The sequence below is a fragment of the Cupriavidus sp. CER-90 genome (genome assembly GCF_057652055.1).
In genome coordinates, this window is sequence record NZ_JBYGYM010000002.1 from 284769 (window position 1) to 341338 (window position 56570).

A 56570-nucleotide genomic window follows, 5' to 3' on the forward strand; every position below is an offset into this window, starting at 1 on the left:
ACCTTCGACCTGAACACGGTGCGCGCGCTGGCCACGTCGATGCCGATCGATACGGCCATGCTGCGCCAGTTGCGCGCGCTGCAGCCGGCCGGCCATATCGACAATCTCGACGTCACCTGGTCGCGCGAGCGGGCCGGCCTGCTGTCGCGCGGGCCCGGCGCGCCGCACTACACGGTGCAGGGCACGCTGCGCAGCGTATCGGTCAACAGCCAGCCGGCAGTGCCGGCCGTGGGCCCGGACGGCAAACCCCACACCGGCACGCCCGGCTTCAGCCGCCTGTCCGGCAATTTCAGCTTCGACGACCGCCAGGGCACGGCGCGCGTGGACAGCACCGGCGCCACGCTGAGCTTCCCCGGCGTATTCGACGACCCGCTCGTGCCGTTCGACGAACTGCGCGGCGAAGTGCGCTGGCGCCACGACACCGACAACAAGCTCGTGGTGACCACCGAAGGCATCCGCTTTGCCAACGCCGACACCGCCGGCACGGTGCGCGGCAGCTGGCGCGCGGGCGGCGACGGCCATAGCGGCATTGCCGACCTGTCCGGCGAGCTGGATCGCGCACTGGCCAACCGTGTGCCGCGCTACCTGCCGTCGACCATGCCGGCCACGCGCCACTACCTGGAAGGCGCGCTGGTCGGCGGCGAAGCCTACGACGTGAAGTTCCTGGTCAAGGGCGACCTGTACCACTTCCCGTTCCACCCGCCGTTCGCCAAGGCCGGCGACTTCCGCGTGGAAGTACCGGTGCGCAACGTGAGCTACCAGATCGCCCCGCACGAGACGGGCCCGAACGTCGGCGGCACCGCCGGCGGCAACGGCGCGGGCGCCAACGCCGCCGCCGGCATGGCCTGGCCCGATTTCACCGACATCTCCGGCGACCTGCTGTTCGAGCGCAGCACGATGTCGTTCCAGGTCAAACAGGCCGGCGTACGCGGCATTCCGGGGATCGTGCTGCGCGACGTCGGCGGCAGGATCGACGACCTGAGCGACCACGGCCACCTGGCGGTCGACGGCGGCGCCACCGGCCCGGTGCAGGGCTTCCTGCGCTATGTGGCCACCACGCCGGTCAGGGGCTGGACCGCCAACGTGACCGATAACGCGCGCGCGCCGGGCCACGGCGAACTGAAACTGAAGCTGGACCTGCCGCTGAGCCATGCCGCAGGGTCGAAGGTCAACGGCGAATTCCGCTTCCCCGGCAACGACGTGACGCTGTTCCCGGAACTGCCCACGCTGTTCGGCGCCACCGGCGCGGTCGCCTTCGACGAGCACGGCTTCCAGCTGCACAATGTGCGCGGCCGCTTCCTGGGGGGCGAAACCCGCCTGACCGGCGGCACCCAGCCGGACGGCACCACCCACGTGGCGATTGGCGGAACGGCCACGGCACAAGGGCTGCGCGATGTCCTGGGCGCTGGCGGCGCGGCGCTGGGCAAGCGCATCGAGGGCAGCACGTCGTACAGCGCCGTGGTGGGCGTGCGCGACAAGCGCCTGCAGGTGCAGATGGCCTCCGATCTCAACGGGCTCGCGCTCGACCTGCCGCCCCCGCTGGCCAAGCTGGCGGGACAGGACCTGCCGTTGCGCTTCGACCTGCGCCCGTCGGCCACCCGCGCCGGGCTGGACGACATGACGATCCAGTTCGGCAACCATGCCGCCGCGCGCTACGTGCTGCGCCGGGGCGACACGACCGAAGTGATCGCGGGCGGCATCGGCGTCGGCCAGCCTGCCCCACAGCCGGCCAGCGGCGTGACCGTGGCGATCAACACCGACCGGCTCGACGTGGACGCCTGGCGCTCTGTGCTGGACCCGGCGCCGGGCGACCGCCAGCCGGCCGGCGACGTGGACCGTTCGTCACCGTTCCTGCCCGAGCGCGTCAATGTGCGCACCAAATCACTCGATGCCTTCGGCCGTGTGCTGAACGACGTGACGATCGACGCCAACCGCGAAGGCGGCGGCTGGGCCCTGCAGATGGCATCGCGCCAGATCACCGGCAACGGCCAGTGGCGGCGCGACAGCACCCATCCGGCCGGGTCGCTGACCGTGCGGCTGTCGCACCTGGACATTCCCGACGCCACCGACGACGGCCACATGACCGAGGCCATCACGCGCAGCGTCGAGGAAATGCCGGCGCTGGACCTGTCGGTCGAGCGGTTCGTGCTGCATGGCCGCGACTTCGGCAAGCTGGAGGTCAAGGCCCATACCAGCCACACCGACAACCAGCCGGTCTGGACCCTGGACAGCCTGAGCATCGAGCAGCCGGGCGCCACGCTGACCGGCAGCGGCAGCTGGCGCCTGCCACGCCGCCTGCGCGAGGCGGCGGCGCAAGGCAATGTCTCGCCGACCGAAGGCCGCCGCACGCTGCTCAACTTCAAGCTCGACGTCCGCAACGCCGGCGAGGTGCTGGACCGCTTCGGCCTGCCCCACACGGTGCGCGACGGCAAGGGATCGCTGGAAGGCCGCATCGCGTGGCGCGGGTCGCCGATGTCGATCGACTACCCGAGCCTGTCTGGCCGGCTGAACCTGAGCCTGGAAAACGGCCAGATCCTCAGCGTGGAACCGGGCGCGGCGCGGCTGCTGGGCGTGCTGAGCCTGCAGAGCCTGCTGCGCTTTGCCACGCTCGACTTCCGCTCGCTGGCCAGCAAGGGGCTGGTGTTCGACGACATCACCGGATCGGGCACCATCGAGAACGGCGTGGGCAAGATCGACGAATTCCGCTTCAAGGGCAGCCAGGTGATGGCCTCGATGACCGGCACGGCCGACCTGCTGCATGAAACGCAGGACCTGCAGGTGGCCGTGGTGCCGCGCATCAACGCCACCACCACATCGGTGGCGGCCGCGTTCATCAACCCGGTGCTCGGCATCGGCACGCTGGCGGCTCAGTTGCTGTTCGCGGACGAGGTCTCGAAGGTCTTCACGCAGCACTATCATGTGAGCGGATCGTGGGCCGACCCCAAGGTCACCAAAGTGGAGGACAATAAGTCGCGCCAGGCGCCGGTTCAGGACCGTTCGGGCATCTTTACCCGCTGAAGCCGCGCGATCCGGTGCTCTGCCTACCCCCAACGACCCCTCCCCGCCCCCACCCGATACAGGAAGCCACGATGACCGCAGCCAATCCGTTCCGCGTCGCCGCCATCCAGACCGTGACGGGCACGTCGCTCGACGACAACCTTGCCCGCGCCGACGCGCTGATCGCGGAAGCCGCCCATGGCGGTGCCGGCCTGGTATTGCTGCCCGAGTACTTCTGCATGATGGGCCGGCATGAATCGGACAAGGTAGCCATCCGCGAGCGCGACGGCGACGGCCCGGTGCAGCGATTCCTGGCCGATGCCGCGCGCCGGCACCGGATCTGGCTGGTGGGCGGCACGCTGCCGATGTGGTGCGCAGACGACAATCGCGTCTACAACGCGTCGCTGGCCTTCGACCCGCACGGGGCACGCGTGGCGCGCTATGACAAGATCCACCTGTTCGGCTTTACCAAGGGCGACGAGAACTTCGACGAATCGCGCACGATCCTGGCCGGCAAGACGCCCGTGGCGTTCGATGCACCCTGTGGCCGCGTGGCGATGTCGATCTGCTACGACCTGCGTTTTCCCGAGCTGTACCGGGGGCTGGCAAAGGACCGGGAAGGCGTCAGCTTGATTCTGATGCCGGCCGCCTTCACCTACACCACCGGGCAAGCCCACTGGGAAATCCTGCTGCGCGCCCGCGCCATCGAAAATCAATGTTATGTGCTGGCTGCTGCACAAGGCGGCAAGCATGACAACGGCCGCCGCACCTGGGGGCATTCGATGCTGGTGGACCCGTGGGGTGAACTGATGGCCGTGCTGCCCGAAGGCGAAGGGGTGGTGTCGGGCGTGGTGGATCCGGCCCGGCTGGCCGAAGTGCGTCAGAACCTGCCGGCACTGCGCCATCGCGTACTGTAGGATTCAGGGCATTACTGTTTGCATTTCCCCGTGGCCCGGGTCGCCATGGGGTTCAAGACAAGGACAATCATGAACGCCGGAGATCTCGGAATTCGCAACCTGGCCACCGCGCAACAGCTGCTGCTGGCACCGTACGGCCTTGACGAGGCCACGCTCCAGCGCGTGCTGGCCGACATCTTCACGCACAAGGTGGATTACGCCGACCTGTACTTCCAGCACACCCGCAACGAGGCGTGGAGCCTGGAGGAAGGCATCGTCAAGTCGGGCAGCTTCAGCATCGACCAGGGCGTGGGCGTGCGCGCCGTATCGGGCGACAAGACCGCCTTTGCCTATTCGGACGACATCAGCCTGGCTGCGCTGTCGCAGGCCGCCGCGGCCACGCGCACGATCGGCCGCGCCGGTAGCGGCCGCGTCAAGGTGGCCGGCAGCATGGCGTCGCATACGGGCCGCAACCTCTACGCGCCCAACGACCCGCTCGATTCGATGACGGCCACCGAGAAGGTGGCGCTGCTGGAAAAGATCGAGAAGCTGGCCCGCGCCAAGGACCCGCGCGTGGTGCAGGTCATGGCCGGCCTGGCCGGTGAATACGACGTGGTGCTGGTGGCGCGCAGCGACGGCGTGATCGCCGCCGACGTGCGCCCGCTGGTGCGCGTGTCGGTCACGGTCATTGCCGAACAGAACGGCCGCCGCGAGATCGGTTCGTCCGGTGGTGGCGGCCGCTACGCGTATGGCTACTTCACCGACGACCTGCTGCGCAAGTACGTGGACGAGGCCGTGGCGTCCGCGCTGGTCAACCTGGAGGCGCGTCCCGCCCCGGCCGGCGCAATGACCGTGGTGCTGGGCCCGGGCTGGCCCGGCGTGCTGCTGCACGAAGCCGTGGGCCATGGGCTGGAAGGCGACTTCAACCGCAAGGGCTCGTCGGCCTTCGCCGGCCGGATGGGCGAGCGCGTGGCCGCCAAGGGCGTGACCGTGGTGGACGACGGCACCATCGAGAACCGCCGCGGATCGTTGAATCTGGACGACGAGGGCAACCCGACCCAGTGCACCACGCTGATCGAGGACGGCATCCTGACCGGCTTTATCCAGGACACGCTCAACGCGCGCCTGATGAAGATGCCGGTCACCGGCAACGCCCGCCGCGAAAGCTACGCCGCGCTGCCGATGCCGCGCATGACCAACACCTACATGCTGAACGGCGACCGCGACCCGCAGGAAATCATCGCCAGCGTCAAGCGTGGCCTGTATGCCGTGAACTTCGGCGGCGGCCAGGTGGACATCACCAACGGCAAGTTCGTGTTCTCGGCCAGCGAGGCCTACATGATCGAGGACGGCAAGATCACGTACCCGGTCAAGGGCGCAACGCTGGTCGGCAACGGCCCCGAATCGCTGAAGGACGTGACGATGATCGGCAACGACATGCGCCTGGATTCGGGTGTGGGCGTCTGCGGCAAGGAAGGCCAGAGCGTGCCGGTCGGCGTGGGCCAGCCCACGCTGCGCATCGAGAACATGACGGTGGGCGGCACGGCCTGATGGCCCGGACTGCCTGACCTTTAGACAAGCGGCCGCATCAGCGGCCGTTTTCTTTTTCCGTCGCGATCAGGGCCTGACCTCAAAAACCAGGTTGAACGGCGTCTGCGCCGCGCGCCGGAAGCCGTGGAAGCCGCCCTGCTCCGCCACGCCGCGCAGGCGCGCCTCGCCCGCCTGCGCGCCCAGGCACATGGCCCCTTCCTGCGAACGCGACCCCGGCGTGCAGATGAACGTCGACGCCGAATAGAACACGCGCCCCACCGGGTTCAGGTTGTCCTGCAGGTTGTCGTTGGCAAACGGCTCGACGATCATCCAGCAGCCGTCTGGCTTCAGGGCGTCCCGGATATGGCGCGCGGCGCCCACCGGATCGCCCATGTCGTGCAGGCAGTCGAATACCGTCACCAGATCGTAGCCGGCGCCCGGAAAATCCTTGGCCGACGCCACCTCGAAGGTCACGCGGTCGCCCACGCCGGCGCGGCGCGCGGCTTCGGCGGCATGGCGGATCGACGGCTCGTGGTAGTCGAATCCGCGAAAGGTGGCCAGCGGGAAGGCCTGCGCCATGATGATCGTCGAAGCGCCATGGCCACAGCCGACATCGGCCACGGCAGCCCCGGCCGCCAGCCTGGCTTCCATGCCCGACAGCGACGGTATCCACTCGCTGACCAGATGCGCGGCATAGCCGGGCCGGAAGAACCGCTCCGTGCCATGGAACAGGGCAGGATCGTGCTCGTGCCAGCCCAGGCCACGCCCATTTCGGAAAATATCGATCATCTTCGGGATGGCACGAAATTGCGCCACGGCAATCTGGAACGCCCCCGGAATGAAGGCGGGACTGCCCTCCTGCGCCAGCGCGAACGCCTGCTCTTCGGTCAGCGAGAACATGTCGGTGGCCGCGTCGTATTCGACATAGCCGCTGGCGGCCTGCGCCGACAGCCATTCGCGCAGGTAGCGCGGGTCGGTGCGCGTTTTTTCGGCCAGCATGGCCGCCGTCATCGGCTTTTCCGCCATGGCCTTGTACAGGCCCAGCTCGTCGCCCACCACCACCGTCGCCGCGTGCATCACGGCGCCCAGATCCTGGACGAACCGCTCCATGAAGGCGTTCAGCTTTTTTTCATCGACAGACATGATCGGCACCTCCCCTGCTCCACTTTTCTTGTTCGGTGCGCGCGGCAGCACGCAATACCAATATAGGCAGCAGGGACACTCTGCATTTGCTTAAATCTGTTGCACCTGCCGCTTGCCAGCGCCGTGGAAACGCGCTATAAAGATGCTTCGTTGTCGCGCGGGCGGCGACCGCACCCGCCAGTTTTCGGGATTGCGGCGCAATAAAATGCCCAGCTCTCTCGCGCCGCAGCATAAATTTCACGCATCAGCGTAAAACCGACACAAGCTCGCTACAGCCGATCCGATTTCCGCCATGTCCGCCAAGTTTTACTTTTACTTCTTTTGGCATCTCACACCGCTGGCGGATAGAGAGGGACAGCTGTAGGCAGCCCTGAATACAAAGAAACCGCCAGCGAACCTGGCGGTTTTTTTATGCCCGCCGGTCGCCACGCAGAACCCCAACCAGACCCACGACCTCACAAGACCCGGAGCCATCATGCTGAAGAACACCGACGACCTGCGTATTCGAGAACTCAAGGAACTGCTGCCGCCCGCGCACCTGATCCGCGAGTTCGCCTGCTCCGAGGCGGCGTCCGACGTGATCTATGGCGCCCGCCAGGCCATGCACCGGATCCTGCATGGCATGGATGACCGCCTGATCGTCATCATCGGACCGTGCTCGATCCATGACACGCGCGCGGCCCTGGAATACGCCAAGCTGCTCAAGGTGCAGCGCGACCGCTTCGCGGGCGAGCTCGAGGTCGTCATGCGTGTCTATTTCGAAAAGCCGCGTACCACGGTGGGCTGGAAGGGGCTGATCAACGATCCGCACATGGACGGCAGCTTCAAGATCAACGACGGCCTGCGCACCGCACGCGAAGTGCTGCTGAACATCAGCGAAATGGGCGTGCCGACCGGCACCGAGTACCTGGACATGATCAGCCCGCAATATATTGCCGACCTGGTCAGCTGGGGCGCCATCGGTGCGCGCACCACGGAATCGCAGGTGCACCGCGAGTTGGCGTCGGGGCTGTCGTGCCCGGTCGGCTTCAAGAACGGCACCGACGGCAACGTGAAGATCGCCGTCGATGCGATCAAGGCCGCCTCGCAGCCGCACCATTTCCTGTCGGTGACCAAGGGCGGCCACTCGGCCATCGTGTCGACGTCGGGCAACGAGGACTGCCACATCATCCTGCGCGGCGGCAAGACGCCGAACTACGACGCCGCCAGCGTGGCGGAAGCCTGCGATGCCATCTCGAAGGCCGGCCTGGCCGCGCGCCTGATGATCGATGCCTCGCACGCCAACAGCAGCAAGAAGCATGAAAACCAGCTGCCGGTCTGCGAGGACATCGGCCGCCAGGTGGCCGGTGGCGACCAGCGCATCATCGGCGTCATGGTGGAATCGCACCTGGTGGCCGGCCGCCAGGACCACGTCCAGGGCACGCCGGTGGAAAACCTGACCTATGGCCAGTCGGTCACCGACGCCTGCATCGGCTGGGACGATTCGCTGTCGATCCTGGAAACGCTGTCCAATGCGGTGAAGCAGCGCCGCCTGGCCACGGGCAGCGGCAACTGATTGGCTGTCATGCGACAAGCGGCAACGCCGACCTTCGGGTCGGCGTTGTTTTTTGGGCGCGCGTCAACAAAAAACCGCCCCGGAGGGCGGCTTTCGCTGGGCGACGGCAACAGGGTAACGGGGCAACAGGGTAACAGGGTAACAGGGTAACGTGCGGGCGCTTACTTCTTCAGCACCAGGTCGCCCTTCAGCGAACCGATATAGGCGGCGATATCCCGCAGTTCGGCGCGCGTGAACGGACGCGGCTTGCCGTCCTTGCCGGTCACGGCCGGGTTGCTGTTCACCTGCCCGGCCATGATGGCATTGGTGCGGCCCACCAGCGGGTTGCCGCTGACCTGGTAGGACGCCAGCGCGTGATAGAGGTAGTCCGGATGCTGGCCAGCCAGCTTCGGATAGTCGGGCGAAATCGGCGCGTTCAGGTCCTTGCCGTGGCAGGCCACGCAGCCGCCCTTTTCCACCAGTGCCTTGCCGGCCGCGATATCGGCCGCCGAGGCGGACATGGCAGTAACGCCAAGCGCGACGGCACCCAGCACGAACGAAACAGCTTTCAGCATCTTCATGATCAGGGGCCTTTTACTTGAGCGGATTGTTCTGCGTGTCGCCCTTCTGCTGCGAGTAATACGCAGCCACGGCGGCGATGTCCTGGTCGGACAGGCTGTCGGCAATCCCCCGCATGGTCGGATGCTTGCGATCACCCTTCTTGTAGCCGTGCAGCGCGTTCTCGATGTACTTGGCGCTCTGGCCGCCAAGCATGGGCACCTGATAGACCTCGGGGAACGACGCACGATAACCCGGAATGCCATGGCAGCCGATGCACATGGCCACTTTGTCGCGGGCGGTGTCGACATTGCCCTTGTCCTGGGCATGCGCTGCCGTTGCGGCCGCGCCCAACACTACCATCGTGAGGAGCTTTTTCATTTTCGTAGCTGATTGGGAAGTGTTAAACCGCGTGTGACCTGCCCCTGCTGGGGCGCCAGACGGCGTGCTACGAATGGGGATGGGGAGCGGATTGCCGGAGATCTGCCACGGGCGAAGCCGGTCAGACAAAGGCGCAGCCGGGGCGATATGCTGATGTGCCGCGGTGCTCTAACACCATTCTGCAACCATCTCGCGCTGTTGCCGCCTCCCGGTGATCTGCCATGTCTCTGGTGACAGAACTGCCGGGCGTGAGGAGGATATTGACTGGGGGGCGCGTCAAACCGGCGCATTGTACCGCAGCGTGCACGCGCCAGTCCACGGCGTGCGCCTTGGGGTGAGCCCCACTGAACGCGAATGTCGATCTGCTCTTATACTGGCCCATTCCGGCCGAATCTGGGGTTGTTGCCGCCCGTTGTTGCACGATTTCGGCCCAGCCGGTTGTTGTTTCCCATTGTCATTCGACCGGCCTGCCTGGCAGGCCGGCAGCGATACACCCAGGTTGCCTCATGTCCACCTCCGCCAACGCCAACGCCAATCCGTCCCAGCAGGTCAAGTTCGAAGGTAGCGCCCAGTATGTGGCCACCGACGACCTGAAGCTGGCCGTCAACGCCGCGCGCACGCTGCAGCGCCCGCTGCTGATCAAGGGCGAGCCCGGCACCGGCAAGACCATGCTGGCCGAGGAAGTGGCCGCCGCGCTGGGCATGCCGCTGCTGCAGTGGCACATCAAGTCGACCACCAAGGCCCAGCAGGGCCTGTACGAATACGATGCGGTGTCGCGCCTGCGCGACTCCCAGCTTGGCGACGACCGCGTCCACGACATCAAGAACTACATCGTCAAGGGCGTGCTCTGGCAGGCCTTCGAAGCCGAGCAGCCCGTGGTGCTGCTGATCGACGAGATCGACAAGGCCGATATCGAATTCCCGAACGACCTGCTGCGCGAACTGGACCGCATGGAGTTCTACGTCTACGAGACGCGCGAACTGATCAAGGCCCGCCATCGCCCGCTGGTCATCATCACGTCGAACAACGAAAAGGAACTGCCCGACGCGTTCCTGCGCCGCTGCTTCTTCCACTACATCAAGTTCCCCGACGCCGAAACGATGCAGCAGATCGTTGACGTCCACTACCCCGGCATCAAGCGCGAGCTGGTGGCCGCGGCGCTGGAGGCGTTCTATGAAATGCGCAACCTGCCGGGCCTGAAGAAGAAGCCCAGCACGTCGGAACTGATCGACTGGCTCAAGCTGCTGATGGCCGAGGACATCCCCGCCGAGGCATTGCGCAGCCCCGACCGCAAGGCCTCCATTCCGCCGTTGCATGGCGCTTTGCTTAAAAACGAGCAGGACGTGCACCTGTTCGAGCGCCTGGTGTTCATGAACCGCGCCAACCGCTGACCGACATAGGCGAATGACGATGACAAAGTTCGTCCAGCCCGTCACGCTGACCGGGCAACACGCCACGCTGGCGCCGCTGTCGGCCGGGCACCTGTCCGGCCTGCGCGAGGCCGCCGCCGACGGCGAACTGTTCCGCCTGTGGTACACCAGCGTGCCCACACCCGAGGGTATGGCCGCCGAGATCGAGCGCCGCCTGGGCCTGCAGGCGCAGGATTCGATGCAGCCGTTCACGGTGCTCGCCGCCGATGGCCGGGTGGCCGGCATGACCACGTACATGAATATCGACGGCAAGAACCGCCGCGTCGAAATCGGCTCCACGTGGTACGCCAAGCGCGTGCAGCGTACCGCGCTCAACACCGAGTGCAAGCTGATGCTGCTGCGCCATGCGTTCGAGACACTCGACTGCATCGCCGTGGAATTCCGCACGCACTGGATGAACCACCAGAGCCGCGCGGCCATCGCGCGCCTGGGCGCCAAGCAGGACGGCGTGCTGCGCAACCATCTGCGCATGCCCGATGGATCGTTGCGCGACACGGTGGTCTTCTCGATCATCGCCAGCGAATGGCCCACGGTGCGCGCGCATCTGCAATACCAGCTCGAACGTCCGCGTTGATCGGAGTCAAGCCATGCTGATCGACTTTTTCTTCTCGCTGCGCCACGCCAAGCTGCCGGTATCGGTCAAGGAATACCTGACCATGCTCGAAGCCCTGCGGGCGCAGGTCATCTCGCCGTCGATCGACGAGTTCTACTACCTGTCCCGCATGACGCTGGTCAAGGACGAGAAGCACTTCGACAAGTTCGACCAGACTTTCGCCGCGTACTTCAAGGGCGTGGAAAGCCTGGTGGACTGGAAGAGCGACATCCCGCTGGACTGGCTGCAGAAGACACTGGAGCGTGAACTGTCCGCCGAGGAGAAGGCCAGGATCGAAGCCATGGGCGGGCTCGACAAGCTGATGGAGCGCCTCAAGCAGCTGCTGGAAGAGCAGAAGGAAAAGCACGAAGGCGGCAACAAGTGGATCGGCACCGGCGGCACATCGCCGTTTGGCCATGGCGGCTACAACCCCGAGGGCATCCGCATCGGCGGGCCGTCCAAGGGCAACCGCACCGCGATCAAGGTCTGGGAATCGCGCGCCTACAAGGACTACGACGACCAGGTGGAACTGGGCACGCGCAACATCAAGGTGGCGCTGCGCCGCCTGCGCCGGTTTGCACGCGAGGGCGCCGATACCGAGCTGGACCTCGACGACACCATCCACTCCACGGCGGCCAACGCGGGCATGCTCGACATCAAGCTGCGGCCCGAGCGCCACAACAAGGTCAAGGTGCTGATGCTGATGGACGTGGGCGGCTCGATGGACGACCACATCAAGCGCGTGGAAGAGCTGTTCTCGGCCACCAAGACCGAGTTCAAGCACCTGGAATACTTCTACTTCCACAACTGCCTGTATGACTACGTGTGGAAGAACAACCGGCGCCGCCACGCGGAAAAGATCGCCACGTGGGATCTGATGCACAAGTACACGCCGGACTACAAGGTGATCTTCGTCGGCGACGCGACGATGAGCCCTTACGAAATCCTGCAGCCCGGCGGCTCGGTCGAGTACAACAACCCCGAAGCGGGCGCGGTCTGGCTCAATCGCATGATCGAGCAGTTCCCGCGCTTTGTCTGGCTCAATCCCGAGCCGGAAGGCCTGTGGCAATACCGCCAGTCGATCACGGTCATCAACCAGATCATGAAGAACCGCATGTATCCGGTCACGCTGGCGGGGCTGGAAGAAGCGATGAAGGTGCTGTCGAAGTAATGGCAGTCATGGGCCGGTGGCGGGGGCGCGGCCGGCCGGTCACGCCACCACGTCAACGCCTTCCATCAGCCACTGCCGGAACGTCAGCAACGCCGGCAGGTGGGCCTTCTGCTCCGGATAGCACAGGTAGTAGCCCTTCCTGGCCAGCACGCGCGCCGGGTGCGCCACGGTCAGCGTGCCGGTGGCCAGTTCCTCCTCGATCAGGCAGCGCGGGATCAGCGCGATGCCCAGCCCGGACATGGCTGCCTGCGTCAGCAGCGTGAACTGGTCGAAACGCGCCCCGCTCCACGCCTGCCTCGTCGATACACCGAGTTCCGACAGCCAGTCCGGCCATGCCTCGGGCACGGTCGTATGGTGCAGCAGCGGGTATCTGAGCAGCGCGGCCGGCGTCCGGGCCACGCCATCGGGTTCGTGCCCGAGCAGCCCGGGCCGGCAGACCGGCAGCACCTCGCGGCCGGTCATGTAATCGGCCAGGCTGCCCGGCCAGACGCCGTCGCCAAAGCGGATGGCCGCATCGAGATCGGGTTGGGAAAAGTCGTAGCCCTGCGCATGGGGCACGAATTCGAGCGTGACCTCCGGATGCCTGGCGAAGAACTGCGGCAGCCTCGGAATCAGCCACTTCGCACCGAGCGTGGGCATGCTGGCGATATGCAGGATGCCGCCGCGCCCCTGGCGTGCAATCAGTTCCACGCTGGCGGCCTCGATCTCGCCGAGACTGGGCCCGATGCGCTCCAGATAGCGCGCCCCCGCCTCGGTCAGCAATAGCCGCTGGCGCACCCGCTCGAACAATTCCACGCCCAGGAACGCCTCCAGGCTCCGCACCTGCTTGCTGACCGCGCCCTGCGTCACATGGAGTTCGCGCGCCGCCACCGTAAAACTGCTATGGCGAGCCGCTGCCTCGAAGGCCATCAGCTCGGTCATCGACGGACACAAGCGCCGCATACTGCACCCCTAACTTCAATACCAAATGGAATGAGCTAGGGATTTTAAATCGTTTGCTACGAAGTTGCATTGGCGCGCAGAATCAGGACGCACAATTTTTTGCATGGCTCCCGAGTTGCACACATTCGAGGCTTCCCATCAGGTCCGCAGAGACCGCCTCACTCTCCTTTCCCTTACCTTTCGACCGGATTCCTTTTCGATGCAACGCCGTCCCCTGCTCAAGATCCTGGCCGCCGCCACTGCCTTTGCTGCCGCCGGCCTGACCCTCCCCGCCTTTGCCCAGGGCTCGTACCCGACCAAGCCGATCACGCTCGTCGTGCCGTTCCCGGCCGGCGGCACCACCGATATCGTCGCGCGTATCGTCGCCGACAAGCTGGGCCAGCAGCTGGGCCAGGCCGTGGTCGTGGATAACCGCGGCGGCGCCGGCGGCAGCATCGGCACCGGCTACCTGGCCAAGGCCGCGCCGGACGGCTACACGCTGGGCATTGCCACCGCTTCCACGCACGGCATCAATCCGGCCGTGTACCCGCGCCTGTCGTACGACGCCACCAAGGACTTCACGACGATCACGAACCTGGCGTCGGTGCCGAACGTGATGAGCATCCACCCGGGCGTGAAGGCCACCGACATGAAGTCGTTCATCGCGCTGGCCAAGTCCGAGCCGAACAAGCTGGCCTATGGCTCGGCCGGCAACGGCAGCGTGTCGCACATGATGGGCGAGCTGTTCAAGATGAGCAGCAAGACCGAACTGCTGCACGTGCCGTACAAGGGCGTGGGCCCGGCGCTGAACGACGCGCTGGCCGGCCAGGTGCAGATCCTGTTCGACAACCTGCCGTCGTCGCTGCCGTTCATCGAAGGCGGCAAGCTGCGTGCGCTGGCCGTGGCCGCGCCCAAGCGCGTGGCCGCCCTGCCGAACGTGCCGACCTTCGCCGAACTGGGCCTGCCCGAAGTGAACGACGCCGCCTGGTTTGGCCTGATCGCCCCGGCCAAGCTGCCGGCCGATATCCAGGCCAAGCTGAACGCCGCCGCCATCAAGGTGCTGGCCATGCCCGAGGTGAAGGCCAAGCTCGAAAAGCTGGGCGCGACCCCGGTGGGCGACACGCCGCAGCACTTTGCGCAGCAGATCGCCACCGAAGTGGCCAAGAACAAGAAGGTGGCAGCCGCCGCCAAGATTTCCCTGGATTAAACCTCACCGGCAGTTCGTATGACCGAAGCAGAACGAAAGACCGCGGAAAGCCCGTACTTCCTGCAGATGCCGGAAGGCGAGAGCGGCCCGCTCTTTCTTGACTCACCGCACAGCTGCACCACGTACCCGGCGGATTTCCGCTACGCCGCCAACCTGCCCCTGCCGCTGCTGCGGCAGGCCGAAGACACGTTCGTGGAACAGCTCTACGCCGATGCCCCGGCACGCGGCATCCCGCTGCTGGCCGCGGGATGCCCGCGCAGCTACCTCGACGCCAACCGCGGCCTGGAGGAAATCGACGCGGCGCTGCTGGACGCGCCCTGGCCGGGCCTGAAGAAGGAAACGTCCAAGACGCGCCTGGGCAAGGGGCTGGTCTGGCGCGTGCTGGACACGGGCGAGCCGATCTACGACCGCAAGCTGAGCGTGGCGGAGCTGCAGGCACGGATCGACAACTACTACCTGCCGTACTACGCGCAGCTGCAGAAGTTGTCGGACGCCGCCGTGGCGCGCCATGGCCGCGTGTTCCACATCAACTGCCACTCGATGCCCAGCGAGGCCGCGAAGTTCGCGACCGAGCATCCGGGCCTGCAGCATCCGGACTTCGTCGTGGGCGACCGCGACGGCACCACGTGCGACACGCGCTTCACCGATCGCGTGGAAGCGGTGCTCAAGGAGATGGGCTACGACGTGTGGCGCAATCATCCTTACAAGGGGGTGGAGATCGTGCGCGTGGTGGGCCAGCCGCATGCCAACCGCCACAGCCTGCAGCTCGAAGTCAACCGCAAGCTCTACATGGACGAGGTGGGCCTGACCCACTCGGCCGGCTTCGACAAGCTCAAGCGCGACCTCAACGCGCTGATGGACGACCTGCTGCGCTTCGCCAGCACGTTCTGAGACACGTCCGGAACGGGCGCTGCAATGGCGCCCGGTGCCCCGGGACACGTCACTTGCGTGTCTCGGGGTTCGCCTGAGTTGCATGAGCACTGGGACATCTGCTACCGCGCACAGGTAATAGCGCCTGATGCGCGCAAGTTGTAAGCAGTTAGAACGAAGGGTAACAAGATTTAGGAACTTCGCCGGCAGGCTTTCCTCTATCATGGCAATCCTTCACCAACCCTCCTTGCTGAATCAGGCAAAGACGATCCCGTGATCAAACGAATTTCCAGACTGTTTGGCAGCCAGCTTCGCTTGCTGACTGCCGCAGTGGCAGGCGCGATCGCGCTGGCCGGCTGCGCCACCGCGCCGACCGACGACACCGCCCAGGCCGCCGCCCCGGCCACGCCGGCCGGCACGCCCGCCACCGCATCGACCGCTCCGGCCAGCGCCGCTGGCGTCAAGCCACCGCCCGTCGTCAACAAGAATCCGCCGACCACCACGGTCACGCTGCCCGACAAGGGCCGCGTGAGCCTGGCCGAGTATCGCGCGCAGATGCGCGAGCAGCTGATGAAGTCGGAGAATGCCACGGCCGACGTGGCGGACTGCGCCGCACATGCCAGTTGGGTGGTGCCGCGTTCGGCGTCCTACGACGCGCTGAAGATCCCCACCGGCGCGCTGTCGGCCGGCCAGGCCGCCGAGGAACGCTGGGAAGGCCGCTTCTCGCCCGGCAAGCAGGCGGTGCCCGTGAGCTCGGTGGTGACCTTCAACGCCACGGCGCACAAGCGCAAGGGCGAGGCCCAGTGGCAACCGGTCAAGGTGCGCTGCGGCTACAACGAGGGGATGATGCTGGCCTACGAGCTGCTCGACAGCAACGGCGACACGATCACCGAGCCGGCGGCAGCGCCGGCGGTGCCCACGGCGGCGTCGCACAGCAAGAAGAAGGGCAAGAGCAGCGCCAAGACATCGTCTGCGTCGAAGTCGACGACCAAATCGACGACCAAATCGACGGCGAGCGCCAAGAGCACGTCTTCCTCCTCCAAGACGAAGAAGAAGAACTGAGGCTGTGGCGCTGTGGCGCTGTCGATATCCGCATCCCTCTCCCACAGGTGGGAGGGATGCGCAGAGGGCCTTGCCTCAGCCCAGATACTCCAGGATCGCCTGCAGCATGGCCGTGCCCAGCAGCGCGCTTTTTGCGCCGTTCCAGCCGACGGCCGCGTCGGGCAGGTCGGCATTGTCCTTGAACGGCATTTCCAGCGTCAGCGCCAGGCAGCCGAAGGTATGGCCGATGTACTTCGAGGCCAGCTTCAGTGCGTCGGCGTTGTACTTGCTGGCGGCGTAGCCGTGCACGTCCTGGAAGTCGGGCGTGGCGCGCTTGAACGCTTCGATAAAGCGTGACTGCTGCTCGCGCTGGGCGTCGGTAAAGCCGGGCAGCATCTCGCTGCCGGCCACGAAGTTGTACGGCAGCGCCTCGTCGCCGTGGATGTCGAAGAAAAGGTCCACGCCGGTGCGCTCGATCGCGCGGCGCACGTGGTAGACCTCGGGGCTCGTTTCCTCGCTCGGCTGCATCCACTCGCGATTCAGGTTCGCGCCGGCCGCGTTGGTGCGCAGGTTGCCGCGCGACGAACCGTCCGGATTCATGTTCGGCACGATATGGAACACGGCGCGGTCCAGCAGCTTGCGCGCGACCGGATCGCCCTGCCACGCGCCGGTGCCGGTCAGGCGCTGCAGCACGCCTTCGCAGAACCACTCGGCCATGCTTTCGCCAGGATGCTGGCGCGCGATCACCCAGATCGTCTTCTTGCCCGGTCCCGGCTGGCCCAGCGTCACGCAGGTCAGGTCGCGGCCATCGACGGTGCTGCCCAGGTGCGTCAGCTTCGCCAGCGGCGACCGCTGGCACGTGGCCAGCAGCGACAGGTGCCGTTCGTCGGAATACGGCTCGAAGTACGCCAGCCACACGCTGTCGTGTTCGGGCGTGAACGCGACGGTCATCGTGGTGCCGTCGTACTGCGTCGGCACCCGGAACCAGTGCGCGCGGTCGTAGGACGCCACGGCGCGGTAGTCGCGCCAGCCGTCGGGATACGTGCACTCGCCGGCGTTCAGGAACTTCAGCCGGCACGCCTGGCCCGCCGCGCCCTGCAGCCGGAAGTGGAACCACTGGCGGAAATCGGCGTGGGAATCGGCGCGGATGCGCAGGCGGATGTCGTCGGCGCGATCGATGGCCACGACTTCAATCGCGCCCGAATCGAACCGCGAGGAAACGTGGAGTGCCGAGGTAGGGAGTGCCGAGGTCATTGAATTTGTCCTTTGTTCCTAGTCTTCCAGGCGGCGGCGGAAAACCCAGCGGGCATCGTCGGAAGCCGCCTTGTCGAACGCGTAGCCGTCTTCCTTGAACCGCTTGAGCTGCGCCGGGTCGGTGACCCGGTGCGTGACCGCGTAGCGGGCCATCGTACCGCGCGCGCGCTTGGCATGGAACGAAATGATCTTGTAGCGGCCGCCCTTCCAGTCCTCGAACACCGGCGTGATGACACGGGCGTCGAGCACCTTGGGGCGCACCACCTTGAAATACTCCTCGGACGCCAGGTTCACCAGCGTGGGCGCGCCCTCGTGCTTGAGGTCGGCCATGTCCTTGTTGAGCAGCTTCGTGACATCGTCGCCCCAGAACGCGTATAGGTCGCGGCCAGCGGCGTTGTCCAGGCGGGTGCCCATTTCCAGGCGGTACGGCTGCATCCAGTCCATCGGGCGCAGCACGCCGTAGAGGCCGGACAGGATGCGAATGTGCTTCTGGGCGAACGCCAGATCGTCGGTGGACAGCGATTTGGCGTCCAGGCCATCGTAGACGTCGCCATTGAAGGCCAGCACGGCCTGCTTGCTGTTGGCGGCCGTGAATTCGGGCGACCAGTCGCCATAGCGCGTCACGTTCAGCACGGCCAGCTTGTCGGAGATATCCATCAGCGACGCCACATCCTGCGGCGCCAGCTTGCGCAGGCGCTCGATCAGCGCGGCGGAACGGTCGATAAAGCGCGGCATCGTGTGGGTCTTGACGCGCGGCGGTGTCTCGTAGTCCAGGGACTTGGCGGGAGACAGGACGATGAGCATGGCAAAATCGCGGGCAGAAACAAAGCTGAGATTGTAGCGAATGCCCACTGAAGTCACCGCCGGCGCCCTGCCCGGCACCTCCGCCCCCCGGGTCGTCCTCGATTCCAATGTCTGGGTCGACCTGCTGGTCTTCCGCGATCCGCACGTCGAGCCGATCCGCGCCGCGCTGGCCTCGGGCGCCATCGCGCCGGTCATCCGGGCCGACTGCCGCGAGGAACTGCGCCGGGTGCTGGCTTATCCGCAATTTGCCCGGTTCGCGGTCGATATCGACGCCGCGCTGGCCGAGGTGGACCGCCTGACCACGCTGGCCCCGGCGCCCGAACCGGCCGACGCCGGCGCCATCCGCCTGCCCAGGTGCCGCGACACCGACGACCAGAAGTTCATCGAGCTGGCGCACTTTGCGCGGGCGGTGCTGCTGGTGTCCAAGGACAAGGCCGTCCTCAAGCTCAGGAGCCGCCTGCGCCGCACCAGCGGTGTGGACGTGCTGACACCGCTGGCCTTCACGGGCTGGCTGGCCGCGCAGACCGCCGCCGAGGCCGCCGGCGCGCCGGGAGCCGTCGCGCCCGCCCCGGCCGGCGATCCCCGCTAGAATGTCGCTCTGGTTTCCTGCCCGGTCCTATTCCGTTTCCGTCCAGTCATGTCCGAATCGACCCTCGCCCCGCTGAATCCGCTGAATCCGCCGCTGTCGCGCCTGCCCAACGTGGGCACCACGATCTTCACCGTGATGTCGGCGCTGGCCGCCGAAAAGAACGCCGTGAACCTGGGCCAGGGCTTTCCGGACTTCGATTGCGACCCGCGCATCGTCGATGCCGTGACCGGCGCGATGCGCGCGGGGCACAACCAATACCCGCCGATGGCCGGCGTGCCGAAGCTGCGCCAGGCCATCGCCGGCAAGATCGCCAGTCTGTACGGCCATCAGTACGACTGGAACACCGAAATCACGGTCACGGCCGGCGCCACGCAGGGGCTGCTGACGGCCATCCTGTGCGCCGTGCACCCCGGCGACGAAGTCATCGTGCTGGAGCCGTGCTACGACAGCTACCTGCCGTCGATCGAACTGGCCGGCGCCAAGGCCGTGCCGGTGCGGCTGGAAGCCCCGCTGTTCCGCATCCCGTTCGACAAGCTGGCCGCCGCGATCACGCCGAAGACGCGCATGATCATGATCAACACGCCGCACAACCCCACCGGCACGATCTGGCGCGCGGAAGACATGCGGCAACTGGCCGACCTGCTGGCCGGCACCGACATCCTGCTGCTGTCCGACGAGGTCTACGAACACATGGTCTACGACGGCCAGCAGCACGCATCGGTGTCGCGCCACCCCGAACTGGCGCGCCGCAGCTTCGTGGTGTCGAGCTTCGGCAAGACCTATCACGTCACGGGCTGGAAGGTCGGCTACGTGGCCGCGCCGGCCGCGCTGATGAACGAATTCCGCAAGGTGCACCAGTTCAACGTGTTCACGGTGAACACGCCGGTGCAGCACGGCCTGGCCGACTACATGGCCGACCCGGCGCCGTACCTGGACCTGGCCGGCTTCTACCAGGCCAAGCGCGACTACTTCCGCGCCGGGCTGGCCGATACGCGCTTCAAGCTGCTGCCGTCGGACGGCACATACTTCCAGTGCGTCGACTATTCGGCCATTTCCGATATGAGCGAGGCCGATTTCTCGATGTGGCTGACGCGCGAAATTGGCGTTGCGGCTATTCCGGTATCGGCGTTCTATTCCGCGCCGCGCGAATCGGGCGTGGTGCGCTTCTGTTTCGCCAAGAAGGAAGACACGCTCAAGCTGGCGCTGGAGCGGCTGGCCAGGCTCTGACCGGCCGGGCGGCTATAAGCGCCGCGCATCCCCGCCATGAAGAAAAGCCCCGCTGGCTTCCCGCCGCGGGGCTTTTTGCTTAATTTGGCGCGTTACTTGTTCCGGCTCAGCATCAGCTCGGTGTTGGCCTTGCGTTCGGCGTTGACCTTCTGCACGGTCGGCCGCTCGGCCATCGCCTTCAGGTAATCCTTGACCGGCAGGCCCGCGAGCAGGTCTTCGCCGTAGATGATCTTCGTGCAGGACGAGATCAGCGGCAGATGGCACACGGCGGCGCAGTCGGCCAGCGTGAACGAGTCGCCGGCGATATATGGCGAGAACTTCGCCAGACGGCCGAACGCGGGGATGTACTTGTCCAGCAGGTTGCGCTGGCGTTCCTTGACGCGGTCACTGACCTTGCCGCCGAAGAACGCTTCGGCGTACAGCTCTCGGGCGGTCAGCTCCAGGTAAAGCTCCAGGAACGTGATGATTTCGCGCACCTTGCCGGCCTGGAACGGGTCCTGCGGCAGCAGCGGCGCCTGAATGTAGGTGGCTTCCAGGTATTCGACGATGGTTTCGGACTCGCACAGCGGGCCGGCATCGGTGATGATGTAGGGAACCTTGCCCAGCGGCGATGCCGACAGGTCGGTCTCGCCAATCCAGGCCAGCACTTCCTCGAACGGCAGGTTCTTTTCCAGCAGCGCCAGCTTGACCTTGTTGTAGTAGTTGCTGGCGGCAAAACCGCAGAGCTTCAGCATGTCGTCTATCTCCGAATTGGGATGGAATCGCCGGTGTCGGCCCGGGGCCGCACCGCCGCTGTCTGCCCTGCCAGACTTGGCCGATCAGCGCACGCCGCATGCGCGGCGCCTCTGTCGCGAAAGGTGCAGAAAACGTACGATCGTGCTAATTTAGCCACAACTTTTTTGGACCAACAATGAGCAATTCCACTATCCAGACGCTCGGCATCGTTGGCACTGGCGCCATGGGCCGCGGCATCGCCCAGATCGCCGCGCAGGCAGGCCTGACCGTACACCTGTTCGATACCAACGCCCAGGCCGTGGCCGCCGCGCGCCAGTATCTGCAGGATACCTTTGCCAAGCTGGCCGACAAGGGCAAGATCAGCGCCGCCGACAGCGACGCCGCGCTGGCCCGCGTGAAGGCCGCCGGCGCGCTGGAAGACCTGGCCGGCTGCGACATGGTGGTGGAAGCCATCGTCGAACGCCTGGACGTCAAGCGCGAGCTGGTGGCCAAGCTCGAAGCCATCCTGCGTGAAGACGCGGTGATCGCGTCGAACACCTCGTCGCTGTCGATCACGGCCATCGCCGTGGGTGCGAAGCAGCCGGGCCGTGTGGTCGGCTACCACTTCTTCAACCCGGTGCCGCTGATGAAGGTCGTGGAAGTGATCGATGGCCTGTCCGGCGACCCGGCCGTGGGCGACCGCCTGATGGCGCTGTCGCGCCGCATGGGCCATACGCCGGTGCGCTGCAAGGACATGCCGGGCTTTATCGTGAACCATGCCGGCCGCGGCATGAACATCGAGGGCCTGAAGGCCGCGCAGGAAGGCGTGGCCGAGTTCGTCGACATCGACAACATCATGCGCGAGCAGGCCGGCTTCCGCATGGGCCCGTTCGAGCTGATGGACCTGACCGGGCTCGACGTGTCGCACCCGGTGATGGAATCGATCTACAACCAGTTCTACCAGGAGCCGCGCTACCGCCCGTCGCCGATCACGGCGCTGCGTTCGGTGGGTGGCCTGCTGGGCCGCAAGACCGGCGCCGGCTTCTACGCATACCCCGAAGGCCAGAAGCAGGTGCCCGCCACAAGGCCGGTGCCCGATGCCCGCCCGGCCAGCGTGTGGGTAAGCCGCGCCAACGAACGCGGCCATGCCATGACCGTAAAGCTGCTGACCGCGCTGGGCGTGACCGTCGAGGCGGGCAACCAGCCTTCCGCCGATGCGCTGATCGTGGTCACCCCGCTGGGCCTGGACGCCACCACCGCCGCGCTGGAAGAAGGCCTCGACGCCACGCGCGTGGTGGCCATCGACACGCTGCTGCCGTTCGAAGCCACCAAGCGCCGCACGCTGATGACCACGCCGGCCACCAGCGCCGCCGCCCGCGACGCCGCGCACGGCCTGTTCGCCAGCGATGGCGTGCCCGTGACCGTGATCCGCGATTCGGCCGGCTTCATCGCCCAGCGCATCATCGGCTGCATCGTGAACATCGCCAGCGACATCGCGCAGCAACGCATCGCCACGCCGACCGATATCGACCTGGCCGTCAACCTGGGCCTGGGCTACCCGAAGGGCCCGCTGGCGCTGGGCGACACGATCGGCGCCGCTGTGATCCTGGAAGTGCTGCGCAACATGAACCGCCTGACCGGCGACATGCGCTACCGTCCGAGCCCGTGGCTGTGGCGCCGCGCCGGCCTGGGCCTGTCGCTGCTGACCGAAGAAGCCTGATCGAGTGGGCGCCCCGCGAGAGACACGGGGCGCCCTTTGTGCATTTGCATCAAGAATTCGTTCCAAGATAACGAGGCTGCCATGACTGCCCAGCTGCTGTCCGAACGCGTCGACGCGACGCTCGTGCTGACCATCTCCAACCCGGAGGCGCGCAACGCGCTGCACCCAGACATCTACGCCGCATCGCAGGAAGCCCTTGACGTGGCCACCCGCGACGACTCGATCCGCGCCGTGGTGCTGACCGGGGCCAACGGTGTGTTCTGCGCGGGCGGCAACCTGAACCGCCTGCTGGGCAACCGCTCGCAACCGCCGTCGGTGCAGGCCGAGAGCATCGAGACGCTGCATCAGTGGATCGAATCGTTCCACGCCTTTCCCAAGCCGATCATCGCCGCCGTGGAAGGCCCCGCCGCGGGCGCCGGGTTCTCGCTGGTGCTGGCCTGCGACTACGTGGTGGCCGCCAGCGACGCCAAGTTCGTGATGGCCTACGTCAAGGTCGGCCTGACCCCCGACGGCGGTGGCTCGTATGAAATCGCGCGGATGCTGCCGCGCCAGCTGGCCAGCGAAATCCTGATGGAAGGCAAGCCGGTGGACCCGGCCCGGCTGGCGCACTTCGGCATCGTCAACCGCGTGGTGCAGCCGGGCCATGCGCTGACCGAGGCATTGCGCATCGCCGAAAACCTGGCCAAGGAATCGCCCAACGCCGTGCGCGGCATGAAATCGCTGATCAACCATGCCGGCAGCGCCACGCTGACCGAACACCTGGCCGCAGAGCGCGACAGCTTCGTGGCCGCGCTCCATCACAAGGACGGCGGCGAAGGTATTACGGCGTTCCTTGAGAAGCGCAAGCCGAATTACAGGTAATCGTCACACCTGTAATGCGCCTTCGACAATGATCACAAAATAAAGACACTGCGGAGAGAGACAAAGATGAGCAGCAACGTATCGCACTTTGAAGGTACGCGCCCCGTGGCAGACCAGCAGCGTTTTGATGTGGGCGCACTGGAAGCCTGGATGCGCGAGCATGTCGAGGGCTTTGCCGGCCCGTTGACCGTCGAGCAGTTCAAGGGCGGCCAGTCCAATCCCACGTTCAAGCTGATCACGCCGGGCCAGACCTACGTGATGCGCGCCAAGCCGGGCCCGAAATCGAAGCTGCTGCCGTCCGCCCACGCCATCGAACGCGAATACCGCGTGATGAAGGCGCTGGCCGGCACGGACGTGCCCGTAGCCCACATGTACGCGCTGTGCGAGGACGAAGACGTGATCGGCCGCGCGTTCTACATCATGGAATTCGTCAGCGGCCGCGTGCTGTGGGACCAGTCGCTGCCCGACATGACCACGGCCGAACGCGGTGCGATCTATGACGAGATGAACCGCGTCATCGCCGCGCTGCACTCGGTGGACTACAAGGCCATCGGCCTGGCCGACTACGGCAAGCCCGGCAACTACTTCCAGCGCCAGATCGAACGCTGGAGCAAGCAGTACAAGCTGTCGGAGACCGAATCGATCCCGGCCATGGACCAGCTGATTGCCTGGCTGCCCGAGCATATTCCGCAGGAAGACCTGGACCTGACCAGCATCGTCCACGGCGACTACCGGCTCGACAACCTGATGTTCCATCCGACGGAACCGCGCGTGCTGGCCGTGCTGGACTGGGAACTGTCCACGCTGGGCCACCCGATGGCCGACTTCGGCTACCACTGCATGAGCTGGCATATCGCGCCGGGCCAGTTCCGCGGCATCGCCGGGCTGGACCACAAGGGCCTGGGCATTCCCGACGAGGCCACCTATCGCCGCATGTACGAGCAGCGCACCGGCCGCCAGATCACCGGCGACTGGAATTTCTACCTCGCGTTCAGCATGTTCCGGATCGCCGGCATCCTGCAGGGCATCATGAAGCGCGTGGTGGACGGCACGGCATCGTCCGCGCAGGCCCTCGACGCCGGCAAGCGCGCCCGGCCGATGGCCGAGATGGGCTGGGAGTATGCGAAGAAGTCGGGGGCCTGAGCGGCCCCCCTCCCGCCTGCCGGTCACTGCTCCCCTGCTCCCTTTCCCCACTGCTGGGAAGGGGAGCAAACGTCACCCCTCCGCCCCATGTCATCAGACAACTGAGCACGAACGCGCAGCCTATCCTGCTTTTTCGCAGTGTGCCCCAGCCCTGCACCAGCGTCCCGCCGCCCGCATTGTTGTGACATTTGCCGGCCGCTACCTACGTGTTTTCCCGATAGACCCAATCGAAAAGCGGCCCTACACTGCGTCCATCGTTGTACGACGACTGATGATAAGTGTTGACTGGAGACACAGCATGACCTCTTCTCGCCGCCAATTCCTTGGCCAGCTTCCGGGCCTTGCGGCTCTTGGTGCCGTGGGCACGTCCGGCATCCTGGCACCGGCTTCGGCCTGGGCACAGGACAAGTGGCCAACCCGGCCGATCCGCCTGGTGGTGCCCTATCCCGCCGGCGGTTCGTCGGACATCATCGCGCGCCTGATCAGCAAGCAGCTGGGCGAAGCACTGGGCCAGCCGATCGTGGTAGACAACCGCCCGGGTGCCAACGGCAACATCGGCGCCGCCATGGTGGCGCAGGCCGGCACCGAAAACCACACGCTGCTGCTGTGCGACGTTGGCGCGCTGGCGATTACCCCCTCGGTCTATACCAAGCTCACATTCAACCCTGACAAGGATCTCAAGGGCGTGGCCATGCTGGCCTATTCGCCGCACCTGCTGGTTGTGCATCCGTCGGTACCGGCCAACAACCTCAAGGAACTGGTCGAACTGTCGCACAAGCAGTCGCTGAACTTTGCGGTCACCGCCATCGGCAGCGCCCCGCATCTGGCCGGCGTGGCCGTGCAACAGGCCACCAAGGCCGGCTGGCAGTACGTGCCCTACAAGGGCGGCGCGCAGGCGATTGCCGATACGGTTGGCGGTACCGCCCAGGTACTGATGAACGGCATGCTGGCCACCTATCCGCACGTGCAATCGGGCAAGCTCAAGCTGCTGGCCGTGTCCAAGCGCACCCGCATGGCGCTGGTCGGCCAGACGCCGACGATTGCCGAAAGCGGCGTGCCGAATTTCGAATCGGGGACCTGGCAAGGCGTGATGGCGCCGGCCGGCATGCCCGATGCGCTGGTCCAGCGCATCAACACCGAGCTGGTGAAGATCATCCGCACGCCGGAGATCCGCGCCAACCTGGCCGGCCAGGGCGCCGAGGTCGTCACGATGTCCCCGGCCGACACCACCAAGTGGTTCCAGGCCGAGGAAAAACGCTGGGCACAAGTGGTGAAGGCGGCGGGGGTCAAGCTGGACGCATAAATCCGGCAGTCACAAGACGTAGAACCGAAACGGGCGCGAATGTCGCGCCCGTTTTCTATTTCGCCACGCGACTCAGTCGCCCAGCGCCACGCCCTCGCGGCGCGGGTCCGCGCCACCGGCCCAGACTGCCTTGCCGTTGACCGTCTTGCGCATGATGGCCTGCGTGCCGCTGGTCATCTCGATCTCGGCCACCTGATGGCCCTGCTGCTTCAGCGCCTGCACCAGCTGCGGCGTGACCAGGCCACGCTCCACCTCGGTGGGGCCGTTGCGGCTGCCGAAGTTGGCCATGCCCACGGCCTGCTGCACATCCATGTCCCAATCGAGCAGGCCCACCAGCGTCTTCGACACATACTCGATGATCTGCGAGCCGCCCGGCGAACCCAGCGCGGCCACCAGCTTGCCGCTCTGGCGGTCGAACACCAGCGTCGGCGCCATCGACGAACGCGGACGCTTGCCCGGCTGCACGCGGTTGGCCACCGGCTTGCCATTTTCGGTCGGCGTGAACGAGAAGTCGGTCAGCTGGTTGTTGAGCATGAAGCCGCGCACCATGATGTGCGAGCCGAAATACGACTCGATGGTGGTCGTCATCGACAGCGCACCGCCACGATTGTCCACGGCCACGATCTGCGACGTGGAAATGCGCGGCGGCGAACGATCCGGCGCGAACGACACCTTCACGCCCGGCGGCGTGCCCGGCTGCGCCTTGCCCATGCTCTGGTCACCGATCAGCGCCGCGCGCTCGGCCAGATAGTCGGGATTGACCATCGCGGCCACGTCCACGGGCACGAAATCGGCATCGGCCACATAGAGGCCGCGGTCCGCATAGGCCAGCCGGTCGGCTTCGGCGATGGCGTGGACGGCCAGCGGATTCGGCTCCATCAGCGACGGCAGGTCAACCTTGGTCGGCTTCAGGCTGGCCAGCGCGTAGCGCGGGTCACGCTTTTCCAGCGCCTCCAGCGTGCCGAGGATCTGGGCGATGGCAATGCCGCCCGACGACGGCGGCGGCATGCCGCAGATCTTGTACTGCCGGTAGTCGGTACACACCGGCACGCGCACCTTGGCCTTGTAGCCCTTCAGGTCCGCCTCGGACAGGCTGCCCGCGTTCTGATGGCCGTTGACCTTGGCCGCGATATCGCGCGCGATCGGCCCGTTGTAGAACACATTCGGACCGCTCTTCGCAATCTCGCGCAGCGTCTGCGCCAGTTGCGGATTCCTGATCATCGTGCCCACCGGCTTGGCCTTGCCCTGCGCGTCCAGGAAGTAGGCCGTCATCTCGGGCGACCCGCCCATGAACTTGTCGGCCGCCACCTGCGTGTAGAGCCGCTGCGACATCGGGAAGCCCTTGTCCGCCAGGCGGATGGCCGGCTGGAACAGGCGCGCCCAGGGCAGGCGCCCGTGCTCGCGATGGGCCATCTCCAGCGCGCGCAGCACGCCCGGTACCCCCACCGACCGCCCGCCGATCTGGCCTTCCGAGAATTCCATCGGCTTGCCGTCGGCGCGCATGAAGAGGTTCTCGGTGGCACCGGCCGGCGCGGTTTCGCGGCCGTCGTAGGCCTGCACGCGCTTGCCGTCCCAGTACATGATGAACGCGCCGCCGCCGATGCCGGTGGCTTGCGGCTCCACCAGCGTCAGGACGGCCTGCATTGCCACGGCCGCGTCGATGGCCGAACCGCCGGCCCGCAGGATCTCGCGGCCCGCCTCGGTGGCCAGCGGATTCGCGGCCGCCGCCATGTGCTTCTGCGCGTAGGTGGTGGTCATGTCCGGGCGATAGCCCGACGACACTTCGGGCGCCGGCGGCATCGCCGCCTGCGCGGGGGGCGCGGAAGCCGGCGTGGCCGAGGCGGCGGGTGCGCCGGTGCCCTTGTCCGGCGTACCGCAGGCCGCCAGCAGCGCGGTCAGTGCCACGGCCAGCGCGCCACGCCAGCGCAGTGAATCGGAATGATGCGCGGTCGGGTCCGCGGAACGGGGTGCCACTGCTTCAGTCATGCCGTGTCTCCTGGTGGAAATCTCCGGCGATTGTAGCGGCGAAAAAGGCTGATGGATGTGCGAATCGTCTGAAAGCCAGCCTTGCGTTTCGGGGCAATTTTTCCTATGCGGCCGACGCCGGCCGGCCCGGCGGCACGGCATGGCCAGCGCGGCACCATATTTTGTCCATTTAACTCAACCCCATCTGCCAGCCTGCTTCGTTTCATGACAGCCGCCGCCCGCCGAGCGGCAATCTATACTCGTTGCCATGACGCTTGCCAGCCCCGCCCCCGACATCGCTGCGCTGCCCGACGCCGACCTGATGCTGCTGGTGGCCGGCGGCGTCATCGAGGCCCCGATCGGCGAACTGTTCCGCCGCCACAATGGCGGCCTTTTCAACTACGTTGCCTGGCTGTGCCGGGGCGACACGGGCGAGGCCGAGGATATCGCGCAGAAGACGTGGATCCAGCTGATGACCCGCTGCGGCGACTACACGCCCACCGCCGCGTTCCGCACCTTCCTGTTCCAGATCGCACGCAATGCCTGGCTGGATCAGGTGCGCAGCGCGCATGCCCGGTTGCGCGAATCGATCGACGAACACGAACCGGCAATGCCGGTGGACGACCTGACACCCGAGACCGAGGCGCAATGGCGCGAGCATCTGGCCGGCGTGCGCCAGGCGCTGCTGCAGTTGCCCGTGGCACAGCGCGAGGTGGTGGTGCTGCGCTTCTTCAGCGAGATGAGCGTCGAGGAAATCGCCGCGATGCTGGGCGAGAAATTCGAGACGGTGAAGAGCCGGCTGCGCTATGCGTTTGCCCGGCTGCGCACGGTGCTGGCCGATGGCGGCATGGTGCCCGGGGAGCCCCGGCCATGACGACCCGGCCATCCGGCAATCCCGGCCACGACGCCGCCGAGCGGTTTATCGCCGGTGAAGACCGGCTGTCCGCGCTGTTGCGCGACGTGCCGCGCTTTGAAGCGCCCGCAAGCCTGGCCAGCGCCGTGGCCACCGCCGCGCGTGCGGTGCAGGCGCGCATGGCGGCCGAGGCCGAACGCGATGCGGTGCGGACGTCGGCGCCACCGCCCACTTTTGGCGCACCGCCCACGCTGTCCGACAGCGTGCTGCGCGAGGCCGCGCGATTGCAGGCCGCGCAGGCCGCGCGCCGCGATGTCGTGTTCGATCAGGTGTTGCGGGGCAAGCCCGCCGACGACGTACTGGGTGCGCCGGTCAGCGCGCCCACCGAGGCATGGTTGCGGACGCAGGCCGCGCAGCCGTCGGAAGCCACGTCGGCGGCCGCCCCGGCGCACGCGGCACCCCAGGCGGCGCCCGTGCGTCGGCCGACCACGCCATCGCCCACGACCCGCAAGGCGCCCGCCCCTTCTACCGCACCGGCGGCGGCCACTGCGGAATCCACGCCTGCCGCGCCGGCTATCCTGGCCGCACCGCCGCCCATGGCATCGGCGCAGGTCCTGACCGACGCGGCACCGGCATCGGCACCAGGCGCGGGCGCCGAAGCGCGCGCGCGGCGCGTGCCGCAGTCGGCGTACATGGCGGCGCCTGCCCCGGCGCCGGCTGAATCGCTGGCCGCTTCCAAGGCCACGGGGCAGGCGGCTGTGCCGGAAGCGCGGAAATCGGCCACCGTCACGCTGGAGGACGATCCCGCTTCGGTCGCCATGCAATGGCGCCCGGGCAAGGGACTGCATGTCTGGAGCGCCGAGCCCGACAATGCGGCCGTGCGCGACTGGGTGGCCCGGCTGTGGGCGGCCATGCCCGCCGATGCGCGCCCCGTGGCGCCTTACGGCATCCAGCGCGACGACGCGCTCGCGCGCGGCCAGCTGCGCATCGAACAGGGCACCGAGCCGCCCGGCGTCAACTAGGCGCCGACACAAAAAAACGGGAGGCCAATGCCTCCCGTCTTCCTTCCCGTGGCGCGCATCGGGCGCGATTCCGGCCCGATGGATCACGGCGTTACAGCGTGGTGAACGACCAGTTCAGATTCACGCCCTGCCCGTTCAGCGTACCGCTGACGGTGACGTTGTAGCGCGTCTTGCCGGCCAGCGGCGCGGTCGGCGTGCAGATCGCCAGCCCGCTCGCCGCGCCGGACATGCCCGCCGTGCGCGCATCCACCTTCTCGCACGGCACGCCATTGCCCGCCGCATCGGTGATCGAGAACGTGTCGGCATTGAATGCCAGCGACGTGTTCACCGCCTGCACCGTCACCGGGTAGCCCATGGTCTTGCCCGCGTAGGCCGGCGCCGGATTCGGGCTCTCGTTGTTGACCCAGCTGACCGGCACATCGGCCTGGCCGTTGTACGGATACGCCACCATCTGGTTGTCGGCGCCGCCCTGGCTGCGGTCGGCCAGGTCGATGGTCTGGAAGGCGTACGCCTGCGTGCCGCCGTTGCTGCCCGCGCCCACGCTTTCGGCAAACCCGCTGCCGGCCGATCCGTAGCTGCCCAGCAGGGCGGCGCGATGGAACGGGGCATCGACCAGATCGATCACGAGCTGGTCCTTCGGCGTCATCGACAGGCTGGCGCCCGCTTGCGACGTCCAGCGATTGGCGCCGGCCACCACTTCGGCCGTGGCGTTGCTCGGGTACGCAGCCTGGATGCGGTCGTTCGGGGCCGCGCCGGTGTAACCGGTCTTGCCCGATTGTTCATCGTGCGTCAGCGTGTTGTTGGCCAGCATGTAGGCCGTGTGGTTCTGGGCCACGGTGTTGAGCGGGTCGCGCGCGGTCAGCGGGGCCAGGCCCACCTGCTCGCGGCGATAGTTGGCGTAGCACAGGCCCGCGCTGCGCGCGTCGGCCAGCACCTTGTAGCCGGATACACCTGTGCCGCGCGCGGGCAGCAGCGCGACCGAGCCGGTCACCGGTGCCGATGCGGCGCCGCTGACGGTGTAGCAGGCGCGGTCGGTGCCGCTGGCGGTCGGCGCGGCGGCGGCCTGGCCGCTGGCGGCCGGCTGGGTCGCGGCGCCCGATTGGGCGGCGCTGCCGCTGCTGCCGCCCGCGGCGGTTGCCGAACCGCCGCCGTCACCGCCGCCGCAGGCGGCCAGCGTCAGGGCCGCACAGGCGGCCATGGCGCCGCGTGCCATCGGCCGTCCGTGGATGAAAGCAGTGCGCAAGAGTTTCCCTGGCATGTCGGCGTGCCTCGATGTGATAGGTCTGGATTGGGGAACTGCCCGCATCCCGGTGTGTGGGCCGGGACGACGCCTGGGCGCTGCTGCGCCGCCAAATGAGGCGTCGGGGACAGATGGAACGCAGTGATGGTAGGGACACCCGCCACCATCGTCCATCTTTCGAACACTTTCTTACGCTGTGATCCGAGCGCGCTGCACGCGCGCGGCGCGGCGCTTGGCGCGGGGCCAGTACGGCGGGGGTGCGTCAGCTTGCGGGCGCGGCCGAGACATCGCCCATGCCGCTGCCGAGCGACGTCATGACCGCCATCAGCTGTTCGCGCAGCCAGCGGTTGGCGCCGTCGTTCTCGCCCCCCGCATGCCAGTACAGATGCAGTTCCAGCGACGGCACCTTGAACGGCAGCGACAGCAGCCGGTTGGCATAGGGCTCGTTGGCAATGCGCGCGTAGCGCAGCGGCAGCGTGGCCAGCAGGTCCGTGCAGCTGACCACGCGGCAGGCGGCCGCATAGTGCTGGCAGCGCAGTCGCACGCGGCGCGTCAGGCCCATGCGGTGCAGCGCCTGGTCCTCCAGCCCTGCCCCGCGCCGGCGCGACGACACGTGCACGTGTTCGGCAGCCAGATAGCGTTCCAGCGTCAGTTCCTTCTTCACCAACGGATGGTCGCGGCGAGCCAGCACCACCATCGGGTCAGACATGAAGGCGCTGTGATGGATGGCCGGCGACACCGGCAGCAGGATGTCGATGGCGGTATCGAGCGTGCCGGCCAGCAGTTCGGACTCCATCTCGCGGCGGTCGAAGCGGATCGCCGCGATTTCCACGTGCGGCGCCATGGCGGTCACGCGCGCCATCAGCGGCGGCAGCAGCGTGCTCTCCAGCGCGTCGCGCATGCCGATGGTGAAGCGCCGCGTGGTGTTGGCGGGATCGAAGTGCGGCGTGTCCTGCAGGGTCCGCGCGAACGACTGCAGCGCGCCGCGCACCTCGCTGGCCAGCGACCGCGCCAGCGGCGTGGGCGCCATGCCCTGCCCGCGCCGCTCGAACAGCGGATCGTCGAACAGCGTGCGCAGCCGCCCCAGCGCGTGGCTCACCGCCGGCTGCGTCAGGTTCAGCTGCCGCGCCGCGGCCGTGATGCTGCCTTCGCTGTAGATGGCGTCGAACACCACGAAGAGATTGAGGTCGATCCGGCTGAGTTGCATGGCACCTTCCTGCGCGCGTGCTTTACTGAGGCATCAATGTCGCGCATTCTGGCACGGAATGCACAATATTGATACTGACCAATCCAGAAAATTCATTTTTCTTATTAGTCACGTTCCGATACAGTAGCCACAGTCGGCACGGCGTGCCCATCAAACCCCGAGGAGACCCCATGCAATTCGAATACTCGCCCAAGGTCAAGGAGATGCAGGCCAGGCTGCTGGCTTTCTTCGACGAGCACATCTACCCGAACGAAAAGCGTTTCTACGCCGAGGTGCAGGCCAACCGCGAGGCGGGCAATGCATGGGTGCCGACCAAGGTCGTCGAAGAACTGAAGCCGCTGGCGCGCGAGGCGGGCCTGTGGAACCTGTTCCTGCCGCGTTCGAAGCGGGCCCCGGAAGGCCTGTCGAACCTGGAATACGCGCCGATGTGCGAGATCATGGGCCGGGTGCCCTGGTCGGCCGAGGTGTTCAACTGCGCCGCGCCGGACACCGGCAACATGGAAACGCTGGAGCGATACGCATCGGAGGCGCTCAAGGACCAGTGGCTGGAACCGCTGCTGCGCGGCGAGATCCGGTCGGCGTTCCTGATGACCGAGCCGGCCGTGGCATCGTCGGACGCCACCAATATCGAATGCCGCATCGAGCGCGACGGCGACTATTACGTGATCAATGGCACCAAGTGGTGGTCGTCGGGCGCCGGCGACCCGCGCTGCAAGGTCTACATCGTGATGGGCAAGACCGACCCGCAGGCGGGCCGCCATGAGCAGCAGTCGATGATCGTGGTGCCGGCCGACACGCCGGGCATCACCATCAAACGCTTCCTGCCCGTGTTCGGCTACGACGACGCGCCGCACGGCCACATGGAAATCGAACTGAAGAACGTGCGCGTGCCGGCCAGCAACATCCTGCTGGGCGAAGGCCGCGGCTTCGAGATCGCACAGGGCCGCCTGGGCCCGGGCCGTATCCACCACTGCATGCGCAGTGTCGGCGTGGCCGAGCGCGCGCTGGAACTGATGTGCAAGCGCAGCCTGGAGCGCGTGGCGTTCGGCAAGGAAGTGGCCCGTCAGGGCGTGACGCAGGAGCGCATCGCCGAAGCCCGTTGCGATATCGAGATGGCACGCCTGCTGACGCTGAAGGCGGCCTACATGATGGACACCGTGGGCAACAAGGTGGCCAAGGCCGAGATCGCGATGATCAAGGTGGTGGCACCGAACGTGGCGCTGCGCGTGATCGACTGGGCCATCCAGGTGCACGGCGCCGCGGGCGTGTCCGGCGACTTCCCGCTGGCCAACTGGTGGGCGCACCAGCGCACGCTGCGCCTGGCCGACGGCCCGGACGAGGTGCACCGCAACGCCATCGCCAAGCTGGAACTGGCCAAGCACATGAACGTCAGTGCCGACAGCATCCGGATGCCCGTGACGCGCGGCGCCTGACAGGCCTGGCGGCCTGCCCGACCGACAAGCCCGGCCCCGTGCCGGGCTTTTTCATGTGCTGGCAGCAGGGTTATTCACTCTGTGCTTAAATGCCCCGGCCAATCTTCCACGGAGAGCGTTGCACATGATCGACGTCTACACCTGGGCCACTCCGAACGGCCACAAGGTCCATATCATGCTTGAGGAATGCGGCCTGGCGTACAAGGTCCATCCCATCAATATCGGTGCCGGCGACCAGTTCGGCGCCGACTTTCTCAAGATCAGCCCCAACAACAAGATTCCGGCGATCGTCGACAGCGACGGCCCCGACGGCAAGCCGATCTCGCTGTTCGAATCGGGCGCGATCCTGCTGTACCTGGCCGGCAAGACCGGCAAGTTCCTGCCCGACGACGTGCGCGGCAAGTACGACGCGCTGCAATGGCTGATGTTCCAGATGGGCGGCGTGGGCCCGATGCTGGGCCAGGCGCACCACTTCCGGATCTATGCGCCGGAAAAGATCGAGTATGCGGTGAACCGCTATACCAACGAGGCCAAGCGCCTGTACGGCGTGATCGACAAGCAGCTGTCGGCCCACGCCTGGCTGGCCGGCGACAGCTATTCGATCGCCGACATTGCCACGTTCCCGTGGCTGCGCAGCTGGCAAAACCAGGGCGTGGAACTGGACGACTACCCGCACCTGAAACGCTGGTTCAACGAAATTGCCGAGCGTCCGGCCGTGAAGCGCGGCGTGGAGGTTCTGGCCAAGGAACGCAAGCCGCTGCAGTCGGACAAGGAACGCGAAATCCTGTTCGGCGCCACGCAGTACCAGCGGCGCTAGGCACGGGCGTCACCCGGACGGGTGACGTGTCCTGCACGGACCCGGGGCAGGCGTCCGGGTCCGGCCGTTGCCGGAATGACACAGAAATGAGAATCGATGAAGCCCACAACATCGGGTGTCGGGGTCGGGTGACAACGCCCGTCCCGGCATGGGCGCGCGCCTATCGGCATCGCATTTTGCTGAAAATGGAGCGTGCACCGACGGGTGCCGGGATGCCCAATGGTCCGCGTGGCGCGGATTTCCGCCCTGGACGGGTTGTGGACACCCTGTGGAAGGGCGGTCTGTGATGACTGACCGGCACGGCAACTGTGCCGCATTGGTGACAGGTGTATCGCTTACGATGAGGAACCGGCACCGATAGAACGACCAACTATAAGTTGTCGTTCCGCATAGATCGAGCCCTTAGTCTCGATCGACTTAGCGACTTACTATCCACACAGCAGCATATGACAGCAGACCCACTCAAGCTGTTCGGGCGCCATTTGACCTGGTTGCGCAAGCAACGGGGTTGGTCTCAGGAGGCGCTGTCGCTGGAAAGCGGCCTGGCCCGATCCTACCTCAGCGGCATCGAGCGCGGCACGCGCAATGTTGCCCTGTATAACATTTGTACCCTTGCCGACACGCTCGGCGTTTCGCCTACCGAGATGCTTGACTTTTCGAAGCATCGGCCCGAAGAGGCGCAGGAAGCTCCGCGCTCGCCGTTCGACGCCGAGCAGTCTCCGTCGGTACAGGCAACGCTGCGCTATATGGCCGATCTCAACGACGTCGATCGCGATGTCGTGGCTGGCGTGGCACGGGCACTGGCGCGCCGGCACGCTCGTTGAAACGCCCCGCCCACGGCGGGGCGCCTGCAGGGCTCAGACGTTCAGCATGCCCTGCTGCTCGATAAAGGCAATCACCTGGTCCAGGCCTTGCCCTGACTTCACGCTGCCCATCACGAACGGACGATCGCCACGCATCTTGCGCGTATCGCTTTCCATGATGTCGAGCGACGCCCCCACGTAGGGCGCCAGGTCGGTCTTGTTGACCACCAGCAGGTCGGATTTCGTAATCCCCGGTCCGCCCTTGCGAGGAATCTTCTCACCCCCCGCCACATCGATCACGTAGATCGTCAGATCGGACAGTTCCGGGCTGAAGGTCGCGGCCAGATTGTCGCCGCCCGATTCGATGAACACCACGTCGGCATCCGGAAACCTGGCCAGCATGCGGTCCACGGCCTCCAGGTTGATCGAAGCGTCCTCGCGGATCGCCGTATGCGGGCAGCCGCCCGTTTCCACACCCATGATGCGCTCGGCCGGCAAGGCACCCGAGACGGTCAGCAGGCGCTGGTCTTCCTTGGTGTAGATATCGTTGGTGATGGCCACCAGGTCATAGCGGTCGCGCATGGCCTTGCAGAGCATTTCCAGCAGGGTGGTCTTGCCGGAGCCCACGGGGCCGCCCACGCCAACGCGCAGCGGAGGATTCTTCTTGGTACGGGTCATGATTCGGTCCAGGAACGCTAGGAGCGGAAAAGCCGGGAATACTGGGTCTCATGTCGCGCGGACAGCAGGCCCAGCATCGGAGAAAACGTGGAAAGCTGCGGCGGGTCGGCATCGGCGCGACGGGCCGCCTCGTCCACGGTGTCGAGCACATGGCGGTGCAGGCCGCGCAGGATCTGCTGGCCGGCCACCTGGCCCAGCGGCACCGCCTTGAGCGCGGCGGCCACCTGGTTTTCGGCCCAGTTGAACGCGTAGGCGGCCAGCCCTTCGCGGGCATCGATATCCAGCGCCACGCACGCCGCGGCAAAGGCCGTGGGCAGGCACAGCGGGGACAGGCTGCGCAGGGTGTCGCGCAGCGCCGCATCGCCCCATTCCATCTGGCCGATCAGCCTGGCCAGCGACCAGCCCATCTGCTCGGTTTCGAGCCGCAATTCGGACGTTTCCCGGGTCACGTGGAACCAGTCGTTCCAGCCGGCGACCGCGGCCGCGTCCTGCTGCCGCCAGGCACGATGCAACAGCAGCCAGACCGGCGCCTCGCATTGGGCCTGCACCTGCACGAGGTTGTCGCGAATCCAGTGCTCGGCCGTGGCGGCGTCACTGACCAGCCCGCAATCGATGGCCGCCTCGAGCCCCTGCGAATAGCTGAACCCGCCAATGGGCAACGCCGGCGATGCCAGGTGCAGCAGCGAGATCAACTGGGAGAGCGCGGTCATGGCGTACGGCTCCGTTTGCACGTTGTTGGCAACGTGGCGGGCTCGCCCTCTCCGCCGGCCCCTCTTCCGCAAGCGGCAGAGGGGCGCAGACCGCCCGCATTTGCTGCACGGGCGGGGCTTCGCGCGGGAGAGGGCGCCAGCGGTTCGACCAGCCCATTGACCAAAGCAGCTTGACGAATGGCTTCCAGCACACCCTCGATCTGATCGTGGATCTCGTTGTTCCAGAAGCGGAGCACGGTATAGCCCTGTTCCCCCAGCCAGATATCGCGATCGACATCTCGAAGCGAGCCGTGTTGACCACCGTCGGCCTCGACGATCAGTTTGTGCGCCATGCAGATGAAATCGGCAATGTACGGGCCGACTGGCTTCTGACGTTTGAACTTCAGGCCCAGGAAACGGCGGGCACGCAGGAAGTACCACAGGCGCTCTTCGGCTGCGGTTTGATGCGAACGTAGCTGTTTCGCGAATTCGTGGTGGGTCAGCCGCCTGCCCTCTCCCCCGGCCCCTCTCCCGCTGGCGGGAGAGGGGAGAACACCAGCAGCATTGGAAACGCGGTCGGTGGCCTCCGCATTCCCGCTGGCGGGCGAGGGGAGAACACCAGCAGCATTTGCCACCTCGGTGGTGGTCTCCCCTCTCCCGCGCGCGGGAGAGGGGCTGGGGGAGAGGGCAGGCGCCTGATTCACGATGCCATCCGGTTAATGCTTGTGCCCGCAGTGTTCATCATGCACATGACCGTGGTCATGATCGTGCGAATGACCGTGGCCATGCCCGTGATGTTCGTGGAACACCGCCTGGGCCGCCGCGTAGTCTTCGGCGAACGTCGCGTCGTGGCCGTGCTTGTGGCCGCCGCCGTAGGCGCCCGCTTCGGGCTCGAATGGCTGTTCGGCGCGCGCGATCTGCACCCCCAGGCGCGTCAGCATGTCGGCCAGCACCGGATCGTATTCCAGGCGCAGGTAGTCGCGCCCCACTTCCACCGGCGTGTGGCGGTTGCCCAGGTGATACGCGGCGCGCATCAGGGCGAGCGGGTCGGTGGCCGTCACCTGCAGCACCGATTCCGGCGCGGCCTGCACCTCGACGAAGGTGCCGTCTTCGGCCACCAGCAGGTCGCCGCCGCGCAGCACGGTGCCGCGCGGCAGGAACAGCGCCGCTTCGGCGCCGTTGTCGAGCGCCGCGCGCAGGCGGCTCTTGCTGCGGTCGCCGAACGGCAGGACCAGCTTGGGGGCGCGCCGCACCAGCACCGGTGCGATACCGTGCGGCGCGGGCAGGACTTTGTCGATCTTGATCACGGCTTCGGCTTCAGAACAGGAAGTAGCGTTGCGCCATCGGCAGCACCGTGGCGGGCTCGCACATCAGCAACTGGCCGTCGGCCACTACCTGGTAGGTCTCGGCGTCCACGGTCACGTGCGGCTGCCAGTCATTGTGAACCATATCGCGCTTGCTGACCGCGCGGCATCCGCGCACGGCGGCCAGCGTCTTGGCCAGACCGTAGCGCCCGCCCACATCGGCCGCCAGTGCCGCCTGCGAGACAAAGGTCAGCGACGACTTCGGCAGCGCCCCGCCGGCCGACGCGAACATGGGCCGGTAATGCACCGGCTGCGGCGTCGGAATCGACGCATTGGGGTCACCCATGGCCGCCGCCGCGATCATGCCGCCCTTCATGATCAGGCTCGGCTTCACGCCGAAGAACGCCGGCTTCCACAGTACCAGGTCGGCCCACTTGCCCACCTCGATCGAGCCCACCTCGTGCGCGATGCCGTGCGTCAGGGCCGGGTTGATCGTGTACTTGGCGATATAGCGCCGCACGCGGAAATTGTCGTGGCCACCGCGCGCGTCGTGCGGATCGCCGGGCAGCTTGCCGCGCTGGGCCGCCATCTTGTGCGCGGTCTGCCAGGTGCGGATGATGACCTCGCCCACGCGGCCCATGGCCTGGGAATCGCTGGAGATCATCGAGAACGCGCCCAGGTCGTGCAGGATGTCCTCGGCGGCGATGGTCTCGCGCCGGATGCGCGACTCGGCAAACGCGATGTCCTCGGCGATGGCCGGGTCCAGGTGATGGCAGACCATCAGCATGTCCAGGTGCTCGTCCAGCGTGTTCACCGTGTACGGCCGCGTGGGATTGGTCGACGACGGCAGCACGTTCGATTCCCCGCACACCTTGATGATGTCCGGCGCATGGCCGCCGCCCGCACCCTCGGTGTGGTACGTATGGATCGTGCGGCCCTTGAACGCGGCGATGGTCGCCTCGACGAAGCCGCCCTCGTTCAGCGTATCGGTGTGGATGGCCACCTGCGTGTCGGTATCGTCGGCCACGGACAGGCAGGTGTCTATGGCCTGCGGCGTGGTGCCCCAGTCCTCGTGCAGTTTCAGGCCGATGGCGCCCGCTTGCACCTGTTCGGTCAGCGGCGCCGGCTGGCTGGCGTTGCCCTTGCCCAGGAAGCCGATGTTCATCGGGTAGGCATCGGCGGCCTGCAGCATGCGCTCCATGTACCACGGCCCCGGCGTGACGGTGGTGGCGAAGGTGCCCGTGGCCGGGCCGGTGCCACCGCCGATCATCGTGGTCACGCCGCTCATCAGCGCCTCGTCGATCTGCTGCGGGCAGATGAAGTGGATGTGCGTGTCGATGCCGCCCGCCGTGACGATCATGCCCTCGCCCGCGATCACCTCGGTGCCGGGCCCCACGACGATGGTCACGCCCGGCTGGATGTCGGGGTTGCCGGCCTTGCCGATGCCCGCGATGCGGCCGTGCTTGAGCCCGATGTCGGCCTTGACGATGCCCCAGTGGTCGATGATCAGCGCATTGGTGATGACGGTGTCCACGCAATCCTTCGACATGCGCTGGCTCTGGCCCATGCCGTCGCGAATCACCTTGCCGCCGCCGAACTTCACCTCCTCGCCATAGATCGTGAAGTCCTTTTCCACCTCGATGACCAGGCCGGTATCGGCCAGGCGCAGGCGGTCGCCAGTGGTGGGGCCGAACATCTCGGCGTAGGCCTGCCGTGAAATCTTCACGCTCATCACAGTGCTCCCATGATCTTGCCGTTGAAGCCGTAGACGATGCGGTCGCCATCGAGCGCCACCAGCTGCACCGTGCGCGACTGGCCCGGCTCGAAGCGCACCGCCGTGCCGGCCGCGATGTCGAGCCGGAAGCCGCGCGCGGCTTCGCGGTCGAACGACAGTGCCGCATTGGTTTCGTAGAAGTGGAAGTGCGACCCGACCTGCACCGGCCGGTCGCCCGTATTGGCCACGGTCACGCTGACCGTGGCGCGGCCCGCGTTCAGTTCGATCTCGCCGTCCAGCGGCATCAGTTCACCGGGAATCATCGCCTGGCTCCTTTGCGAACGTCAGGCCACCAGCAGGCCAACGCCATACAGCGCCACGCCCGCCCCGGCCACGCGCGCCATCCAGCCCGCATGGCGACGCAGGAACGCGCCAACGCCAATACCCATCACATGCAGCGCCATCGTGCTGACCGCAAAGCCGCCGACATAGGCCAGCACGCCGGGCAGCGCCGCCGCGGTGGCCGGCAGCTCCGCACCGTGCGCGTAGCCGTGGAACAGCGCAAAGCCGCCGACGATGGCCATGCCGGACAGCGCCGGCAGCTTCGCACGCATCGCCACCAGCAGGCCGATCACGAGAAGCGAGACCGCGATCATCGGCTCCACGGCCGGCAGCGTCACCCCGGCCAGCCCCAGCGCGGCACCCACCAGCATCATCGCGACGAAGGCCAGCGGCAGGCACAGCATGTCGCGCTTCGACGCCTCCTGGCCGAAGGCACCCTTCGGCGTGGCGATCAGTGCGCTCCAGACCCCCACGGCGGCCATCGCCAGCAGGTGGTCGGCACCGGTGAACGGGTGGGCCAGGCCGGCGAACAGGCTGGCGCCGACCGTGGCGGCGTCGTGGCCGGGGTGGGCGAAGGCGGAGACGGCGGCCAGCGAGAGCGTGGCGCCGGTCATGACGCGGGCGAAAGTCGGGCGTTGCATAGGGTTGGTCCTCTTCTTGTTGAGCGTTCGGTTCGGGCGCTGGGCCGGGGAATGGCTTCAGACGATCGGGTGGTGCACGGTGACCAGCTTGGTGCCGTCCGGGAACGTGGCTTCCACCTGGATTTCCGGAATCATCTCGGCCACGCCGTCCATGACGTCCTCGCGGCGCAGCACCGTGGTGCCTTCGTGCATCAGTTCGGCCACGGTGCGGCCATCCCGCGCGCCTTCCATGATGGCGGCGGTGATCAGCGCCACCGACTCGGGGTAGTTGAGCTTGAGCCCGCGCGCCCGGCGGCGCTCGGCCAGCAGGGCGGCGGTGAAGATCAGCAGCTTGTCTTTCTCGCGCGGCGTCAGTTCCATGTTGGCGTTTCCGTTCTGGTGTTCTTGTTGGCGTTCTTGTTGATGTGCCGTCAGGTGGCCCAGAGCCGCAGGGGCCGGGCCGGCACGCCGTGGATCGGCATGCGCAGGGTGTTCCAGCAATCGATCATCAGGTGGCGCACCGCCTCCATGTCGCGGCCCAGCACGCGGACCAGCAGCATCGACTGGCTTGCCGGTTGTCCACGGCCTGCCAGGCAGGTCACGCCGGCCCGGAGGTCCGGGCGATACGGCAACCGCTCGGCCAGCGATTCGGCCAGTTCCTGCGTGGCGCCCTGCCCCACGGCCCACAGCGTGGCCAGGATGGGCAGGCCGTCCATGCCGGCCAGCGCGCCGCGCAACGGCGAGCCGGCGTCGAGAAGCGATTGCTCGATCCACAGCGCACGGTCCGGGCCGGCAATGCGCGTATCGAGCCACAGCGAACCGCGGGCCCAATGCTCGCCCGAGGCCAGCCGGCCCAGCACCACGGCGTCCCAGCCGATGGCGCTGCCGCCGGGCGCCACCACCACATCGGTGGCAATGCGCGCCCGGGCATCGTCGAACACGATGTTCTCCTGCGGCAGCCAGTCCAGCCTGGCCCCTTCGGCCACTTCGATACGCACCTGCTGCGCCGCGTCGCGGCCCTGCGACTTGTACCACTTGGTGGCGCCCGGCGTCGCCAGCACGGCGTGCGCGCCGGCTTCCACGGCGATGTCGATATCGAGCAGGTCACCCCCGGCCACGCCGGCCGGCGGGTGCAGCACCACGCCATGACAGATGGCCCCTTCCGGGTAGAGCGGCTTCTGCACGCGCAACGGCCCCTCGTGCCGGCGCTCGACCATGGCGGTGCGGCCCGCGCGGTTTGCAAAGCGCAGGCGCAGGCTGGCGTGCCAACCAACAGGCATGGCGAGTGACGAAGGAAAATCCGGATGACGCATGATGAAAAAGGCAGGCGCGGACGCGCGCGGAGGTATGCCACGGATCATAGCGCGCGGCCGCCGTCACCGGAAGGCGCGGCAGCACGCGTGCCTTCGGCGGGGCATCACACCGCGATCAGTTCCCGCACGCCGTCCTGTTCCATCGTCGCGCCCGCGCCCTTGGCCACCACTTCGCCCCGGCTCATCACCACGTAGTGATCGGCCAGATGGCGCGCGAATTCGTAGTACTGCTCCACCAGCAGCACGGTCATGCCGAATTCGTCCACCAGCAGGCGCAGCGCGCGGCCGATGTCCTGGATGATCGACGGCTGGATGCCCTCGGTCGGCTCGTCAAGAATCAGCAGCTGGGGCTCGCTCATCAGCGCGCGGCCGATGGCCAGCTGTTGCTGCTGCCCGCCCGACAGGTCGCCGCCCCGGCGCTGGCGCATCGTGCGCAGCACGGGAAACAGCTCGTAGATGCGGTCGGGTATGCCGGCCGGCTTGCCCCGGCTGGCGGCGCCGATCAGCAGGTTTTCCTCGACGCTCAGGCGCGGAAAGATCTCCCGGCCCTGCGGCACGTAGGCCAGCCCGGCCGACACGCGATCATAGGGCGCCTTCTTCTCCAGCGCCTTGCCGTCCCAGCTGACGCTGCCGCTGCGGGTGGGCACCACGCCCATCAGGCATTTGAGCAGCGTGCTCTTGCCCACGCCGTTGCGGCCCAGCAGCGTCGTCAGCTTGCCGTGCGGCACCTCGAACGACACATCGCGCAGGATGTGGCTGCCGCCGTAAAACTGGTTCAGTGCATTGACCTGCAGCATGGTTATCTTCCCAGGTAGGATTCGATCACGCGCTCGTCGCGCTTGACGGCGTCGAGGGTGCCCTCGGCCAGCAGACTGCCTTCGGCCAGCACCGTCACCCGGCCAGCGTCGCCCGCCAGCGCGGCCACGAACTCCATGTCGTGCTCCACGACCATCATCGAGCAACTGCCGCGCAGACTGTTGAGCAGCGCCGCCAGTTGCATGGTTTCCTCGTCGGTCATGCCGGCCACGGGTTCATCGAGCAGCAGCAGCTGCGGCTGCTGCATCAGCAGCATGCCGATCTCCAGCCGCTGCTTCTGGCCGTGCGACAGCAGGCCGGCGGGCCGGTAGGCCTCGTCCTCCAGGCCCGTCAGCGCCAGGGTTTCCTCGATCCGGCGGTGTCCTTCGCCGGTCAGCCGCGCCCGCAGCGACGACCACCAGCGCTTGTCGGCCTTCATCGCCAGTTCCAGGTTCTCCCATACGGCGTGCTGCTCGAACACGGTGGGCTTCTGGAACTTGCGGCCGATGCCGGTCTGGGCAATCTTCGGCTCGGTCATCCGCATCAGGTCGATGGTCTGGCCCAGGAACACGCGTCCCGTGACGTTCGCGTTGCGCGGGCCGGTCTTGCCGGTGATGACGTCCATCATGGTCGTCTTGCCGGCGCCGTTCGGGCCGATCACGCAGCGCAGCTCGCCATGGTCGATCGACAGCGACAGCTTGTTCAGCGCGCGGAAGCCGTCGAACTGCACGGTCAGGTCCTCGATATAGAGGATGGGCCCGTGCGTGGTGTCGATGACACCGGGTTCGACGATGCGGCCCAGGCCGGTGGCGTCTCCGCTCTCTGCCTGTTGCAGTCCCAGCGCGGCGTTCATGCGTTGCTCCCTTGTTGCGGCGCCACCGCCGCTTCATCGGTGGCCGCCTCGATCTTTTCCGCGGCGGTGCGCTGGCCCCGCAGGCGCCGCACCAGCCCCACCACGCCATCGGGCAGGTACAGCGTCACCAGCACGAACATCGCGCCGAGCAGGAACAGCCAGTACTCGGCAAAGTAGGCCGTGAACATGGTCTTGGCGCCGTTCACCAGGAACGCGCCGACGATGGGCCCGATCAGCGTGCCGCGGCCACCGACGGCGACCCACACGGCCATCTCGATCGAGTTCGCCGGCGACATCTCGCCCGGGTTGATGATGCCCACCTGCGGCACGTACAGCGCGCCCGCAATGCCGCACAGCACGGCCGAAAACGTCCAGACGAACAGCTTGTAGCCCAGCGGGTTGTAGCCCGAGAACATCACGCGCGTTTCGGCGTCGCGCACGGCGGTCACCACGCGGCCCAGCTTCGACGTGACGATGTAGCGGCACGCTATGAAGCCGGCCACCAGCGCCAGGAAGGTCAGCACGAACAGGGCGGCGCGGGTCTGCGGCGCTGCCACCGCGAAGCCGGCGATGCGCTTGAAGTCCGTGAAGCCGTTGTTGCCGCCGAATCCCGTCTCGTTGCGGAAGAACAGCAGCATCGCGGCATAGGTCATGGCCTGCGTGATGATCGACAGGTACACGCCCTTGATGCGCGACCGGAACGCGAAGAAACCGAACAGCCACGCCAGCACGCCGGGCACCAGCACCACCAGCAGCAGCGCATACGGCAGGTGCTCGGTGCCGTGCCAGAACCACGGCAGCTCCTTCCAGTCCAGAAACACCATGAAGTCGGGCAGGTCGCTCTTGTAGACCCCCTCGCGGCCGATCGAGCGCATCAGGTACATGCCCATCGCATAGCCGCCCAGCGCGAAGAACAGGCCGTGGCCCAGGCTCAGGATGCCGCAGTAGCCCCACACCAGGTCCAGCGCGATGGCCGCCAGCGCAAAGCACATGATCTTGCCGAACAGCGTCAGCGCGTAGGCCGACAGGTGCAGCGGATGGGTCTCCGGCAGCACCAGCGCGCAGATGGGCACGCCGATGGCCACGACCACGGTCAGCAGCACCAGCAGCGTCCATACGCGGCCCGAGAACAGCGGCTGGCGCTCCGGCACCGACAGCTTGAACGCCTTGCGGGATGAAGAGGAAAAGCTGCTCATGTCAGGCCTCCGCGCTGCGCCCCTTGAGCGCGAAAAGTCCCTGCGGCCGCTTCTGGATAAACAGCACGATCAGCACGAGGACGAAAATCTTGGCCAGCACCGCGCCGTAGAACGGCTCGATGAACTTGTTGATGATGCCGAGGCCGAATGCCCCGACGATGGTGCCGGCCAGCTGCCCCACCCCGCCCAGCACCACGACCATGAACGAATCGATGATGTACGCCTGCCCCAGGTCGGGGCCCACATTGCCGATCTGCGACAGCGCGCAGCCGCCCAGCCCGGCAATGCCGGCGCCGAAGGCAAACGCGTAGCTGTCCACCTTCCACGTGCGCACGCCCACGCAGGCTGCCATGGTGCGGTTCTGCGTCGTGGCGCGCACGAACAGGCCCAGACGGGTACGGTTCAGCACGGCCCACGCCACGGCCACCACGGCCAGCGCGAACAGGATGATGACCACGCGGTTGTACGGGATCACGAGCCCGGCCATCGCATCGAAGCCGCCGCTCATCCACACCGGATTGGCCACCTCCACGTTCTGCGCGCCGAAGATCGTGCGCACGGCCTGCATTAGCAGCAGGCTGATACCGAACGTGGCCAGCAGCGTTTCCAGCGGACGGCCGTACAGATGCCGCAGCACGATCCGCTCCAGTGCGAAGCCGACCACGCCAGCCGCCAGGAACGAGGCCGGCAGCGCCGCCACCAGGTACCAGTCGAACGCATTCGGCGCATAGGCGCGGAACAGCGTCTGCACCACGTACGTGGCATAGGCGCCGATCATCAGGAATTCGCCGTGCGCCATGTTGATGACGCCGATCAGGCCATACGTGATGGCCAGGCCCAGCGCCGCCAGCAGCAGCACGCTGCCCAGGCTCAGGCCGGCGAACAGGTTGCCCAGCAGTTCGGCGCGGCGCTGTTCGCTGCGCATCTGGTCGATGGCCTGCTGGGCGGCCACGCGCACGCCCTCGTCGGCTTCCTTGTACTTGCCGGCATCGTCCTTTTCCATCAGCGGCATCAGCTTCTGGCGCGACTGCGGGTTGCTGTCGCTGCCCAGGATGCGGATGGCATCGAGCCGTGCATCGCGCGGGGCCTCGGTGCCCTGGGCCAGTACGGTATTGGCCCAGATCACGTCCAGGCGGGCACGCAGCCCGGCATCGGCCTCGGCCTTGCGGGCGGCCTCGACCGCCTCGCGCGACGCGTTCCCGGGCTGGTCGAGCAGCGTGTTGATGGCCTGCGTGCGTACCGCGATGTCCGGCGACTGCAGCAGCAGGCTGCTGGCGGCGCTGTCGACGATGGTGCGCAGGCTGTTGTTCAGCGTCAGCGATTCCAACGCATCGCTCTTCACGGCGACGGGCTTGCCGCTGATGGCATCGAGATACTTGTCACCATCCTGGCGCACCATGCCGACCGATGGCGCGTACTGCAGCGCATCGTCCTGCAGTGCCTTCAGGATCGGGCCGGCCTGTTCGGCCGGCGCCTGCGTGACTTTGGCAAGCGCGGCGGTCTTGGCGTCGAAGTCGTCCTCGGCCAGCGGCTTCAGGTCGGCCTGCGTGAGCGGCGTGGCGGCCCAGAGCGGGGCAGCGGCCAGCAGCAACGCAGCGAGCATGGCGCGCAGCCACGAGCGGAGATTGGGTCGGTGCATTCAGGAGCCTGGTTCGCGCGATGGATCGCGTCTAGTATTGTTCTTGTCCTTGCTCCCCTCTCCCGCCTGCGGGAGAGGGGCCGGGGGTGAGGGCACGGCAGGTCAAGTCGCCGCACTCGCATCTTGAGAGGTTTTACCCTCACCCCCACCCCTCTCCCACTGCATGGGAGAGGGGAGCGCATAACAACGGTCGGCAGCGCTTAGTTCCCGCCGACCTTGTCGGCCTTGCCTTCGTTACCCGCGATGAACGGGCTCCACGGCTGCGCACGGATCGGCTTCGGCGTTTTCCAGACCACGTTGAACTGGCCGTCGCCCTTCACTTCGCCGATCATCACGGGCTTGTACAGGTGATGGTTGTCGCCCATGGTCAGCGTGAAGCCGTCCGGCGCCTTGAAGGTCTGGCCGTACATGGCGGCGCGCACCTTGTCCACGTCGGTGGTGCCGGCCTTCTTCACGGCCTGGGCCCACATGTGGATACCGACGTAGGTGGCTTCCATCGGGTCGTTGGTCACGCGCTTGTCGCCGCCAGGCAGGTTGTTGGCCTTGACCCATGCCGCCCACTGTTTCTTGAACGCGTCGTTCTCGCCGTTCTTGACCGACATGAAGTAGTTCCAGGCGGCCAGGTGGCCCACCAGCGGCTTGGTGTCGATGCCGCGCAGTTCTTCCTCGCCCACCGAGAAGGCCACCACCGGCACGTCCTTGGCCTTCAGGCCGGCGTTGCCCAGTTCCTTGTAGAACGGCACGTTGGAGTCGCCGTTGATCGTCGAGATCACGGCCGTCTTGCCGCCCTGCGAGAACTTCTTGATGTTGGCGACGATGGTCTGGTAGTCGCTATGCCCAAACGGGGTGTAGACCTCTTCGATGTCCTTGTCGGCCACGCCCTTGCTCTTCAGGAACGCGCGCAGGATCTTGTTGGTGGTGCGCGGATACACGTAGTCGGTGCCCAGCAGGAAGAAGCGCTTGGCACCGCCGCCCTCCTTGCTCATCAGGTATTCCACGGCCGGGATGGCCTGCTGGTTCGGCGCGGCCCCCGTGTAGAACACGTTCTTGGACATTTCCTCGCCTTCGTACTGCACCGGGTAGAACAGCAGCGCGTTGGTCTCTTCATAGACCGGCAGCACCGACTTGCGCGACACCGACGTCCAGCAGCCGAACGTCACGGCTACCTTGTCCTTGGTGATCAGCTGACGGGCCTTCTCGGCGAACAGCGGCCAGTTGGAAGCGGGGTCGACCACCACGGGCTCGAGCTTGCGGCCCAGCACGCCGCCGCTCTTGTTGATCTCGTCGATCGTCATCAGCGCCACGTCCTTGAGCGAAGTCTCGGAGATGGCCATGGTGCCCGACAGCGAATGCAGGATGCCGACCTTGATCGGTTCTTTCGTCTGCGCCATCAGCGGGCTGGTACCGATCATCGCCGCGGCGGCTACCGCCGACAGCTTCAGCATGTCACGTCGTTTCATTGCAGCTCCCATTCTGTCCAATTTGTCGTATGTGGTCAGGGACTACGCACCCCGGGTAACGCTTCTGCAACTTGCGTGCCAAGCGCGGCAACGACCGCAAACCGTTGCCAGGCAACGGCGGCGAGACAAATCGGATGGGATGGATCGGGGCCGCACCAGTAAGGTGCCGGGCTGGCGAAGGGGCAGGAACGGACGCATGCACCGGCGACGTGCATCGGCCCGATGCGGTGCATGGCGGGAAGGGATCGGTGCGCGGCGCACCAGCGGCAAGATTTTGGGCGGAGAGGCCGCTCGGCCCCACCCTCCCGCCGCGGCCTGAAGCGGCCTGAAGCGGCCTGAAGCGGCCGGGGAAAAATGCAATAAAAAACGGGGCCGCAGGGGCCCCGTTTCTTCAGATACCGGTGACGACGGTCACTTGCTCATCCACGGCATCATGTTGGCGTTCATGTTGTGCATGATCCAGAGCGAGCCGGCCAGCACGATGAACAGGATCAGGACGGTGAACAGCAGTGCCATCACGTTCCACTTCTGGCCATCCGAGCCGTCCAGGTGCAGGAAGTACTTCAGGTGCACGATGATCTGCACCACGGCCATGCCCAGGATGATCCAGAGCGTGGTGGCGCGGTCGATGGAGCCGTCCATCACGATCTTGAACGGGATCACGGTCAGGATCACCGCCAGCACGAAGCCGATCACATACGACTTGACGCTGCTGTGGCCATGCGACGCGCCGTGGGCGGCGCTTGCGTGTTGCTGTGCCATTACATTGCTCCCATCAGGTAGACCACGGTGAACACACCGATCCAGACCACGTCCAGGAAGTGCCAGAACAGGCTGAGGCAGTTCAGGCGCTTGGCCACGGCCGGGGTCAGGCCCTTCTTCGACAGCTGGTACATCAGCACGAGCATCCACAGCATGCCGCTTGCCACGTGCAGGCCGTGGGTGCCCACGAGCGTGAAGAACGACGACAGGAAGGCGCTGCGGCTCGGGCCGGCACCTTCATGGATCAGGTGCGCGAACTCGTTGATTTCCATCGCCATGAAGCCTGCGCCCAGCAGGAACGTCACGGCCAGCCAGAACATCACGCGGCCGCGCTGCTGGTTCTGCATCGACACCATGGCAAAGCCGTAGGTGATCGACGAGAACAGCAGGATTGCCGTTTCCACGAGCACGTAGTTGAGCTCGAACAGCTCCTTGCCCGACGGGCCACCCGCCACTTCGCCGCGCAGGACGGCGAACGCGGCGAACAGGCACGCGAACAGGATGCAGTCGCTCATCAGGTACAGCCAGAAACCGAAGATGGTGTTCTCGCTGGTGTCGTGATGGGCGTGGTCGTGCGACTCGTCGTGCGAGTGCGCATGCGCGGGGGCTTGCGCCCCAAAGCGGTCAAGAACTTCTGTCGACATCGTTATCAGCCCTGTGCAGCCACACGCTGCTGGTAGCGGGTTTCGATCTGCTCGACCTCGGCGGCCGGCACGTAGTAATCGATGTGGTCATCGTTGGCGCGACGGATGAACGCCACCACCATGCCGACCAGGCCAACGGCGGCAAGCCACCAGATGTGCCAGATCAGCGCGAAGCCCAGCGCCAGGCTCCAGGCACCCATGTAGAAGCCGGCAGCCGTGTTCTTCGGCATGTGGATCTGCTCGAAGCCGCTGGTCGGCAGCTTCTCGCCACGGGCCTTCATGTCGGCGAACGCGTCCAGGTCACGCACCACCGGGGTGTGCGCGAAGTTGTAGAACGGCGGCGGCGACGACGTGGCCCATTCCAGCGTACGGCCACCCCACGGGTCGCCCGTCACGTCGGCCAGCTTCTTGCGGTCGCGGATCGACACGACGATCTGCAGCACCTGGAAGAAGATGCCCAGCGCCACGAACACCACGCCCACCACGGCCAGATGCAGCCACGGCGTCCATTCCGGGTTGTTCGTGTGGTTCAGACGACGGGTCATGCCCATCAGGCCCAGCACGTACAGCGGCATGAAGGCAAAGTAGAAACCGACGATCCAGCACCAGAAGGCGCACTTGCCCAGACGCTCGTTCAGCTTGAAGCCGAACGCCTTCGGCCACCAGTAGGTGATGCCGGCCAGGTAGCCGAACAGCACGCCGCCGATGATCACGTTGTGGAAGTGGGCAATCAGGAACAGGCTGTTATGCAGCACGAAGTCGGCTGCCGGCACGGCCATCAGCACGCCGGTCATGCCGCCGATCACGAACGTGATCATGAAGCCCAGCGTCCACAGCACCGGCGACGTGAACTGCACGCGGCCACGGTACATCGTGAACAGCCAGTTGAAGATCTTCACGCCCGTCGGGATCGAGATGATCATCGTCGTGATGCCGAAGAACGCGTTCACGTTGGCGCCGGAGCCCATCGTGAAGAAGTGGTGCAGCCACACGATGAACGACAGCACCATGATCGCGCTCGTTGCATACACCATCGACTTGTAGCCGAACAGCTTCTTGCCCGAGAACGTGGCGATGATTTCCGAGAAGATACCGAATGCCGGCAGCACTAGGATGTAGACCTCGGGGTGGCCCCAGATCCAGATCAGGTTCACGTACATCATGGCGTTGCCGCCACCGTCGTTCGTGAAGAAGTGCATGTCGAAGTAGCGGTCCAGACCCAGCAGGGCCAGCGACACCGTCAGCACCGGGAAGGCGGCCACGATCAGCACGTTGGTGCAGAAGACCGTCCACGTGAACACCGGCATGCGCATCAGGGTCATGCCCGGGGCGCGCATCTTCAGGATCGTCACCAGGAAGTTCACGCCGGTCAGCAGCGTGCCCAACCCTGAAATCTGCAAGGACCAGAGGTAGTAGTCCACCCCCACGCCCGGGCTGTAGTCCAGGCCCGACAGCGGCGGATAGGCCAGCCAGCCCGTACGCGCGAATTCGCCAACCCCCAGCGAGATGTTGACCAGCAGCGCGCCGGCCACGAACAGCCAGAAGCTCAGCGTATTCAGGAACGGGAACGCCACGTCGCGCGCGCCGATCTGCAGCGGCACCACGAGGTTCATCAGGCCCGTCATCAGCGGCATGGCCACGAAGAAGATCATGATCACGCCGTGGGCCGTGAACACCTGGTCATAGTGCTCGGGCGGCAGGAAGCCGGTGGCGCCGTTGGTGGCAACCGCCAGCTGGGTACGCATCATGATGGCGTCGGCAAAGCCGCGCAGCAGCATGATCAGCGCCACCAGCGAGTACATCACGCCGATGCGCTTGTGGTCGACCGAAGTGATCCATTCGACCCACAGGTAATTCCACTTCCTGAAATACGTGATCGCGCCGAGCAGCCCCAGCCCGCCAAGGGCCACGCAGCTCAGCGTGATCATGATGATCGGCTCATGAAACGGAATCGCCGACAAACTCAATTTGCCAAACATCATTGCTCCTAGATTTGCGCGCCCACGGCCGGCTTGGCCGGCGTGGTCATGGATACACGCTCTTCGCCAAGCGTGTTACGCGACGTGCAGACCGGACCGCCATCGAAACCTTCGCGGGCCATGGCACGGCCGTCGTGCCCCATGTATTGATGCAGGATGCCGGTAAACAGGCCGTCTTCGATCTTGCCGAAGTACGTCACCGGATCTGCTTCGCTCGGCTTGGCCAGGACCTTGTAGTCCTCGGCGCCGAGCTGCTTGCTGGACGCGCGCACCTGTTCCACCCACTTGTCGAAGTCGAAGTTCGACATCGCGATGGTCTTGAACTTCATGCCCGAGAAGCCGCCGCCGCTGTAGTTGGCGGACATGCCGTCGTACGTGCCGGCTTCATTGGCGATGAGGTGCAGCTTGGTCTCCATCCCGGCCATGGCGTACACCTGGCTGCCCAGCTGGGGGATGAAGAACGAATTCATGATCGAATCCGACGTGATCTTGAAGTTCACCGGCGTGTTTACCGGCAGCGCCAGCTGGTTGACCGTCGCGATCTTCAGTTCCGGATAGATGAACAGCCATTTCCAGTTCATCGCCACGGCTTCGACCTGCACCGGCTTGACGTTCGACTCCAGCGGCTTGTAGGGGTCGAGATCGTGCGACGACTTCCAGGTGATGATGCCCAGCGCGATGATGATCAGGCAGGGAATCAGCCAGACCACGACTTCGATCTTGGTCGAATGCGACCAGTCGGGATCGTAGGTGGCCGACGTGTTGCTGGCGCGATACTTCCACGCGAACACGATCGTCAGGATGATCACCGGCACCACGACCAGCAGCATCAGCCAGGTGGCGATCAGGATGATGCCCTTGATGTCGACGCCGACTTGCCCCTTCGGGTTCATCAGCGCGTAGTCGCAGCCGGCCAGCAGGAGCAGGCCAAGGCAAGGCAGGTACCGCATCAGGCGCGGCATTGTTGATGTGTTCATGTCACGACGGTCTGGTTGCGCCACGCCTGTGCACAAGCGAGGCACTGCCGCCTGCTGCACGAGGCAACGGGCTGGCTGGGCTGGGAAAAACCGGGGACGTGTCCAAAGCTGGCGCAAGCGTTGATGGGGCGAGCAAGCACCGGCGGACCATGCGGCCGGGCAACGCCATGAGCGCGGCTGGACAGCAACTGACGACTGCGTGCGCGAAACGCCGGGGGCGGAAGCGTGCGCTGAGGTAACCGACTGCCTGAACTGCGATCGTTCCCGGTTCGGAGCAGCCACCGGGACAAGCGTTGTGTCACGATGCTCACGCGATTTCCGCCTGCTTTTGACCACCCGCCAGCGCAGCGAGCACGGTCTCCGAGCGGATATCGCATTACTTAAAACATCGTTGGCCGCGAATGTACCGCAACGCAACATTGCGGGTAAACCCAAACACAACGGAAACACTGTTCTTTTAACCGGACAATGTTTTTGATGTCGCGCAAAGGAAACAGATCACGTCGTGAACGTATTTGTCATGCGATTCTTCTGGACAAAAGAAAGGGGCCGCGTTCTAGCGGCCCCTCTGCCCTACCCACCTGCCACGCGCTACGCGTAGCGTCGGCTGATCGATTCCGCCACGCAGACGGGGCGATCGCTCCCTTCTCGTTCGATGGTGACTTCCCAGGTCGACTGGGCACCGAGCAGGCCGTTCGGCAACGGATCGAGCCGCTCGACCTTGAGCAGCTTCACGCGCGCGCGCAGCTTGCTGCCGACCGGCACCGGCGAGGTGAATCGCACCCGGTTCAGCCCGTAGTTGACGCCCATCTTGACGCCTTCCATATGGATGGCGTTCTGCATGAACTGCGGCAGCAGCGACAACGTCAGGAAACCATGCGCCACCGGGGCGCCGAACGGCGACTCCCGCTTGGCGCGCTCGACGTCGACGTGGATCCACTGATGATCGCCGGTCGCCTCGGCAAACAGGTTCACCTGCTGCTGCGTGATTTCGGACCAGTCGCTGACGGCCACTTCCTGGCCCTGGAGGGACTCCAGCTCTTCCAGCGATGCAATGGTGCGCATATGACTTGTCTCCTATTGTCTTGTCGTCTTGTCGTCTTGTCGTCTTGTTGCCCGGCTGCCCGGCTTCCTGCCGCGCCCGCACCGGCCTCAGGCCGGACGGCGCTTGTACATACCCATGCCCTTGACCGTACACACCACCTCGCCCTTCTGGTTGGTGCCCACCCACTGCGTCATCACCACCCCGCGGTCGGGCTTCGTGCTGGACGGACGCTTCTCCAGGATCTTCAGCACGGCGGTCAGCGTGTCGCCGGCATAGACCGGCTTGATCCAGCGTACCTCGTCCACGCCGGGTGACCCCATGCTGGTGGAGCGGTCGCCCATCGACTGTACCAGCAGCCGCATCATGATGCCGCAGGTCATCCAGCCGCTGGAAATCAGGCCACCGTAGATGCTGCTTTCCGCCGCGGCCTTGTCGATGTGGAACGGCTGGGGATCGTATTGGCGCGCAAACGTGAGGATTTCCTCCTCGGTAACGTGGTAGCTGCCAAGCGGGATCTCGCTGCCGACGACATAGTCTTCGAAGTACATCTTGTTGGACATCGTGGGCTCCAAAGCAAAAAACCGCGCTCGGGGTCGCCGGCGCGGTTCAGGTCAAACACTACGGTCAGGCGGCTTCCTGGAAGCCCGGCTGGCTTGCGAAGCGGCCCAGGTGATGGTCCACGTCGCCAAACGTCGTGTTGATCATGGTCAGCCGCTTGAACATGTGCGCGGCCGGCAATTCGTCGGTCACGCCCATGCCGCCGTGGATCTGCACGGCTTCCTGACCGACCGAGCGCGCCGCCTGGCCCACCCGTGCCTTGGCGGCCGACACGTAGCGGCGGCGTTCTTCCGGCGACGCTTCCTCGAAGCGGGCGGCAGCCAGCAGCGTGATCGAACGCGACTGCTCGGCATGGATGAACATTTCCACCATGCGGTGCTGCAGCGCCTGGAAGCGCGCGATCGGCACGCCGAACTGCTGGCGCGTCTTGGCGTATTCGAGCGTGGCGGCGTTCAGTGTGTCCATCACACCGACGGCCTCGGCGCACAGCAGCACGGCGGCGTAGTCGGCCGTCGCCTCCAGCACGTCAAAGCCCTTGCCTTCGGCACCAAGCAGCGTGGCCGGCGCATCGGCAAACGTCACGTCGGCCGCGCGCAGGTTGTCGATGGTGCGGTAGTCCTTGACGCTGACGCCGGCCCCGTTCGTATCGACCAGGAACAGCGAGATGCCGTCACGATCGGACTGGGCGCCGCCGGTACGGGCCGACACCACCAGCTTGTCAGCCTGCGCACCGTGGATCGCCACCACCTTGCGACCGTTGAGCTTGCCGCCCTTGGCCGTCACCGTCACGTTGTTCAGTTCGTAGCGCGCCTGCGGCTCGTTGAACGCCGTGGCCAGCTTCACCTCGCCGCCGGCCACCTGCTCCAGCACCGCTTCCTGGCCGCCGGCCAGCTTCAGTGCGTGCGCAGCCACCACGGTGGCGAAGTACGGCTCCACGACCAGGCCACGGCCCAGTTGCTCCTGCACCACCATCATGTCGACGGCCGTACCCGAGAAACCGCCCTGCGCTTCCGGCACCGGCAGCGCGGTCAGGCCCAGTTCCACCAGGGCGCCCCAGGCCTGCTCGCCGTAGCCTGCCTCGGTCTTGATGTTCTTCTTGCGCGATTCGAAGTCGTAGCTCTTTTCGACAAAACGGCGAATCGCGTCGGCCAGTTGCTTCTGTTCGTCGCTGAGATTGAAGTTCATGTCGCGTGTCTCCTCACAGCCCCAGAATCATCTGGCTGATGATGTTCTTTTGAATTTCATTGGAACCACCGTAGATCGACGTCTTGCGGTAGTTGAAGTAGTAGGCGGCCAGCGGCGCGGCATCGTCGTAGCCGGTCACGGCATGATCGTGCTCGCATTCGAGGTAGGCGGTGTCGAACGGCTGGGCGTACGGACCCACGGCCTCCACCATCAGCTCGGTCAGCATCTGCTGGATCTCGGTGCCCTTGATCTTGAGCATCGAGGCTTCCGGGCCGGGGCCCTTGCCGGCGGCTTCGCTCGACACCACGCGGAGCACCGTGATTTCCAGCGCCATCAGCTCGATTTCCAGCGCGGCCACCTTGGCTCCGAACACCGGATCGGCCAGCAGCGGCTTGCCGTTCTTCTGCTGCTGACGCGCCACGCGCTTCAGGAACCCCAGTTCGCGCTTGGAATTGCCCACGCGGGCAATGCCGGTGCGCTCGTGGCCCAGCAGGTACTTGGCGTAGGTCCAGCCGCGGTTCTCCTCGCCCACGCGGTTTTCGACCGGCACCTTCACGTTGTCGAAGAAGACTTCGTTCACCTCGTGCTCTTCGTCGAGCATGATGATCGGGCGCACGGTGATACCGGGCGTCTTCATGTCGATCAGCAGGAACGAGATGCCTTCCTGTTTCTTGGCTTCCGGGTCGGTGCGCACCAGGCAGAAGATCATGTCGGCGTGCTGGCCCAGCGTGGTCCAGGTCTTCTGGCCGTTCACGATGTAGTGCTTGCCGTCCGGCGTCAGTTCGGCGCGCGTCTTCAGCGAGGCGAGGTCGGAACCGGAGCCGGGCTCCGAATAGCCCTGGCACCACCAGTCGGTGCAGTCGAGGATACGCGGCAGGTAGTACGACTTCTGCTCGGCATTGCCGTACTTCATGATCACGGGCGCAACCATCGCCACACCGAACGGCAGTACGCCGGGTGCGCCGACGCGGGCATTTTCCTCGTCCCAGATATGGCGTTGCGTGGCGTTCCAGCCGGTACCGCCGAATTCCACCGGCCAGTGCGGCACCGACCAGCCCTTGCCGGCCAGGATCTTGTGCCAGCGCACCAGATCGTCGCGGTTGGGGCGGCGGTGGTTGAGCACCTTTTCGCTGATTTCCGCCGGCAGGTTGGCTTCGAGCCAGCTGCGCACTTCCTGACGGAAGGCGTTGTCCGCCGCCGAGTAGTTGAGATCCATGCCCGTCTCCATAGGTGGTGCCGGCGGGCGCCGGCCGATTGTTTTACCTGCGCATCGCTGCGCTGGTAAAACCGGGCACAGGATGCTTGTTCAGTGGGCCGTCTGCTTCAATGCGTCCGGCACGATGAGCGGAAAGGTTTCGATGCCCTCTTCAGCCAGCGCCTGCACATCCTCGGCGGTGGCCGAACCGCGAATGCCGCGTTCGGGCGCCTCCTCGTAATGCATGCGCCGCGCTTCCTCCACGAAGCGGTCTCCCACGTCCTCGGTCTGCGCCAGCACCTGCCGCACGGCCTTCAGGTAGTGGGCCTGCAGCGCCTGCATCATCTGCCGGGCCTCGGCCTTGCCTGGTTCGCCATCGCGGCCCTGCGTCGGCGC

At 66.2% G+C, this 56570-nt stretch carries 54 protein-coding genes (2 of these 54 cut by a window edge); 21 read left to right on the top strand and 33 right to left on the bottom strand.

What is annotated here, in order from left to right; all coding sequences use genetic code 11:
• The 3 genes from AC24R4_RS11805 to tldD all read left to right on the top strand — a co-directional run.
• Positions 1-3018, top strand: the 3' portion of a protein-coding gene (locus AC24R4_RS11805; RefSeq protein ID WP_487523169.1) for a YhdP family protein. Its footprint begins 1287 nt before the window's first position; only the last 3018 of its 4305 coding nucleotides appear in the window; its start codon lies beyond the left edge, outside the window; it ends in the stop codon at positions 3016-3018.
• Between the two features lie 71 nt (positions 3019-3089).
• The gene (locus AC24R4_RS11810) at positions 3090-3914 is read left to right on the top strand and encodes a carbon-nitrogen hydrolase family protein (RefSeq protein ID WP_400395258.1); all 825 of its coding nucleotides are present in this window, start codon (positions 3090-3092) and stop codon (positions 3912-3914) included.
• Between the two features lie 69 nt (positions 3915-3983).
• The gene (gene tldD, locus AC24R4_RS11815) at positions 3984-5444 is read left to right on the top strand and encodes a metalloprotease TldD (RefSeq protein ID WP_153947635.1); all 1461 of its coding nucleotides are present in this window, start codon (positions 3984-3986) and stop codon (positions 5442-5444) included.
• Positions 5445-5510: 66 nt separating this feature from the next.
• Here tldD and AC24R4_RS11820 read toward each other — a convergent pair whose 3' ends face one another.
• Positions 5511-6566: a class I SAM-dependent methyltransferase gene (locus AC24R4_RS11820; RefSeq protein ID WP_487523170.1), complete on the bottom strand. Its 1056-nt coding sequence runs from the start codon at positions 6564-6566 to the stop codon at positions 5511-5513.
• 475 nt (positions 6567-7041) lie between these two features.
• On the opposite strand from AC24R4_RS11820, the gene aroG reads away from it, so the two are divergent.
• Positions 7042-8121, top strand: coding sequence for a 3-deoxy-7-phosphoheptulonate synthase AroG (aroG, locus tag AC24R4_RS11825; protein ID WP_153947633.1), 1080 nt, complete (start codon positions 7042-7044; stop codon positions 8119-8121).
• A 161-nt stretch (positions 8122-8282) separates the two neighbouring features.
• Here aroG and AC24R4_RS11830 read toward each other — a convergent pair whose 3' ends face one another.
• Entirely contained in the window at positions 8283-8681 is a 399-nt protein-coding gene (locus AC24R4_RS11830) for a c-type cytochrome (protein WP_400393702.1), read from the bottom strand.
• A 13-nt stretch (positions 8682-8694) separates the two neighbouring features.
• Positions 8695-9039, bottom strand: coding sequence for a c-type cytochrome (locus AC24R4_RS11835; protein ID WP_066738862.1), 345 nt, complete (start codon positions 9037-9039; stop codon positions 8695-8697).
• A 506-nt stretch (positions 9040-9545) separates the two neighbouring features.
• Here AC24R4_RS11835 and AC24R4_RS11840 point away from each other — a divergent pair.
• From AC24R4_RS11840 to AC24R4_RS11850, 3 genes are read left to right on the top strand one after another with little or no spacing between them, the layout of a single operon-like run.
• The gene (locus AC24R4_RS11840) at positions 9546-10430 is read left to right on the top strand and encodes an AAA family ATPase (RefSeq protein ID WP_400393700.1); all 885 of its coding nucleotides are present in this window, start codon (positions 9546-9548) and stop codon (positions 10428-10430) included.
• A 19-nt stretch (positions 10431-10449) separates the two neighbouring features.
• Positions 10450-11043, top strand: coding sequence for a GNAT family N-acetyltransferase (locus AC24R4_RS11845; protein ID WP_400393699.1), 594 nt, complete (start codon positions 10450-10452; stop codon positions 11041-11043).
• Positions 11044-11056: 13 nt separating this feature from the next.
• A complete protein-coding gene (locus tag AC24R4_RS11850; protein ID WP_066738865.1) occupies positions 11057-12232 on the top strand; it encodes a vWA domain-containing protein in 1176 nt (391 codons plus the stop codon).
• Positions 12233-12271: 39 nt separating this feature from the next.
• On the opposite strand, the gene AC24R4_RS11855 is transcribed toward AC24R4_RS11850, so the two are convergent.
• Positions 12272-13174: a LysR family transcriptional regulator gene (locus AC24R4_RS11855; protein ID WP_153947628.1), complete on the bottom strand. Its 903-nt coding sequence runs from the start codon at positions 13172-13174 to the stop codon at positions 12272-12274.
• A gap of 199 nt (positions 13175-13373) precedes the next feature.
• On the opposite strand from AC24R4_RS11855, the gene AC24R4_RS11860 reads away from it, so the two are divergent.
• The 3 genes from AC24R4_RS11860 to AC24R4_RS11870 all read left to right on the top strand — a co-directional run bounded on the left by AC24R4_RS11860 (position 13374) and on the right by AC24R4_RS11870 (position 16292).
• The gene (locus AC24R4_RS11860) at positions 13374-14360 is read left to right on the top strand and encodes a Bug family tripartite tricarboxylate transporter substrate binding protein (RefSeq protein ID WP_400393696.1); all 987 of its coding nucleotides are present in this window, start codon (positions 13374-13376) and stop codon (positions 14358-14360) included.
• A gap of 18 nt (positions 14361-14378) precedes the next feature.
• A complete protein-coding gene (locus AC24R4_RS11865) occupies positions 14379-15251 on the top strand; it encodes an N-formylglutamate amidohydrolase (protein ID WP_400393694.1) in 873 nt (290 codons plus the stop codon).
• A 252-nt stretch (positions 15252-15503) separates the two neighbouring features.
• Complete coding sequence (locus AC24R4_RS11870; RefSeq protein ID WP_487523171.1) at positions 15504-16292, top strand: BspC domain-containing protein; 789 nt, start codon at positions 15504-15506, stop codon at positions 16290-16292.
• 75 nt (positions 16293-16367) lie between these two features.
• Here the strand turns inward: AC24R4_RS11870 and AC24R4_RS11875 are convergent, their stop codons facing one another.
• Both AC24R4_RS11875 and yaaA read right to left on the bottom strand, forming a co-directional pair.
• Positions 16368-17525 carry a M14 family metallopeptidase gene (locus tag AC24R4_RS11875; RefSeq protein ID WP_400394085.1) on the bottom strand — a complete coding sequence of 386 codons (1158 nt, stop codon included), beginning with the start codon at positions 17523-17525 and terminating at the stop codon, positions 16368-16370.
• An 18-nt stretch (positions 17526-17543) separates the two neighbouring features.
• On the bottom strand, positions 17544-18329 hold the full coding sequence (gene yaaA, locus AC24R4_RS11880; RefSeq protein WP_400394087.1) for a peroxide stress protein YaaA: 786 nt from the start codon (positions 18327-18329) through the stop codon (positions 17544-17546).
• Between the two features lie 40 nt (positions 18330-18369).
• Here yaaA and AC24R4_RS11885 point away from each other — a divergent pair, with 40 nt between their 5' ends.
• Positions 18370-18918, top strand: coding sequence for a putative toxin-antitoxin system toxin component, PIN family (locus AC24R4_RS11885; RefSeq protein ID WP_400394089.1), 549 nt, complete (start codon positions 18370-18372; stop codon positions 18916-18918).
• A gap of 48 nt (positions 18919-18966) precedes the next feature.
• On the top strand, positions 18967-20145 hold the full coding sequence (locus AC24R4_RS11890; RefSeq protein ID WP_400394091.1) for a pyridoxal phosphate-dependent aminotransferase: 1179 nt from the start codon (positions 18967-18969) through the stop codon (positions 20143-20145).
• 92 nt (positions 20146-20237) lie between these two features.
• On the opposite strand, the gene AC24R4_RS11895 is transcribed toward AC24R4_RS11890, so the two are convergent.
• The gene (locus tag AC24R4_RS11895) at positions 20238-20879 is read right to left on the bottom strand and encodes a glutathione S-transferase (protein WP_400394093.1); all 642 of its coding nucleotides are present in this window, start codon (positions 20877-20879) and stop codon (positions 20238-20240) included.
• A 176-nt stretch (positions 20880-21055) separates the two neighbouring features.
• On the opposite strand from AC24R4_RS11895, the gene AC24R4_RS11900 reads away from it, so the two are divergent.
• From AC24R4_RS11900 to AC24R4_RS11915, 4 genes are all read left to right on the top strand, one after another.
• Positions 21056-22579 (top strand): 3-hydroxyacyl-CoA dehydrogenase, encoded by a 1524-nt coding sequence (locus AC24R4_RS11900; RefSeq protein ID WP_400394095.1) that lies wholly within the window; start codon positions 21056-21058, stop codon positions 22577-22579.
• Positions 22580-22660: 81 nt separating this feature from the next.
• Positions 22661-23440: an oxepin-CoA hydrolase, alternative type gene (locus AC24R4_RS11905; protein WP_400394097.1), complete on the top strand. Its 780-nt coding sequence runs from the start codon at positions 22661-22663 to the stop codon at positions 23438-23440.
• A 66-nt stretch (positions 23441-23506) separates the two neighbouring features.
• Positions 23507-24583, top strand: coding sequence for a phosphotransferase (locus tag AC24R4_RS11910; protein WP_400394099.1), 1077 nt, complete (start codon positions 23507-23509; stop codon positions 24581-24583).
• Positions 24584-24881: 298 nt separating this feature from the next.
• Positions 24882-25886, top strand: coding sequence for a Bug family tripartite tricarboxylate transporter substrate binding protein (locus AC24R4_RS11915; protein WP_153947616.1), 1005 nt, complete (start codon positions 24882-24884; stop codon positions 25884-25886).
• Positions 25887-25958: 72 nt separating this feature from the next.
• On the opposite strand, the gene ggt is transcribed toward AC24R4_RS11915, so the two are convergent.
• The gene (gene ggt, locus AC24R4_RS11920) at positions 25959-27872 is read right to left on the bottom strand and encodes a gamma-glutamyltransferase (protein ID WP_487523172.1); all 1914 of its coding nucleotides are present in this window, start codon (positions 27870-27872) and stop codon (positions 25959-25961) included.
• A 247-nt stretch (positions 27873-28119) separates the two neighbouring features.
• Here ggt and AC24R4_RS11925 point away from each other — a divergent pair, with 247 nt between their 5' ends.
• Both AC24R4_RS11925 and AC24R4_RS11930 read left to right on the top strand, forming a co-directional pair.
• Positions 28120-28725, top strand: coding sequence for an RNA polymerase sigma factor (locus tag AC24R4_RS11925; protein ID WP_487523173.1), 606 nt, complete (start codon positions 28120-28122; stop codon positions 28723-28725).
• Entirely contained in the window at positions 28722-29726 is a 1005-nt protein-coding gene (locus AC24R4_RS11930) for a hypothetical protein (protein ID WP_487523174.1), read from the top strand. The genes AC24R4_RS11925 and AC24R4_RS11930 overlap by 4 nt, the downstream gene beginning before the upstream one ends.
• A gap of 91 nt (positions 29727-29817) precedes the next feature.
• On the opposite strand, the gene AC24R4_RS11935 is transcribed toward AC24R4_RS11930, so the two are convergent.
• Both AC24R4_RS11935 and AC24R4_RS11940 read right to left on the bottom strand, forming a co-directional pair.
• A complete protein-coding gene (locus tag AC24R4_RS11935; protein WP_487523175.1) occupies positions 29818-30939 on the bottom strand; it encodes a CAP domain-containing protein in 1122 nt (373 codons plus the stop codon).
• A 289-nt stretch (positions 30940-31228) separates the two neighbouring features.
• The gene (locus AC24R4_RS11940) at positions 31229-32173 is read right to left on the bottom strand and encodes a LysR family transcriptional regulator (protein WP_400395767.1); all 945 of its coding nucleotides are present in this window, start codon (positions 32171-32173) and stop codon (positions 31229-31231) included.
• Between the two features lie 170 nt (positions 32174-32343).
• On the opposite strand from AC24R4_RS11940, the gene AC24R4_RS11945 reads away from it, so the two are divergent.
• The 3 genes from AC24R4_RS11945 to AC24R4_RS11955 all read left to right on the top strand — a co-directional run bounded on the left by AC24R4_RS11945 (position 32344) and on the right by AC24R4_RS11955 (position 35247).
• Positions 32344-33606 (top strand): acyl-CoA dehydrogenase family protein, encoded by a 1263-nt coding sequence (locus tag AC24R4_RS11945; RefSeq protein WP_153947610.1) that lies wholly within the window; start codon positions 32344-32346, stop codon positions 33604-33606.
• Positions 33607-33730: 124 nt separating this feature from the next.
• Positions 33731-34423: a glutathione binding-like protein gene (locus tag AC24R4_RS11950; protein ID WP_400395765.1), complete on the top strand. Its 693-nt coding sequence runs from the start codon at positions 33731-33733 to the stop codon at positions 34421-34423.
• Between the two features lie 446 nt (positions 34424-34869).
• Positions 34870-35247, top strand: coding sequence for a helix-turn-helix domain-containing protein (locus AC24R4_RS11955; protein WP_400397103.1), 378 nt, complete (start codon positions 34870-34872; stop codon positions 35245-35247).
• Between the two features lie 33 nt (positions 35248-35280).
• On the opposite strand, the gene ureG is transcribed toward AC24R4_RS11955, so the two are convergent.
• The 23 genes from ureG to AC24R4_RS12070 form a co-directional block, all read right to left on the bottom strand.
• Positions 35281-35904 carry an urease accessory protein UreG gene (ureG, locus tag AC24R4_RS11960; protein ID WP_400397100.1) on the bottom strand — a complete coding sequence of 208 codons (624 nt, stop codon included), beginning with the start codon at positions 35902-35904 and terminating at the stop codon, positions 35281-35283.
• A 17-nt stretch (positions 35905-35921) separates the two neighbouring features.
• On the bottom strand, positions 35922-36614 hold the full coding sequence (locus AC24R4_RS11965) for an urease accessory protein UreF (RefSeq protein WP_487523176.1): 693 nt from the start codon (positions 36612-36614) through the stop codon (positions 35922-35924).
• On the bottom strand, positions 36611-37297 hold the full coding sequence (locus AC24R4_RS11970; protein WP_487523177.1) for an endonuclease domain-containing protein: 687 nt from the start codon (positions 37295-37297) through the stop codon (positions 36611-36613). Before AC24R4_RS11970 ends, AC24R4_RS11965 begins: the two co-directional genes overlap by 4 nt.
• Positions 37298-37309: 12 nt before the next feature.
• Positions 37310-37900, bottom strand: coding sequence for an urease accessory protein UreE (gene ureE, locus AC24R4_RS11975; protein WP_487523178.1), 591 nt, complete (start codon positions 37898-37900; stop codon positions 37310-37312).
• A gap of 10 nt (positions 37901-37910) precedes the next feature.
• Positions 37911-39629: an urease subunit alpha gene (ureC, locus tag AC24R4_RS11980; protein ID WP_400391193.1), complete on the bottom strand. Its 1719-nt coding sequence runs from the start codon at positions 39627-39629 to the stop codon at positions 37911-37913.
• On the bottom strand, positions 39629-39934 hold the full coding sequence (locus AC24R4_RS11985; RefSeq protein WP_092594635.1) for an urease subunit beta: 306 nt from the start codon (positions 39932-39934) through the stop codon (positions 39629-39631). Before AC24R4_RS11985 ends, ureC begins: the two co-directional genes overlap by 1 nt.
• Before the next feature lie 21 nt (positions 39935-39955).
• Positions 39956-40594, bottom strand: a complete 639-nt coding sequence (locus AC24R4_RS11990) for a HupE/UreJ family protein (RefSeq protein WP_400391189.1) — start codon at positions 40592-40594, stop codon at positions 39956-39958.
• Positions 40595-40651: 57 nt separating this feature from the next.
• The gene (locus tag AC24R4_RS11995; RefSeq protein WP_092594639.1) at positions 40652-40954 is read right to left on the bottom strand and encodes an urease subunit gamma; all 303 of its coding nucleotides are present in this window, start codon (positions 40952-40954) and stop codon (positions 40652-40654) included.
• Positions 40955-41004: 50 nt separating this feature from the next.
• A complete protein-coding gene (locus AC24R4_RS12000; protein WP_400391186.1) occupies positions 41005-41886 on the bottom strand; it encodes an urease accessory protein UreD in 882 nt (293 codons plus the stop codon).
• Between the two features lie 104 nt (positions 41887-41990).
• Positions 41991-42683 (bottom strand): urea ABC transporter ATP-binding subunit UrtE, encoded by a 693-nt coding sequence (gene urtE / locus AC24R4_RS12005; RefSeq protein WP_400391183.1) that lies wholly within the window; start codon positions 42681-42683, stop codon positions 41991-41993.
• A gap of 2 nt (positions 42684-42685) precedes the next feature.
• On the bottom strand, positions 42686-43534 hold the full coding sequence (gene urtD, locus AC24R4_RS12010) for an urea ABC transporter ATP-binding protein UrtD (RefSeq protein ID WP_092594643.1): 849 nt from the start codon (positions 43532-43534) through the stop codon (positions 42686-42688).
• Positions 43531-44730, bottom strand: coding sequence for an urea ABC transporter permease subunit UrtC (urtC, locus tag AC24R4_RS12015; RefSeq protein ID WP_400391180.1), 1200 nt, complete (start codon positions 44728-44730; stop codon positions 43531-43533). Before urtC ends, urtD begins: the two co-directional genes overlap by 4 nt.
• 1 nt (position 44731) lies before the next feature.
• Positions 44732-46369 (bottom strand): urea ABC transporter permease subunit UrtB, encoded by a 1638-nt coding sequence (gene urtB, locus AC24R4_RS12020; protein ID WP_400391177.1) that lies wholly within the window; start codon positions 46367-46369, stop codon positions 44732-44734.
• A gap of 200 nt (positions 46370-46569) precedes the next feature.
• Positions 46570-47829 (bottom strand): urea ABC transporter substrate-binding protein, encoded by a 1260-nt coding sequence (urtA, locus tag AC24R4_RS12025; RefSeq protein ID WP_400391175.1) that lies wholly within the window; start codon positions 47827-47829, stop codon positions 46570-46572.
• Between the two features lie 411 nt (positions 47830-48240).
• Positions 48241-48591: a cytochrome o ubiquinol oxidase subunit IV gene (cyoD, locus tag AC24R4_RS12030; RefSeq protein WP_092594651.1), complete on the bottom strand. Its 351-nt coding sequence runs from the start codon at positions 48589-48591 to the stop codon at positions 48241-48243.
• The gene (cyoC, locus tag AC24R4_RS12035) at positions 48591-49235 is read right to left on the bottom strand and encodes a cytochrome o ubiquinol oxidase subunit III (protein ID WP_092594653.1); all 645 of its coding nucleotides are present in this window, start codon (positions 49233-49235) and stop codon (positions 48591-48593) included. The genes cyoD and cyoC overlap by 1 nt, the downstream gene beginning before the upstream one ends.
• Before the next feature lie 5 nt (positions 49236-49240).
• Positions 49241-51214, bottom strand: a complete 1974-nt coding sequence (cyoB, locus tag AC24R4_RS12040) for a cytochrome o ubiquinol oxidase subunit I (RefSeq protein WP_400391170.1) — start codon at positions 51212-51214, stop codon at positions 49241-49243.
• 8 nt (positions 51215-51222) lie between these two features.
• Complete coding sequence (gene cyoA / locus AC24R4_RS12045) at positions 51223-52191, bottom strand: ubiquinol oxidase subunit II (protein ID WP_029050831.1); 969 nt, start codon at positions 52189-52191, stop codon at positions 51223-51225.
• A 591-nt stretch (positions 52192-52782) separates the two neighbouring features.
• The gene (locus AC24R4_RS12050; protein ID WP_400391167.1) at positions 52783-53256 is read right to left on the bottom strand and encodes a MaoC family dehydratase; all 474 of its coding nucleotides are present in this window, start codon (positions 53254-53256) and stop codon (positions 52783-52785) included.
• An 87-nt stretch (positions 53257-53343) separates the two neighbouring features.
• Entirely contained in the window at positions 53344-53796 is a 453-nt protein-coding gene (locus tag AC24R4_RS12055; protein ID WP_153947597.1) for a MaoC family dehydratase, read from the bottom strand.
• A 64-nt stretch (positions 53797-53860) separates the two neighbouring features.
• Positions 53861-54979, bottom strand: a complete 1119-nt coding sequence (locus AC24R4_RS12060) for an acyl-CoA dehydrogenase family protein (RefSeq protein WP_400391163.1) — start codon at positions 54977-54979, stop codon at positions 53861-53863.
• Between the two features lie 13 nt (positions 54980-54992).
• A complete protein-coding gene (locus tag AC24R4_RS12065) occupies positions 54993-56195 on the bottom strand; it encodes an acyl-CoA dehydrogenase family protein (protein ID WP_153947595.1) in 1203 nt (400 codons plus the stop codon).
• Between the two features lie 90 nt (positions 56196-56285).
• A protein-coding gene (locus AC24R4_RS12070; protein WP_400391160.1) for a DUF1178 family protein crosses the window boundary here: on the bottom strand, positions 56286-56570 show its 3' portion. It continues 183 nt past the right edge of the window; the window shows 285 of its 468 coding nt (coding positions 184-468); its start codon lies beyond the right edge, outside the window — the gene reads right to left on this strand; its stop codon occupies positions 56286-56288.

Bases quoted from the DNA above. Each gene is read 5' to 3' on its own strand.
- AC24R4_RS11875 (WP_400394085.1), bottom strand. From the start codon at position 17,525: ATGACCTCGGCACTCCCTACCTCGGCACTCCACGTTTCCTCGCGGTTC.
- cyoD (WP_092594651.1), bottom strand. From the start codon at position 48,591: ATGGCACAGCAACACGCAAGCGCCGCCCACGGCGCGTCGCATGGCCAC.
- AC24R4_RS11940 (WP_400395767.1), bottom strand. From the start codon at position 32,173: ATGCAACTCAGCCGGATCGACCTCAATCTCTTCGTGGTGTTCGACGCC.
- AC24R4_RS11830 (WP_400393702.1), bottom strand. From the start codon at position 8,681: ATGAAGATGCTGAAAGCTGTTTCGTTCGTGCTGGGTGCCGTCGCGCTT.
- AC24R4_RS11865 (WP_400393694.1), top strand. From the start codon at position 14,379: ATGACCGAAGCAGAACGAAAGACCGCGGAAAGCCCGTACTTCCTGCAG.
- AC24R4_RS11955 (WP_400397103.1), top strand. From the start codon at position 34,870: ATGACAGCAGACCCACTCAAGCTGTTCGGGCGCCATTTGACCTGGTTG.
- AC24R4_RS11995 (WP_092594639.1), bottom strand. From the start codon at position 40,954: ATGGAACTGACGCCGCGCGAGAAAGACAAGCTGCTGATCTTCACCGCC.
- aroG (WP_153947633.1), top strand. From the start codon at position 7,042: ATGCTGAAGAACACCGACGACCTGCGTATTCGAGAACTCAAGGAACTG.
- AC24R4_RS11990 (WP_400391189.1), bottom strand. From the start codon at position 40,594: ATGCAACGCCCGACTTTCGCCCGCGTCATGACCGGCGCCACGCTCTCG.
- AC24R4_RS12000 (WP_400391186.1), bottom strand. From the start codon at position 41,886: ATGCGTCATCCGGATTTTCCTTCGTCACTCGCCATGCCTGTTGGTTGG.
- AC24R4_RS11835 (WP_066738862.1), bottom strand. From the start codon at position 9,039: ATGAAAAAGCTCCTCACGATGGTAGTGTTGGGCGCGGCCGCAACGGCA.
- urtE (WP_400391183.1), bottom strand. From the start codon at position 42,683: ATGCTGCAGGTCAATGCACTGAACCAGTTTTACGGCGGCAGCCACATC.
- AC24R4_RS11910 (WP_400394099.1), top strand. From the start codon at position 23,507: ATGAGCAGCAACGTATCGCACTTTGAAGGTACGCGCCCCGTGGCAGAC.
- yaaA (WP_400394087.1), bottom strand. From the start codon at position 18,329: ATGCTCATCGTCCTGTCTCCCGCCAAGTCCCTGGACTACGAGACACCG.
- AC24R4_RS11860 (WP_400393696.1), top strand. From the start codon at position 13,374: ATGCAACGCCGTCCCCTGCTCAAGATCCTGGCCGCCGCCACTGCCTTT.
- tldD (WP_153947635.1), top strand. From the start codon at position 3,984: ATGAACGCCGGAGATCTCGGAATTCGCAACCTGGCCACCGCGCAACAG.
- AC24R4_RS11810 (WP_400395258.1), top strand. From the start codon at position 3,090: ATGACCGCAGCCAATCCGTTCCGCGTCGCCGCCATCCAGACCGTGACG.
- AC24R4_RS11885 (WP_400394089.1), top strand. From the start codon at position 18,370: ATGCCCACTGAAGTCACCGCCGGCGCCCTGCCCGGCACCTCCGCCCCC.
- AC24R4_RS11845 (WP_400393699.1), top strand. From the start codon at position 10,450: ATGACAAAGTTCGTCCAGCCCGTCACGCTGACCGGGCAACACGCCACG.
- AC24R4_RS11930 (WP_487523174.1), top strand. From the start codon at position 28,722: ATGACGACCCGGCCATCCGGCAATCCCGGCCACGACGCCGCCGAGCGG.
- AC24R4_RS11950 (WP_400395765.1), top strand. From the start codon at position 33,731: ATGATCGACGTCTACACCTGGGCCACTCCGAACGGCCACAAGGTCCAT.
- AC24R4_RS11890 (WP_400394091.1), top strand. From the start codon at position 18,967: ATGTCCGAATCGACCCTCGCCCCGCTGAATCCGCTGAATCCGCCGCTG.
- urtB (WP_400391177.1), bottom strand. From the start codon at position 46,369: ATGCACCGACCCAATCTCCGCTCGTGGCTGCGCGCCATGCTCGCTGCG.
- urtC (WP_400391180.1), bottom strand. From the start codon at position 44,730: ATGAGCAGCTTTTCCTCTTCATCCCGCAAGGCGTTCAAGCTGTCGGTG.
- cyoB (WP_400391170.1), bottom strand. From the start codon at position 51,214: ATGTTTGGCAAATTGAGTTTGTCGGCGATTCCGTTTCATGAGCCGATC.
- AC24R4_RS11905 (WP_400394097.1), top strand. From the start codon at position 22,661: ATGACTGCCCAGCTGCTGTCCGAACGCGTCGACGCGACGCTCGTGCTG.
- AC24R4_RS11965 (WP_487523176.1), bottom strand. From the start codon at position 36,614: ATGACCGCGCTCTCCCAGTTGATCTCGCTGCTGCACCTGGCATCGCCG.
- AC24R4_RS11945 (WP_153947610.1), top strand. From the start codon at position 32,344: ATGCAATTCGAATACTCGCCCAAGGTCAAGGAGATGCAGGCCAGGCTG.
- AC24R4_RS11985 (WP_092594635.1), bottom strand. From the start codon at position 39,934: ATGATTCCCGGTGAACTGATGCCGCTGGACGGCGAGATCGAACTGAAC.
- ureC (WP_400391193.1), bottom strand. From the start codon at position 39,629: ATGAGCGTGAAGATTTCACGGCAGGCCTACGCCGAGATGTTCGGCCCC.
- urtD (WP_092594643.1), bottom strand. From the start codon at position 43,534: ATGAACGCCGCGCTGGGACTGCAACAGGCAGAGAGCGGAGACGCCACC.
- ggt (WP_487523172.1), bottom strand. From the start codon at position 27,872: ATGACTGAAGCAGTGGCACCCCGTTCCGCGGACCCGACCGCGCATCAT.
- AC24R4_RS11900 (WP_400394095.1), top strand. From the start codon at position 21,056: ATGAGCAATTCCACTATCCAGACGCTCGGCATCGTTGGCACTGGCGCC.
- AC24R4_RS11915 (WP_153947616.1), top strand. From the start codon at position 24,882: ATGACCTCTTCTCGCCGCCAATTCCTTGGCCAGCTTCCGGGCCTTGCG.
- AC24R4_RS11850 (WP_066738865.1), top strand. From the start codon at position 11,057: ATGCTGATCGACTTTTTCTTCTCGCTGCGCCACGCCAAGCTGCCGGTA.
- AC24R4_RS11925 (WP_487523173.1), top strand. From the start codon at position 28,120: ATGACGCTTGCCAGCCCCGCCCCCGACATCGCTGCGCTGCCCGACGCC.
- cyoC (WP_092594653.1), bottom strand. From the start codon at position 49,235: ATGTCGACAGAAGTTCTTGACCGCTTTGGGGCGCAAGCCCCCGCGCAT.
- AC24R4_RS11855 (WP_153947628.1), bottom strand. From the start codon at position 13,174: ATGCGGCGCTTGTGTCCGTCGATGACCGAGCTGATGGCCTTCGAGGCA.
- AC24R4_RS11820 (WP_487523170.1), bottom strand. From the start codon at position 6,566: ATGTCTGTCGATGAAAAAAAGCTGAACGCCTTCATGGAGCGGTTCGTC.
- AC24R4_RS12055 (WP_153947597.1), bottom strand. From the start codon at position 53,796: ATGTCCAACAAGATGTACTTCGAAGACTATGTCGTCGGCAGCGAGATC.
- AC24R4_RS11895 (WP_400394093.1), bottom strand. From the start codon at position 20,879: ATGCTGAAGCTCTGCGGTTTTGCCGCCAGCAACTACTACAACAAGGTC.
- cyoA (WP_029050831.1), bottom strand. From the start codon at position 52,191: ATGAACACATCAACAATGCCGCGCCTGATGCGGTACCTGCCTTGCCTT.
- ureG (WP_400397100.1), bottom strand. From the start codon at position 35,904: ATGACCCGTACCAAGAAGAATCCTCCGCTGCGCGTTGGCGTGGGCGGC.
- AC24R4_RS12060 (WP_400391163.1), bottom strand. From the start codon at position 54,979: ATGAACTTCAATCTCAGCGACGAACAGAAGCAACTGGCCGACGCGATT.
- urtA (WP_400391175.1), bottom strand. From the start codon at position 47,829: ATGAAACGACGTGACATGCTGAAGCTGTCGGCGGTAGCCGCCGCGGCG.
- AC24R4_RS12065 (WP_153947595.1), bottom strand. From the start codon at position 56,195: ATGGATCTCAACTACTCGGCGGCGGACAACGCCTTCCGTCAGGAAGTG.
- AC24R4_RS12050 (WP_400391167.1), bottom strand. From the start codon at position 53,256: ATGCGCACCATTGCATCGCTGGAAGAGCTGGAGTCCCTCCAGGGCCAG.
- AC24R4_RS11935 (WP_487523175.1), bottom strand. From the start codon at position 30,939: ATGGCACGCGGCGCCATGGCCGCCTGTGCGGCCCTGACGCTGGCCGCC.
- AC24R4_RS11840 (WP_400393700.1), top strand. From the start codon at position 9,546: ATGTCCACCTCCGCCAACGCCAACGCCAATCCGTCCCAGCAGGTCAAG.